This window comes from Streptomyces sp. NBC_01116 (assembly GCF_041435495.1).
Classification (GTDB): Bacteria; Actinomycetota; Actinomycetes; order Streptomycetales; family Streptomycetaceae; genus Streptomyces.
This window is the reverse complement of record NZ_CP108644.1, coordinates 1,605,028-1,662,698: the sequence shown is the minus strand read 5'-3', so window position 1 is coordinate 1,662,698 and position 57,671 is coordinate 1,605,028. Positions and strand designations below refer to the sequence as shown.

The 57,671-nt window shown below is 72.1% G+C and carries 52 protein-coding genes (2 of these 52 only partly in view); 41 read left to right on the top strand and 11 right to left on the bottom strand.

Annotated features, from left to right (window positions below; all coding sequences use genetic code 11):
* From OG245_RS07150 to OG245_RS07095, 12 genes are all read left to right on the top strand, one after another.
* Positions 1–587, top strand: the 3' portion of a protein-coding gene (locus OG245_RS07150) for a tetratricopeptide repeat protein (protein ID WP_371622697.1). Its footprint begins 1,546 nt before the window's first position; 587 of the gene's 2,133 nt are visible here — the last part of the coding sequence; the start codon falls outside the window, past its left edge; the stop codon is at positions 585–587.
* 143 nt (positions 588–730) lie between these two features.
* Positions 731–1,846: an alanine dehydrogenase gene (ald, locus tag OG245_RS07145; protein WP_371627828.1), complete on the top strand. Its 1,116-nt coding sequence runs from the start codon at positions 731–733 to the stop codon at positions 1,844–1,846.
* A 368-nt stretch (positions 1,847–2,214) separates the two neighbouring features.
* Positions 2,215–3,333, top strand: a complete 1,119-nt coding sequence (locus OG245_RS07140; protein ID WP_007448578.1) for a ParA family protein — start codon at positions 2,215–2,217, stop codon at positions 3,331–3,333.
* Complete coding sequence (locus tag OG245_RS07135) at positions 3,330–3,896, top strand: hypothetical protein (RefSeq protein WP_371627827.1); 567 nt, start codon at positions 3,330–3,332, stop codon at positions 3,894–3,896. Before OG245_RS07140 ends, OG245_RS07135 begins: the two co-directional genes overlap by 4 nt.
* A 121-nt stretch (positions 3,897–4,017) precedes the next feature.
* Positions 4,018–5,046, top strand: a complete 1,029-nt coding sequence (locus tag OG245_RS07130) for a ScpA family protein (protein ID WP_371622696.1) — start codon at positions 4,018–4,020, stop codon at positions 5,044–5,046.
* Entirely contained in the window at positions 5,043–5,705 is a 663-nt protein-coding gene (gene scpB / locus OG245_RS07125; protein ID WP_371622695.1) for an SMC-Scp complex subunit ScpB, read from the top strand. Before OG245_RS07130 ends, scpB begins: the two co-directional genes overlap by 4 nt.
* On the top strand, positions 5,705–7,027 hold the full coding sequence (locus tag OG245_RS07120) for a pseudouridine synthase (protein WP_371622694.1): 1,323 nt from the start codon (positions 5,705–5,707) through the stop codon (positions 7,025–7,027). Before scpB ends, OG245_RS07120 begins: the two co-directional genes overlap by 1 nt.
* Positions 7,028–7,337: 310 nt before the next feature.
* Complete coding sequence (gene pnuC, locus OG245_RS07115; RefSeq protein WP_371622693.1) at positions 7,338–8,000, top strand: nicotinamide riboside transporter PnuC; 663 nt, start codon at positions 7,338–7,340, stop codon at positions 7,998–8,000.
* Positions 7,997–9,076 carry an AAA family ATPase gene (locus OG245_RS07110; protein WP_371622692.1) on the top strand — a complete coding sequence of 360 codons (1,080 nt, stop codon included), beginning with the start codon at positions 7,997–7,999 and terminating at the stop codon, positions 9,074–9,076. Before pnuC ends, OG245_RS07110 begins: the two co-directional genes overlap by 4 nt.
* Positions 9,073–9,849, top strand: a complete 777-nt coding sequence (locus OG245_RS07105) for an NUDIX domain-containing protein (protein WP_371622691.1) — start codon at positions 9,073–9,075, stop codon at positions 9,847–9,849. The genes OG245_RS07110 and OG245_RS07105 overlap by 4 nt, the downstream gene beginning before the upstream one ends.
* Positions 9,846–10,871, top strand: coding sequence for an ADP-ribosylglycohydrolase family protein (locus OG245_RS07100; protein ID WP_371622690.1), 1,026 nt, complete (start codon positions 9,846–9,848; stop codon positions 10,869–10,871). Before OG245_RS07105 ends, OG245_RS07100 begins: the two co-directional genes overlap by 4 nt.
* A 122-nt stretch (positions 10,872–10,993) precedes the next feature.
* Entirely contained in the window at positions 10,994–11,437 is a 444-nt protein-coding gene (locus OG245_RS07095; protein WP_365541220.1) for an SRPBCC family protein, read from the top strand.
* Here the strand turns inward: OG245_RS07095 and OG245_RS07090 are convergent.
* Complete coding sequence (locus OG245_RS07090; protein WP_371622689.1) at positions 11,403–12,146, bottom strand: DNA polymerase beta superfamily protein; 744 nt, start codon at positions 12,144–12,146, stop codon at positions 11,403–11,405. The genes OG245_RS07095 and OG245_RS07090 overlap by 35 nt on opposite strands.
* A 55-nt stretch (positions 12,147–12,201) precedes the next feature.
* Positions 12,202–12,651 (bottom strand): Rieske (2Fe-2S) protein, encoded by a 450-nt coding sequence (locus OG245_RS07085; protein WP_371622688.1) that lies wholly within the window; start codon positions 12,649–12,651, stop codon positions 12,202–12,204.
* Positions 12,652–12,922: 271 nt separating this feature from the next.
* On the opposite strand from OG245_RS07085, the gene aroH reads away from it, so the two are divergent.
* The 5 genes from aroH (at position 12,923) to der (ending at position 17,399) form a co-directional block, all read left to right on the top strand.
* Positions 12,923–13,285, top strand: a complete 363-nt coding sequence (gene aroH / locus OG245_RS07080; protein WP_371622687.1) for a chorismate mutase — start codon at positions 12,923–12,925, stop codon at positions 13,283–13,285.
* Complete coding sequence (locus tag OG245_RS07075; RefSeq protein ID WP_371622686.1) at positions 13,282–14,367, top strand: prephenate dehydrogenase; 1,086 nt, start codon at positions 13,282–13,284, stop codon at positions 14,365–14,367. Before aroH ends, OG245_RS07075 begins: the two co-directional genes overlap by 4 nt.
* Positions 14,368–14,512: 145 nt before the next feature.
* Positions 14,513–15,208 (top strand): (d)CMP kinase, encoded by a 696-nt coding sequence (gene cmk / locus OG245_RS07070; protein WP_371622685.1) that lies wholly within the window; start codon positions 14,513–14,515, stop codon positions 15,206–15,208.
* Entirely contained in the window at positions 15,205–15,861 is a 657-nt protein-coding gene (locus OG245_RS07065) for a lysophospholipid acyltransferase family protein (RefSeq protein ID WP_371622684.1), read from the top strand. Before cmk ends, OG245_RS07065 begins: the two co-directional genes overlap by 4 nt.
* A gap of 68 nt (positions 15,862–15,929) precedes the next feature.
* Positions 15,930–17,399 (top strand): ribosome biogenesis GTPase Der, encoded by a 1,470-nt coding sequence (gene der, locus OG245_RS07060; RefSeq protein WP_371622683.1) that lies wholly within the window; start codon positions 15,930–15,932, stop codon positions 17,397–17,399.
* Positions 17,400–17,496: 97 nt separating this feature from the next.
* Here der and OG245_RS07055 read toward each other — a convergent pair whose 3' ends face one another.
* Together OG245_RS07055 and OG245_RS07050 are read right to left on the bottom strand one after the other, a co-directional pair.
* Entirely contained in the window at positions 17,497–17,838 is a 342-nt protein-coding gene (locus OG245_RS07055) for a hypothetical protein (protein WP_371622682.1), read from the bottom strand.
* 137 nt (positions 17,839–17,975) lie between these two features.
* Positions 17,976–18,758: a hypothetical protein gene (locus OG245_RS07050; protein WP_371622681.1), complete on the bottom strand. Its 783-nt coding sequence runs from the start codon at positions 18,756–18,758 to the stop codon at positions 17,976–17,978.
* A 530-nt stretch (positions 18,759–19,288) separates the two neighbouring features.
* Here OG245_RS07050 and OG245_RS07045 point away from each other — a divergent pair.
* The 4 genes from OG245_RS07045 (at position 19,289) to OG245_RS07030 (ending at position 23,105) form a co-directional block, all read left to right on the top strand.
* Positions 19,289–20,572 carry a glycosyltransferase family 4 protein gene (locus tag OG245_RS07045; RefSeq protein WP_371622680.1) on the top strand — a complete coding sequence of 428 codons (1,284 nt, stop codon included), beginning with the start codon at positions 19,289–19,291 and terminating at the stop codon, positions 20,570–20,572.
* Positions 20,569–21,420: a transferase gene (locus tag OG245_RS07040; protein ID WP_371622679.1), complete on the top strand. Its 852-nt coding sequence runs from the start codon at positions 20,569–20,571 to the stop codon at positions 21,418–21,420. The genes OG245_RS07045 and OG245_RS07040 overlap by 4 nt, the downstream gene beginning before the upstream one ends.
* 112 nt (positions 21,421–21,532) lie before the next feature.
* A complete protein-coding gene (locus OG245_RS07035) occupies positions 21,533–22,549 on the top strand; it encodes a helix-turn-helix transcriptional regulator (protein WP_371622678.1) in 1,017 nt (338 codons plus the stop codon).
* A 340-nt stretch (positions 22,550–22,889) separates the two neighbouring features.
* Positions 22,890–23,105 carry an I78 family peptidase inhibitor gene (locus tag OG245_RS07030; RefSeq protein ID WP_371622677.1) on the top strand — a complete coding sequence of 72 codons (216 nt, stop codon included), beginning with the start codon at positions 22,890–22,892 and terminating at the stop codon, positions 23,103–23,105.
* A 105-nt stretch (positions 23,106–23,210) separates the two neighbouring features.
* Here OG245_RS07030 and OG245_RS07025 read toward each other — a convergent pair whose 3' ends face one another.
* Entirely contained in the window at positions 23,211–24,236 is a 1,026-nt protein-coding gene (locus OG245_RS07025) for a phosphatase PAP2 family protein (RefSeq protein WP_371622676.1), read from the bottom strand.
* Between the two features lie 481 nt (positions 24,237–24,717).
* Here OG245_RS07025 and OG245_RS07020 point away from each other — a divergent pair, with 481 nt between their 5' ends.
* Both OG245_RS07020 and OG245_RS07015 read left to right on the top strand, forming a co-directional pair.
* A complete protein-coding gene (locus tag OG245_RS07020) occupies positions 24,718–26,412 on the top strand; it encodes an MFS transporter (protein ID WP_371622675.1) in 1,695 nt (564 codons plus the stop codon).
* 102 nt (positions 26,413–26,514) lie between these two features.
* Positions 26,515–27,735, top strand: a complete 1,221-nt coding sequence (locus OG245_RS07015) for an acyl-CoA dehydrogenase family protein (protein ID WP_371622674.1) — start codon at positions 26,515–26,517, stop codon at positions 27,733–27,735.
* Between the two features lie 67 nt (positions 27,736–27,802).
* Here OG245_RS07015 and OG245_RS07010 read toward each other — a convergent pair whose 3' ends face one another.
* The gene (locus OG245_RS07010; RefSeq protein ID WP_274345670.1) at positions 27,803–28,246 is read right to left on the bottom strand and encodes a cell division protein SepF; all 444 of its coding nucleotides are present in this window, start codon (positions 28,244–28,246) and stop codon (positions 27,803–27,805) included.
* A 308-nt stretch (positions 28,247–28,554) separates the two neighbouring features.
* On the opposite strand from OG245_RS07010, the gene OG245_RS07005 reads away from it, so the two are divergent.
* On the top strand, positions 28,555–29,781 hold the full coding sequence (locus OG245_RS07005; RefSeq protein WP_371622673.1) for a DUF5685 family protein: 1,227 nt from the start codon (positions 28,555–28,557) through the stop codon (positions 29,779–29,781).
* 30 nt (positions 29,782–29,811) lie between these two features.
* On the opposite strand, the gene OG245_RS07000 is transcribed toward OG245_RS07005, so the two are convergent.
* Positions 29,812–30,750 (bottom strand): ABC transporter substrate-binding protein, encoded by a 939-nt coding sequence (locus OG245_RS07000; RefSeq protein WP_371622672.1) that lies wholly within the window; start codon positions 30,748–30,750, stop codon positions 29,812–29,814.
* 540 nt (positions 30,751–31,290) lie between these two features.
* Between OG245_RS07000 and OG245_RS06995 the strand changes: the two genes are divergently transcribed.
* The 10 genes from OG245_RS06995 (at position 31,291) to OG245_RS06950 (ending at position 41,890) form a co-directional block, all read left to right on the top strand.
* Entirely contained in the window at positions 31,291–32,157 is an 867-nt protein-coding gene (locus OG245_RS06995; protein ID WP_371622671.1) for an amino acid ABC transporter permease, read from the top strand.
* A complete protein-coding gene (locus OG245_RS06990; protein WP_371622670.1) occupies positions 32,154–33,995 on the top strand; it encodes an FAD/NAD(P)-binding protein in 1,842 nt (613 codons plus the stop codon). The genes OG245_RS06995 and OG245_RS06990 overlap by 4 nt, the downstream gene beginning before the upstream one ends.
* A 58-nt stretch (positions 33,996–34,053) precedes the next feature.
* On the top strand, positions 34,054–34,971 hold the full coding sequence (locus OG245_RS06985) for an amino acid ABC transporter permease (RefSeq protein ID WP_371622669.1): 918 nt from the start codon (positions 34,054–34,056) through the stop codon (positions 34,969–34,971).
* Positions 34,972–34,988: 17 nt separating this feature from the next.
* Positions 34,989–35,741 carry an amino acid ABC transporter ATP-binding protein gene (locus tag OG245_RS06980; protein ID WP_371627826.1) on the top strand — a complete coding sequence of 251 codons (753 nt, stop codon included), beginning with the start codon at positions 34,989–34,991 and terminating at the stop codon, positions 35,739–35,741.
* Between the two features lie 40 nt (positions 35,742–35,781).
* Positions 35,782–36,756 carry an ABC transporter substrate-binding protein gene (locus tag OG245_RS06975; protein WP_371622668.1) on the top strand — a complete coding sequence of 325 codons (975 nt, stop codon included), beginning with the start codon at positions 35,782–35,784 and terminating at the stop codon, positions 36,754–36,756.
* A 127-nt stretch (positions 36,757–36,883) separates the two neighbouring features.
* Complete coding sequence (locus OG245_RS06970) at positions 36,884–37,960, top strand: LLM class flavin-dependent oxidoreductase (RefSeq protein ID WP_371622667.1); 1,077 nt, start codon at positions 36,884–36,886, stop codon at positions 37,958–37,960.
* Between the two features lie 14 nt (positions 37,961–37,974).
* A complete protein-coding gene (locus tag OG245_RS06965; RefSeq protein WP_371627825.1) occupies positions 37,975–39,255 on the top strand; it encodes an NtaA/DmoA family FMN-dependent monooxygenase in 1,281 nt (426 codons plus the stop codon).
* A gap of 4 nt (positions 39,256–39,259) precedes the next feature.
* Positions 39,260–40,081: a DUF1684 domain-containing protein gene (locus tag OG245_RS06960; protein ID WP_371622666.1), complete on the top strand. Its 822-nt coding sequence runs from the start codon at positions 39,260–39,262 to the stop codon at positions 40,079–40,081.
* A 230-nt stretch (positions 40,082–40,311) separates the two neighbouring features.
* Complete coding sequence (locus OG245_RS06955; protein WP_371622665.1) at positions 40,312–41,211, top strand: S1 family peptidase; 900 nt, start codon at positions 40,312–40,314, stop codon at positions 41,209–41,211.
* Positions 41,212–41,410: 199 nt separating this feature from the next.
* Entirely contained in the window at positions 41,411–41,890 is a 480-nt protein-coding gene (locus OG245_RS06950) for a hypothetical protein (RefSeq protein WP_371622664.1), read from the top strand.
* A 150-nt stretch (positions 41,891–42,040) separates the two neighbouring features.
* Here OG245_RS06950 and OG245_RS06945 read toward each other — a convergent pair whose 3' ends face one another.
* Entirely contained in the window at positions 42,041–42,967 is a 927-nt protein-coding gene (locus OG245_RS06945; protein WP_371622663.1) for a DUF4231 domain-containing protein, read from the bottom strand.
* A 300-nt stretch (positions 42,968–43,267) separates the two neighbouring features.
* Between OG245_RS06945 and OG245_RS06940 the strand changes: the two genes are divergently transcribed.
* From OG245_RS06940 to fxsT, 4 genes are all read left to right on the top strand, one after another.
* A complete protein-coding gene (locus tag OG245_RS06940) occupies positions 43,268–43,966 on the top strand; it encodes a hypothetical protein (protein WP_371622662.1) in 699 nt (232 codons plus the stop codon).
* A gap of 540 nt (positions 43,967–44,506) precedes the next feature.
* Positions 44,507–46,840 carry a radical SAM/SPASM protein FxsB, inactivated metallohydrolase extension form gene (gene fxsB / locus OG245_RS06935; RefSeq protein WP_371622661.1) on the top strand — a complete coding sequence of 778 codons (2,334 nt, stop codon included), beginning with the start codon at positions 44,507–44,509 and terminating at the stop codon, positions 46,838–46,840.
* A 74-nt stretch (positions 46,841–46,914) separates the two neighbouring features.
* The gene (gene fsxC / locus OG245_RS06930; protein ID WP_371622660.1) at positions 46,915–48,255 is read left to right on the top strand and encodes an FxsC protein; all 1,341 of its coding nucleotides are present in this window, start codon (positions 46,915–46,917) and stop codon (positions 48,253–48,255) included.
* On the top strand, positions 48,252–52,184 hold the full coding sequence (gene fxsT, locus OG245_RS06925; RefSeq protein ID WP_371622659.1) for an FxSxx-COOH system tetratricopeptide repeat protein: 3,933 nt from the start codon (positions 48,252–48,254) through the stop codon (positions 52,182–52,184). The genes fsxC and fxsT overlap by 4 nt, the downstream gene beginning before the upstream one ends.
* Before the next feature lie 18 nt (positions 52,185–52,202).
* Here fxsT and OG245_RS06920 read toward each other — a convergent pair whose 3' ends face one another.
* Entirely contained in the window at positions 52,203–53,114 is a 912-nt protein-coding gene (locus OG245_RS06920; RefSeq protein WP_371622658.1) for an alpha/beta fold hydrolase, read from the bottom strand.
* A 349-nt stretch (positions 53,115–53,463) separates the two neighbouring features.
* On the opposite strand from OG245_RS06920, the gene OG245_RS06915 reads away from it, so the two are divergent.
* Positions 53,464–54,642 (top strand): S1 family peptidase, encoded by a 1,179-nt coding sequence (locus OG245_RS06915; protein WP_371622657.1) that lies wholly within the window; start codon positions 53,464–53,466, stop codon positions 54,640–54,642.
* A gap of 151 nt (positions 54,643–54,793) precedes the next feature.
* Here the strand turns inward: OG245_RS06915 and OG245_RS06910 are convergent, their stop codons facing one another.
* Positions 54,794–55,291 carry a phospholipase gene (locus OG245_RS06910; protein ID WP_371622656.1) on the bottom strand — a complete coding sequence of 166 codons (498 nt, stop codon included), beginning with the start codon at positions 55,289–55,291 and terminating at the stop codon, positions 54,794–54,796.
* A 252-nt stretch (positions 55,292–55,543) separates the two neighbouring features.
* Positions 55,544–56,596: a DUF3533 domain-containing protein gene (locus OG245_RS06905; RefSeq protein ID WP_371622655.1), complete on the bottom strand. Its 1,053-nt coding sequence runs from the start codon at positions 56,594–56,596 to the stop codon at positions 55,544–55,546.
* 144 nt (positions 56,597–56,740) lie between these two features.
* On the opposite strand from OG245_RS06905, the gene OG245_RS06900 reads away from it, so the two are divergent.
* Positions 56,741–57,136, top strand: coding sequence for a winged helix-turn-helix transcriptional regulator (locus OG245_RS06900; protein WP_371622654.1), 396 nt, complete (start codon positions 56,741–56,743; stop codon positions 57,134–57,136).
* A 303-nt stretch (positions 57,137–57,439) separates the two neighbouring features.
* Positions 57,440–57,671: the 5' portion of an MFS transporter gene (locus OG245_RS06895; RefSeq protein WP_371627824.1), read on the top strand. Its footprint extends 1,316 nt past the window's final position; only the first 232 of its 1,548 coding nucleotides appear in the window; its start codon is at positions 57,440–57,442; the stop codon falls past the right edge of the window.

The window sequence follows — 57,671 nt, the reverse complement described above, 5'->3', positions numbered from 1 at the left end:
GCACCGGCCGCACCCGGGACGCGCTGACCCGCTACCGGGCCGCGCTGGACGCCGGAAAGGCGGCGAAGGACCTGTACGCCACCGGCCGCGCGATGGAATCCGTAGGGGGCGCGTACGAGGAGCTGGGGGACTACCACCGGGCCGCCGACTGGTACGGCCGGGCGCTCGCCCAGCGGCTGACCCAGGGGGAGCGCGCCGACGAGGCCCGGCTCTACGGGCGGCTCGGGGCGGTCCACACGTACGCCGGGCGCTACGGCGAGGCGCTGCGGAACTGGCGGGCCGCCGCCGCGGGCCACCGCAGGCTCGGCGATCCGGCGGCCCAGGCGCGGGCGCTGAGCGAGGCGGCCCGGGTCCAGGAGTACGCGGGCCGGCCGCACGATTCGCTCCAGACCTGCCGGGAGGCCGTCGATCTGGCCCGGCGCGCGGGTGACGTGCGGCTTCAGGCGGCGCTCCAGCTGCGCCTGGCCGACACGCTGGACCGGCTCGGGGACCCCGCGGCGGCCAGGCTGCACCGGGGTGCGGCCGACAGATTGCTGGGCGAGGAGCCCTCAGCCTACGAAATCCGTAGTGCTTCGACAGAAAGTTAATGCTTTGTAAGGCTAGACAGCGGGAAGTCCTTCATTAGACTGGCTCTGCCGCGTTCCTTCGTGGCGTCTCCATTTATGCTGTATATGTCCGGGTGTGCACTGTTCTGCCCGGATGACCCTCCGAGCCAAGGACCGTGATCGACGTGAAGGTCGGCATCCCCCGCGAAGTCAAGAACAACGAGTTCCGGGTGGCGATCACCCCCGCCGGAGTGCATGAGCTCGTCCGCCACGGCCACCAGGTCGTCATCGAGCACGACGCCGGCGTCGGCTCGTCCATCCCGGACGAGGAGTACGTCGCCGCGGGCGCGCAGATCCTGGCCACCGCCGACGAGGTCTGGGCCGCCGCCGACCTGCTGCTGAAGGTCAAGGAGCCGGTCGCCGAGGAGTACCACCGCCTCCGCAAGGACCAGACCCTCTTCACGTACCTGCACCTCGCCGCCTCCCGCGAGTGCACCGACGCGCTGCTGGCCTCCGGCACCACCGCCATCGCCTACGAGACGGTCGAGACCGCGAACCGCGCCCTCCCGCTGCTCGCCCCGATGTCCGAGGTCGCGGGCCGCCTCGCCCCGCAGGTCGGCGCGTACCACCTGATGCGCTCGGTCGGCGGCCGCGGCGTGCTGCCCGGCGGCGTCCCCGGTACCGCGGCGGGCAGGGCCGTCGTCATCGGCGGCGGCGTCTCCGGCTGGAACGCCACGCAGATCGCCGTGGGCCTCGGCTTCCACGTCACGCTGCTCGACCGCGACATCAACAAGCTCCGCGAGGCCGACAGGATCTTCGGCACCAAGGTGCAGACCGTCGTCTCCAACGCCTTCGAACTGGAGAAGGCCGTCGTCGAGGCCGACCTCGTCATCGGCGCCGTGCTGATCCCCGGAGCCAAGGCCCCGAAGCTGGTCACCAACGAGCTCGTCGCCAAGATGAAGCCCGGAAGTGTACTTGTCGACATTGCAATCGACCAGGGTGGCTGCTTCGAGGACTCGCGTCCGACGACCCACGCCGAGCCGACCTTCCAGGTCCACGACTCGGTCTTCTACTGCGTCGCCAACATGCCCGGCGCGGTGCCCCACACCTCCACCTACGCGCTCACCAACGCGACGATGCCCTACATCGTGGAGCTCGCGAACCGTGGCTGGGCCGACGCCCTGCGCCGCGACGCCGCTCTCGCCAAGGGCCTCAACACCCATGAGGGCCAGGTGGTTTACCGCGAGGTGGCCGAGGCGCACAGTCTCCCGCACGTCGAGCTGACCGCGCTCCTCGGCTGACGGGTCAACCTCCTCCGTCAACATCGCGCGTCCGGCCGGACCTTGCCGAGCAAGGTCCGGCCGGACGCGTATCGGGCCCTGTGGGGCCCTTGCGCAACTCGTGCCGAACGTAACCCTTTACCCGTTTCGTGCCGCGGTGAAATGTGCGGCTTGGTCGCTGTGCACCCTTGACAGCGAGGTGTTCGATTGCCGACACATCGGGCCGGGTCCGGCGGATTGTGTTGCTGCGGACCGGTGACACGCCATAGAGTCGCCAATCGTCGGCATGGTGCCACGCTGACCTATCGATAAGTTTCCTGGTCACGTCCAAGGAGGTAAGACGACTTGTGAATGAGTCGACAATTACTCCCGGGGGTGGTCAACCAGGGATGCCCGCACGGGGTCTGAGCCCGATCGGGCTCGAAGCTGTCGGCTCCGTCGCTGTCCGCACCTTCGCCACCCAACAGCACATGACGACAGCCCCCCAGATGATGGACGGCCTACACGTGAACGCCACGGCCGGCAACGAGAGCAGCCGGGACACCGACCGCTTCGCCGACTTCGCCGAGGTGCCCGAGGGGCACTTCTACGACCCCGACGCCGAGTACGAGCCCGATCCGGAGTACGCGGCCACCCTCGCGCCCGACGCCGCGCGTCAGCGCCGCGAGCGCATCGGCCCGACCGGACGGCCCCTGCCGTACTTCCCGATCCCGGGTCCCCTGACCGACCACGGCCCCGCGAAGATCATCGCGATGTGCAACCAGAAGGGCGGCGTCGGCAAGACCACGTCGACCATCAACCTGGGCGCCGCGCTCGCGGAGTACGGACGCCGGGTCCTGCTCGTCGACTTCGACCCGCAGGGCGCCCTCTCCGTCGGCCTCGGGGTCAACCCGATGGAGCTGGACCTCACCGTCTACAACCTGCTCATGGAGCGGGGCATGACGGCCGACGACGTCCTGCTCAAGACCGCGGTCCCCAACATGGACCTGCTGCCCAGCAACATCGACCTCTCCGCGGCCGAGGTGCAGCTCGTCAGCGAGGTGGCCCGCGAGTCCACGCTCCAGCGCGCCCTGAAGCCGCTGATGGCCGACTACGACTACATCGTGATCGACTGTCAGCCCTCGCTCGGCCTGCTCACCGTGAACGCCCTGACGGCCGCTCACAAGGTCATAGTGCCGCTCGAGTGCGAGTTCTTCGCCCTGCGCGGGGTGGCGCTGCTCACCGAGACCATCGAGAAGGTCCAGGAGCGGCTCAACCCGGAGCTGGAGCTCGACGGCATCCTCGCCACCATGTACGACTCCCGTACGGTGCACAGCCGCGAGGTCCTGGCGCGCGTTGTCGAGGCCTTCGACGAGCACGTCTACCACACGGTCATCGGGCGCACGGTCCGCTTCCCGGAGACCACGGTCGCCGGTGAGCCCATCACCACCTACGCCTCCAACTCGGTCGGCGCAGCCGCCTATCGCCAGCTCGCCAGGGAGGTGCTCGCCCGGTGTCACGCCGAGTGAGTCTGCCGGGGGCCGACGAACTGTTCCGTACCACCGGAGGCGGGATGGGCCTCCAGCCGTCCTCCCCGGCGGAGCGGCGGCGCAAGGCGAACGGCGAGCCGCGGGTGCCCGCGCCCGCCGGGGAGAGCGACCCCTCCGGCCAGGCCGCGCCCGCCGACCGTGAGGACCACACCGCGGCCGGCGCCGACGGCGGCGACGCGCGGGGCCGCGTCGGCGAGGGTGAGCGTTCCCCGTCCGCCACGGCCGCCCCCGGCGAGCGCCCCGCGTCCTCGGCCGCCCCGGCCGAGCAGCCCCCGGCGGTCCAGCAGCAGCGCAGGCGCGGCGGCGGACGCGGCGCCAACCGCCGCCCCAGCGGCCGGGAACGCCACGACGAGAAGATCACGGTCTACGTCTCCGCCGAGGAGCTGATGGACCTCGAACACGCCCGGCTCGTCCTGCGCGGCGAACACGGCCTCGCCGTCGACCGCGGACGCATCGTCCGCGAGGCGGTGGCGGTGGTCCTGGCCGACCTGGAGTCCCGGGGCGACGCGAGCATCCTCGTGCGGCGGCTGCGCGGCCGCTGAGCCGCTCGGCGCGGGTAGCCTGCCCCAGGGCCTGTCGTCACACTCCCGCCCACCGGGCGGCGTCCGGCCCTGGACCCGCCGGCGGGATCCGCCCGCGCCGCCGCCCCACCCCTGGACCACCATGCCCACGCCCGACGACCCCGCCACCCCGCGCCGCCGTGCCCTGGGACGGGGGCCGGGCGCGATGACGGCGCCGCCTCCGGCCGGGGCGGCTCCCGTACACGAGGCTGTTCGCGTACCTGTACCCGACCCCGTTCCCGTACCCGCGCAAGAGGCCGTGCCGGAGCAGGCACCGGAGCCGGAAGCCGTGCCGGAGGCGGAGCAGGAGCCGGACGACAAGCGCTTCACCGTCCGGCTGGTGAACTTCGAGGGCCCCTTCGACCTCCTCCTCCAGCTGATCTCCAAGCACAAACTGGACGTGACGGAGGTCGCCCTGTCGAAGGTCACCGACGAGTTCATGGCGTACATCCGCGCCATGGGCCCCGACTGGGACCTCGACCAGACCACCGAGTTCCTCGTCGTCGCCGCCACGCTGCTCGACCTCAAGGCCGCCCGGCTGCTGCCCGCCGCCGAGGTCGAGGACGAGGCGGACCTCGCGCTCCTGGAGGCGCGGGACCTGCTCTTCGCGCGGCTGCTCCAGTACCGCGCGTACAAGCGGATCGCCGAGATCTTCCAGGGCCGTCTGGAGTCGGAGGGCCGCCGCCACCCCCGTACGGTGGGCCTGGAGGACCAGCACGCCGCGCTGCTGCCCGAGGTGGTCATCAGCATCGGGCCCGAGGGCTTCGCGAAGCTCGCGGTGAAGGCGATGCGGCCGAGGCCCAGGCCCCAGGTGTACGTCGACCACATCCACGCCCCGCTGGTCAGCGTCCGGGAGCAGGCGGGCCTCGTGGTGGAGCGACTGCGCGAGGCGGGGGAGGCGGTGAGCTTCGCGGTGCTGACCGGGGACGCGGCGGACACCCTGACCGTGGTGGCCCGGTTCCTGGCCCTGCTGGAGCTGTACCGCGAGAAGGCCGTCACCCTCGACCAGGACGAGGCGCTGGGCGAGCTGATGGTGACCTGGTGCGGCGGGGCGGGCGCGGAGCCGGTGGTGACGGACGAGTTCGACCAGGAGCTGAACGGGGTCCCCGAGGAGGAGGGCGTACGGCCATGAGCGCGCAGCCGGAGCAGGAGAACCAGGAAGGCGCGGGCGCGGTCGCCGCGCTCGATCTGAAGCCCGCCCTGGAGGCGGTCCTCATGGTCGTCGACGAGCCCGCCACGGTCGAGCACCTGGCCAAGGTGCTCCAGCGGCCGCGCAGGGCCGTGGCGGACGCGTTGCGGGAGCTGGCCGACGAGTACACCGTGCAGCGCCGTGGCTTCGACCTGCGGCTCGTCGCGGGCGGCTGGCGGTTCTACACCCGCCCCGAGTACGCGGCGGCCGTGGAGGGCTTCGTCCTGGACGGCCAGCACGCCCGGCTCACCCAGGCCGCGCTGGAGACCCTGGCGGTGGTCGCGTACCGGCAGCCGGTGAGCCGCTCGCGGGTCTCGGCGGTGCGCGGAGTGAACTGCGACGGCGTCATGCGGACCCTCCTCCAGAGGGGCCTGGTGGCGGAGGCGGGCGCGGAACCCGAAACAGGTGCGATCCTGTACAGGACGACGAACTACTTTCTGGAGCGAATGGGCCTGCGCGGCCTGGACGAGCTCCCGGAGCTCGCGCCCTTCCTCCCGGAGGCGGACGCGATCGAGGCTGAGACGCTAGAGGGTGTGCCGTCGTTCGATCCGGACGCACCGGACACCCCGGATACTCACGCAGACGACAAGACGGAATTTTGATGCGAAGCAGTGGCAGGAACAGCGGAAGCGGCGGCGGCGGAGGCCGGAGCGGCGGTCAGGGCGGTCGTCCCGGCGGCCAGGGCGGCCGACCCGGAGGTCAGGGCGGCGGACGCGGTCAGGGCGGACGTGACGGCGGCGGATCCTTCCGCCAGGGCCAGGGCCAGGGCCAGGGCGGCGGTCAGGGTGGACGCTCCGGAGGTCAGGGCGGCGGACGCGGCGGCAGCGGCGGCCGTCCGTCCGGCCAGGGCGGTCGTCCCGGCGGCCAGGGCGGCCGTCCGGGCTACCAGGGCGGACGCGACGAGCAGGACCAGCGTCCCCGCCGTCCCCGCCCGGAGGAGCGCCGCTACGACGTAGGCAACGACGCCCCCGGCGCCCGGGCCGAGCAGGACGGCCCCCGCAAGGGCCGCGGCTCGGCCGCCCGGGGCGGCGCCAAGGGCGGCCCGAAGCCCGCACAGGGCGGCAGCGGCCGCACCGGCGGTTTCCGTCGTGCCGCCCCCTCGCGCCCCCGCGAGCTGGACGCCAAGATCGAGCAGCGCAACCGCGACCGGTATGCGAACAAGCCCGAGATCAACCTCCCCAAGACCCACCCGGGCGCCGAGCAGGAGGGCGAGCGGCTGCAGAAGGTCCTCGCCCGCGCCGGCATGGGCTCGCGCCGGGCGTGCGAGGAGCTGATCGAGCAGTCCCGCGTCGAGGTCAACGGCGAGATCGTCGTCGAGCAGGGCATGCGCGTCGACGTGCACCAGGACGAGATCAAGGTCGACGGTCTCACCGTCGCCGCCCAGTCGTATCTCTTCTTCGCGCTGAACAAGCCCGCCGGGGTCGTCTCCTCGATGGAGGACCCGGACGGCCGGCAGTGCCTCGGCGACTACGTGACCAACCGCGAGACGCGGCTGTTCCACGTGGGCCGGCTGGACACCGAGACGGAGGGCATCATCATGCTCACCAACCACGGTGAGCTGGCCCACCGCCTCACGCACCCCAAGTACGGCGTCAAGAAGACCTACCTGGCCGCCATCCAGGGCCCCCTGCCGCGCGACCTCGGCAAGCGGCTCAAGGACGGCATCCAGCTGGAGGACGGCTACGCCCGCGCCGACCACTTCCGCGTCGTCGAGAACACCGGCAAGAACTACCTGGTCGAGGTGACCCTCCACGAAGGCCGCAAGCACATCGTGCGCCGGATGCTGGCCGAGGCCGGCTTCCCGGTCGAGCGCCTCGTGCGGACGTCCTTCGGGCCGATCCCGCTGGGCGACCAGAAGTCCGGCTGGCTGCGCCGCCTCACCAACACCGAGGTCGGCATGCTGATGCGCGAGGTCGGCCTCTAGGGCGTGTTTCGAAAGTAGCGCCGTCCGCCCGGAGGGCGGGCTCGGCGGCGTCTGGTGCGTGCGATCGCAAGGCGGAGGGTCGCCCCGATACTGGATGTATCGGGGTGATCCCGACAACGCGGCGAGCGTGCGTGCCAGGCGTCGCCGAGCAGGCGGGACTTTCGAAACACGCCCTAGGCCCTCTCCGCACCAGACGTACGAAGGCCCGCGGCCGGTTCTGTTCGGAAAGTTCGAACAGAACCGGCCGCGGGCCTTCTGCCGTTCCCGTCCACCCTTTATAGTCAGAGTGACTATTAAGAAGGAGGCGGGCGTGAGCCTCGCGGACGTACTCGATCCCCTGCGACAGCCCCTGGTGACGGTCCTGGACACCCCGGTCAGCTGGACCGAGGTGCTGGGCTTCGGAAGCGGGGCGCTGTGCGTCTGGCTCGTGGCCCGCCAGCACCTCGCCAACTGGCCGATCGGCATCGCCAACAACCTCTTCTTCATCCTGCTGTTCACCCAGGCCGGTCTGTACGCCGACGCCGGCCTCCAGATCGTCTTCATCGCCCTCGCCGCGTACGGCTGGTGGACCTGGACCCACGGGGGTGGACCAGGCTCCTCGGTCCTGCCGGTGCGCAGAACGACCCGCACCGAATGGACGTGGCTGCTCGCGGCGGGGGTGGTGGGGACCCTCGGGATCACCCTGCTGCTGTCCCGGGCCACCGACTCCACCGTCCCGTTCTGGGACGCGGCCACGACGTCCCTGTCGCTGATGGCGACGTACGGGCAGTGCCGGAAGCGGCTGGAGTCCTGGTGGCTGTGGATCGCCGCCGACGTGATCTACATCCCGCTGTACGCCCACAAGGGGCTGTATCCGACCTCGCTGCTGTACGCCGGGTTCCTCGCGCTCTGCCTCGTCGGCCTGCGCGCCTGGCACCGCGACCTGACCGCCCGCACCCGCACCACACGCCCCGCGGAGGTGGCCGCCGCGTGAAGCGCTACGGACACGGCCTGGTCCTCGGCAAGTTCTACCCGCCCCACGCCGGCCACCACCACCTCGTCGAGACCGCCCGGGACCGCTGCGAACGGCTGACCGTGCTGGTCTGCGCCGCCTCCGTGGAGTCCGTCCCGCTCGCCGACCGGGTCGCCTGGATGCGCGAGGTCCACCCGGACGTCACGGTGGTGGGCGCGGTCGACGACACGCACATGGACGTGGCCGACCCGGCCGTCTGGGACGCGCACATGGCGGTCTTCACCGCGGCCGTGCCCGAGCGGGTCGACGCCGTCTTCACCTCGGAGGCGTACGGGGAGGAGCTGGGCCGCCGCTTCGGCGCGGCCTCCGTCCTCGTCGACCGGGGCCGCACCCTCTTCCCGGTCTCCGGCACCGCCGTGCGCCGGTCCCCGGCCGACTGCTGGGACTTCCTCCGGCCGCCCGTGCGGGCCGCCCTCGCCCGCCGGGTCGTCGTCCTCGGCGCGGAGTCCACCGGCACCACCACCCTCGCGCGGGCGCTCGCCGCCCACTACCGGGCACGCGGCGGGGTGTGGGCGCGCACCGGGTACGTCGCCGAGTACGGCCGCGAGTACAGCGAGGACAAGCTCGCCGCCCTGCGCCGGCGGTGGCCCGGGGCCGCCTGGGAGGACGTCACCTTCACCACCGACGACTTCCCGCTCATCGCACGGGCCCAGAACGACCGGGAGGAGGCCGCCGCCCGCGTCGGGTCCCCGGTGCTCTTCTGCGACACGGACTCCTTCGCCACCACCGTCTGGCACGAGCGGTACATCGGCGGACGCAACCCGCTCGCCGAGGAGATCGCGGACCGGACCGCCCACCACCTGTGGCTGCTCACCGACCACGAGGGCGTCCCCTTCGAGGACGACGGACTGCGCGACGGCGAGGAGCTGCGACCCTGGATGACCGACCGCTTCCGCGCCGAACTCACCCGCACGGGAAGACGGTTCATCGAGATCACCGGCCCGCCCGAGGCGCGGCTCGCCGCCGCGGTCGCCGCCGTCGACGAACTCCTCGCCACCGGCTGGGACTTCGCCGCACCCCTCCCGGAGAAGCGATGAGCACCCCCGCCCCCGAGGGCTACGACCCGCACGCCTTCGCCCCGTTCGCCGTCACCGTCGACCTCGCGGTCTTCACCGTCCGCGAGGCCCGGCTGCACGTGCTGCTCGTCGAACGCGGCCAGGAGCCCTTCCGGGGCCGGTGGGCGCTGCCCGGCGGCTTCCTGCTGCCCCGCGAGTCCGCCGAGGACGCCGCCCGCCGCGAACTCGCCGAGGAGACCGGTCTCGGCCACGGCACCGTCGGCGCCCTCCACCTCGAACAGCTGCGCACCTACACCGCCCCCGACCGCGACCCGAGGATGCGGGTCGTCTCCGTGGCGTACGCGGCACTCCTGCCGGACCTGCCCGAACCTCGCGGCGGCGGCGACGCGGCGAGCGCCCGGTGGTGGGACACGGGCTCCACCGGACCGCTGGCCTTCGACCACGACCGGATCCTCGCCGACGCCCACGACCGGATCGGCGCCAAGCTCGAATACAGCTGCCTGGCCACCGCGTTCTGCCCCGCCGAGTTCACCCTCGGCGAGCTCCGGCAGGTCTACGAGACCGTCTGGGGCGTCGAGCTCGACCGCCCGAACTTCCGGCGCAAGGTCCTCAACGCACCCGGCTTCGTCCGGGCCGTCGAGGGCCCGCCGCGCCGCACCGGCGGCCGGGGCAAACCGGCCGCCCTCTACCGGGCGGGCGACGCCACCGCCCTGCACCCGCCGCTCCTGCGCCCGCCACGACCGGACGCCCCCGCAGACCCGTCGTACTCCGCACCGGAAGGACGAGACAGATGACCATCACCACCCCGCCCCTCACCAAGCAGGCCGCCACCGGTGTGCTGACCGGGCTCGCGCTCGGCGACGCGCTGGGCTTCCCCACCGAGTTCAACGACGTGCCCGCCATCCTCGCCAAGTTCGGCCCCTGGCGGCAGCTTCCCCTCCTGACGCCGGCCGTCGTCTCCGACGACACCCAGATGACGATCGCTCTGGGCCGGGGCATCCGTACCGCCATGGACAGCGGACTGCTCACCCCCGAACGGATGGTGGACCCGGTCACCAGGGAGTTCGTCGCCTGGTACCACGCGCCGGACAACAACCGCGCCCCGGGCAACACCTGCCTCACCGCCTGCCGTCTGCTCGAACACACCCGGATCTGGCAGGAGGCCAGCCAGACGCACTCCAAGGGCTGCGGCGCCAACATGCGGGTCGCCCCCGTCGGCCTGGTCCCCGGTCTCAGCGAGGAACAGCGCGCCGGGGCCGCCCAGCTCCAGGCCGCCCTCACCCACGGCCACCCCACCGCGCTCACCGCCTCCGACCTGCTGGCCCGCGCGGTGTTCCTGCTCGCCCAGGGCGCCGAGCCCCTCGGCCTGATCGGGCAGCTGCGCAGCTATGCCTACGAGAACCGGGGCCGCTACCACACCCGCTGGCTCGGCGACCTCTGGCGCCACGCGGGCGACACCACCCCGCAGGCGTACATCCAGCGCGGCTGGGACGAGTGCCTGACCGCGCTGGGAAGCGTCCAGGACGCACTGCGCGACCCGTCACCGGAGACCGACCCCTGCGAGCGGACCGGGGACGGCTGGATCGCCGAGGAGGCCCTCGCCACCGCGCTGCACTGCTTCCTGCTGTTCCCCGAGGAGCCCGTCACCGCCCTGCGCCGGGCCGCCTGCACCCGGGGCGACTCCGACTCGATCGCCTGCCTGACCGGAGCGCTCGCCGGGGCGCACCTGGGTGCGGCGGCCTGGCCCAAGGACTGGTCGGAGCGCATCGAGTACCGCAGCGATCTGCTCTCCCTCGCCGCGCTCTGGGACGCCTGAGCCGTACCGGCCGGCGGGTGCGAGCCATCGTCACGCCGACGGGACCCGCCCTGAGTGAGCGCAGGACGACCGGGTACGAGAGGGCGGACCTGTTCCCGTAAAACGAAGGCCTGGTGGTATCCGTGTCCTCCTCACTCGTCGAGACCGTCGACATCAAGGCGCCCGTCGCCGTCACCTGGTCCCTGTGGAGCGATGTCACCCAGTGGCCGAGGTTCCTGAGCCACGTCCAGCGCGTCGATCCGATCGACGAGCGGCGCTTCGCCTGGCAGCTCTCGCTGCCCGGCGCGGAGAAGCGGTTCGTCGCGGAGCTGACCGAGGTGGTCCCCGAGGACCGCATCGCCTGGAAGACCACCGAGGGGGTCCACCACGCCGGGGTGGTCACCTTCCACCGCCTCGACGACACGTCGAGCCGCGTGGCCCTGCAGATCGAGTACGACCCCCAGGGGTTCATCGAGCACCTGGGCGCGCTGACCAACCTCGACTCCGCCCTGGCCAACTACGACCTGGGCGAGTTCCAGAAGCTGGCCGAGCTCACGGCCGCGTCGGGCGGTCCCCGTACGGTGTGAGCGCGCAGTGGCCCGGAGAGCGCCCGGCCGAGGCCTGCCGGGCCCGGACGAGGAGGTCCTCCACGGCCGCCCGGTCGGGTTCCGGCGGCAGCGGGGAGCGGGCCGCCGCCTCGTCGTTCTCCTCGGCGAGGCGGTTCATCCGGCGCTCCACCTCCGGCCAGGACACCTCGCCCCGCCGCACCGCCAGCAGCTCCTCGCGGGCCTCGCCGACATCGATGCGCAGCTCGCCCGTACGCAGCAGATCACGGCTGCTCGCCAGCAGCCGCAGCAGGTGCATCGCGTGCTTCCAGCGCGGCGCGCCATGGACCCGTACGTCGGCCTCCAGCTTCCTCCGCTGGCCCAGCGCGTAGCGGACGAACGTGCCGTGCGCGAGCCGCGACAGGAACGCCCCGCGCAGCGCCAGCAGCTCCCGGCCCGTGTCGTCCAAGGACTCCACCAGCGGGGAGTGCAGGCACTCCAGCACGTTCGGGTTGGCCCGCAGCGCCAGCTCGCAGAAGCGCTCCAGCTCCCAGGAGAACTGCTCCGGCGCGGGGCCCTCCACATGCGCCGGCGGCTTCTCGAAGCGCCAGAACAGCGGGGTGGGCGCGAGGAACACACCGCGCCGGTCGGTGTCGCTGTCCTGTGTGGCCAGCCCGAACGCGCGCGAGCCCATCACGCAGGCGTAGACCGTGTGGTCGCGTACGAGTGCCTCGTCGGCGGCGTTGATCATGCCCGCGAGCGTACGTGCGCGGTGGCCGCCGCGCCTCGGAGATTCCGGCCCGCTCTCAGCCCAGCCGGATCACGCCCCCCGAGACGGTGATCCGCTCGGCGGGCAGCGGCCGGGTCGCCGGACCGGCCTCGACCGCCGCGTCCGTGATGCTGTACTTGCTGCCGTGGCAGGGGCAGTCGATCGTGCCGTCGCTCACCGTCGAGACGAGGCAGCTCGCATGGGTGCAGACGGCGGAGAACGCCTTGAACTCGCCCTCCTCCGGCTGGGTCACCACCACCTTTCGCTCCGGGAAGACCGTGCCGCCGCCGACCGGGATGTCCGCGGTCCTGGCCAGCTCCGCTCCGCCCGAAGCACCCGGCGACGCCCCGTCCGAGGCGCCGTCCGACGCCGTCGGCGTGGAGCTCGCGTCGCCGCCGCCGTCCCCGCCGGACGATCCGCAGCCGGTGGCCAGGGCGGCGGCGCCCGCCGCGCCCGCGGCCAGCACCGTCCTTCGCCGTGCGTTCATGGGCTCTCCTTCGGTAGCGGTCCTGGCGCTGTGCGTGCCGGTCATCGTGGCGGCGGCGGGCCCCCGGGTGAAGCAACCGGGCGGACCGTGCGCCCGCCCGGGTGGCGACAGGGGCCCGCACGGCCCTGCGCCCCGCCCGTCTCACGGACGGAACGCCGTGATCACGTCCGCCGCCGCCGATCTAGGCTGAGGTGAGCCTCCGGCCGCGCCCCAGGGCGCCGGGCCCGGAGACGGAGGAAGAGCGAACAGCGAAGACCAAGAGGAGCACGACGTGGCGGTACGAGCGGTCCGGGGCGCCGTCCAGCTGGACCAGGACGAGGCCGGGCACATGGGCCGGCGGGTCGGTGAGCTGCTGACGGCCGTACTGGAGCGCAACGAGCTCGTCGCCGACGACCTGATCAGCATCTGGTTCACCGCCACCCCCGACCTGCACAGCGATTTCCCGGCCGCCGCCGCGCGCGGCCTCGGGATCGTCGACGTCCCCCTGATCTGCGCCCAGGAGCTGGACATCGACGGGGCCATGCCCCGGGTCGTCCGTATCCTCGTGCATGTCGAGACCTACCTCCCGCGCGCCGAGATCAGCCACGTCTACCTCGGCGCCACCGCCGCCCTGCGCAAGGACATCGCCCAGTGAGAACCGCCCTCGTCATCGGAACCGGGCTCGTCGGCACCTCCGCCGCCCTCGCACTGGCCGGCCGCGGCGTCCACGTGCACCTCGTCGACCACGACCCCGCCTCCGCCCGCACCGCGGCCGCGCTCGGCGCCGGCAGCGACGAGGCGCCGGAAGGCCGCGTCGACCTTGCGATCGTCGCCGTGCCGCCCGCGCACACCGCCGCCGTCCTCGCCACCGCCATGCGCGACGGGGCGGCCCGCGGCTACCTGGACGTCGCCAGCGTCAAGGGCGGCCCGCGCCGCGAGCTGGAGGCGCTCGGTCTCGACCTCACCCCGTACATCGGTACGCATCCGATGGCCGGCAAGGAACGCTCCGGCCCGCTCGCCGCGACCGCCGACCTCTTCGAGGGCCGTCCCTGGGTCCTCACCCCGACCCGGGACACCGACACCGAGGTGCTCAACCTGGCGCTGGAGCTGGTCGCCCTGTGCCGGGCCGTCCCCGTCGTCATGGACGCCGACGCCCACGACCGGGCCGTGGCCCTCGTCTCGCACACCCCGCAGCTGATCTCCTCGATGGTCGCCGCCCGGCTGGAGGAGGCCGACGAGACCGCCGTACGGCTGTGCGGCCAGGGCATCCGGGACGTCACCCGGATCGCCGCGTCCGACCCCCGGATGTGGGTGGAGATCCTCTCCGCCAATCCCGGCCCGGTCGCCGACGTCCTCGCCGGGGTCGCCGCCGACCTGGCGGAGACCGTGACCGCGCTGCGCGGCCTGCACTCCGCCGACGAGGAGAAGCGGCGTGCGGGCACCGACGCCATCGAGGACGTCCTGCGCCGCGGCAACGCCGGCCGCGTCCGGGTCCCCGGCAAGCACGGCTCCGCCCCCGCCGCGTACGAGACCGTGGCCGTCCTCATCGGCGACAAGCCGGGCGAGCTGGCCGCGATCTTCGCCGACGCGGGCCGGGCCGGGGTCAACATCGAGGACGTCCGCATCGAGCACGCCACCGGCCAGCAGGCGGGCCTCGTCCAGATCATGGTCGAGCCCAGCGCCGCCCCGGTACTCGGCGCGGCCCTCCAGGAACGCGGCTGGTCGATCCGCGGCTGAGCCCGGTCCCGTACGACGGGGCGGCGCCACCCCCGCCCGGGTGGCCCGCCTGCCCCGTACGGGGTACAAGGGCCCGCCCGGTACTCGGTAACCTGGTACTAGGCCGTCTCCAGGCCCGTCCGTCCCCGCACCGTGTACCAGGAAGGTGTCCACCACCGTGGAAACCGCTCGCTCCTCCGTGATCGTCGCCATCGACGGGCCCTCGGGCACCGGCAAGTCGAGCACGTCCAAGGCCGTCGCCGCCAAGCTCGGCCTGAGCTACCTGGATACGGGCGCGCAGTACCGGGCCATCACGTGGTGGATGCTGAACAACGGCATCGACGTCGGCGACCCGGCCGAGATCGCGACCGCCGCCGCCAAGCCGGTCATCGTCTCCGGCACCGACCCCGCCGCCCCGACGATCACCGTCGACGGCGAGGACGCCTCCGGCCCGATCCGCACCCAGGAGGTCACCTCCAAGGTCAGCGCCGTCAGCGCCGTCCCCGAGGTGCGCACGCTCATCACCGAGCTCCAGCGCTCCATCGCCGCGGCGGCGACCGGCGGCATCGTCGTCGAGGGCCGGGACATCGGCACCACCGTGCTGCCCGACGCCGACCTCAAGATCTTCCTCACCGCCTCCCCGGAGGCCCGCGCCGCCCGCCGCAGCGGCGAGGTGAAGGGCTCCGACCTGGCCGCCACCCGTGAGGCCCTCGTCAAGCGGGACGCCGCCGACTCCGGCCGCAAGACCTCGCCGCTCGCCAAGGCGGACGACGCGGTCGAGGTGGACACCACCGAGCTGACCCTCCAGCAGGTCATCGAGTGCGTCGTCACCCTCGTCGAGGGGAAGCGGGTCGCCGCGTGAGCGATGCCACAGACGCGCCCACGCTGCGCGGAGCGGCCGTCGGGCGGTCCATCGGCATCGGCCTGATGTACGGGCTGTGGAGGCCCAGGGTCCTCGGCGCGTGGCGCGTGCCCGCCGCCGGACCCGTCATACTCGCGGTGAACCACTCCCACAACATCGACGGACCGATGCTGATGGGCACCGCGCCCCGACCGGTGCACTTCCTGATCAAGAAGGAGGCGTTCGTCGGCCCCCTCGACCCGTTCCTGCACGGAATCGGGCAGATCGAGGTGGACCGCCGGGTCGTCGACCGCACCGCCATCACCCACGCGCTCGGCGTGCTGGAGGACGGCGGCGTCCTCGGGATCTTCCCCGAGGGCACCCGGGGCGAGGGTGACTTCGCCTCGCTGCGGGCCGGACTCGCGTATTTCGCGGTACGGGGCGGGGCTCCGATCGTCCCCGTGGCCGTCCTGGGAAGCACCGAGCGGCGCGGACGGTTGATACGGGGGCTGCCCCCGCTGCGCAGCCGGGTCGACGTCGTCTTCGGCGACGCGTTCGACGCGAGCGCGGGCGACGGGCGGCGGACACGCAGGGCGCTGGACGAGGCGACCCTGCGGATCCAGGCGAAGCTGACCGACCACCTGGAAAGTGCCAAGCGCCTCACCGGGCGATAGGCGAGACTTGAGTAGTGGACCGCGCTGATCGCGGTCCATCGATGATGATGCAAAGAGGAACGGACTTCATGAACGACCAGATTCACTCCGACGGCTCGGGCCACGAGCACGGAGCACTTGGCGATGCCGAGTTCGCGGAGTTCATGGAGCTCGCCGCGCAGGAAGGCTTCGATGCCGAGGAGGTCGAGGGCGCCCTCGACGAGGCCGGTCACGGCCCGCTTCCCGTGCTCGCCGTCGTCGGCCGCCCCAATGTCGGCAAGTCGACCCTGGTGAACCGGATCATCGGCCGCCGCGAGGCCGTCGTGCAGGACAAGCCCGGCGTCACCCGCGACCGCGTCAGCTACGAGGCCGAATGGGCCGGACGGCGCTTCAAGGTCGTCGACACCGGCGGCTGGGAGCAGGACGTGCTGGGCCTCGACGCCTCCGTCGCCGCCCAGGCCGAGTACGCCATCGAGACGGCCGACGCGGTCGTCTTCGTCGTCGACTCGACCGTCGGCGCCACCGACACCGACGAGGCCGTCGTCAAGCTGCTGCGCCGGGCCGGCAAGCCCGTCGTCCTCTGCGCCAACAAGGTCGACGGACAGAGCGGCGAGGCGGACGCCAGCGCCCTGTGGTCGCTGGGCCTCGGCGAGCCCTACCCGGTCTCCTCGCTGCACGGCCGCGGCACCGGCGACATGCTGGACGCGGTCCTGGAGGCCCTGCCCGACGCCCCGGCCCAGAAGTTCGGCACCGCCCTCGGCGGCCCCCGCCGCATCGCCCTGATCGGCCGCCCGAACGTCGGCAAGTCCTCCCTGCTGAACAAGGTCGCGGGCGAGGACCGGGTCGTCGTCAACGAGCAGGCCGGCACCACCCGCGACCCGGTCGACGAGCTGATCAAGCTCGGCGGCATCACCTGGAAGTTCATCGACACGGCCGGCATCCGCCGCCGCGTCCACCTCCAGGAGGGCGCGGACTACTACGCCTCGCTGCGTACGGCCGCCGCCGTGGAGAAGGCCGAGGTCGCCGTCGTCCTGATCGACTCCAGCGAGTCCATCAGCGTCCAGGACCAGCGGATCATCACCATGGCCGTGGAGGCCGGACGCGCCCTCGTCGTCGCCTTCAACAAGTGGGACACCCTCGACGAGGAGCGCCGCTACTACCTGGAGCGCGAGATCGAGACGGAGCTCGCGCAGATCGCCTGGGCCCCGCGCGTCAACGTCTCGGCCCTCACCGGCCGGCACATGGAGAAGCTGGTCCCGGCGATCGAGACCGCGATCGAGGGCTGGGAGACCCGTGTCCCCACCGGCCGGCTGAACGCCTTCCTCGGTGAGATCGTGGCCTCCCACCCGCACCCGATCCGCGGCGGCAAGCAGCCGCGCATCCTCTTCGGCACCCAGGCGGGCACCAAGCCCCCGCGCTTCGTGCTCTTCGCCTCCGGCTTCCTGGAGCACGGTTACCGCCGCTTCGTGGAGCGCCGCCTGCGCGAGGAGTTCGGCTTCGAGGGCACCCCGATCCACATCTCCGTCCGGGTCCGCGAGAAGCGCGGCCGCAACAAGTAGCACCCGCGCGCCGATCGGCATCGCCGCACGACGAAGCCCCGGGCCGCTCTCGCGAGAGCGGCCCGGGGCTTCGTCGTGCGGCCTGCGCCGCAGGGCCTCAGGAGTCCCGTGACCCCGGCGGGAGCGCCGCGGGCCGGGCCCGCCCCGCATGCCGCCCCACCCGCTGCCAGGAGCCGAGGGTCCCGGTGTGCTGGCTCTGCCCGCCGCTCCCGCTCTGGCCGTTGTGCCCGACGCCGCCGCTGTGCCCGGAGGGGGCGGGGTGACCGCTCAGCGCGGTCCTGGAGGCGAAGAGACCGGCGCCGAAGGCCGGGAAGCCGAGATTCTCCTCACCGCTCCGGTCGCCCGGCAAAGCCCGGAACGAGCGCCGGTACTCGGAGTACAGCGCGTCGTAGATCGGGGTGGGGGACGGGCCCCCCGACGGATCCTGCGCAGGACGCATGGCAGGGATCTGACTCTGATGCTGGCGGGAGGAGTCGTATGAGTGCACGTAGGTGCCAACGACCTCACCGCCCGTCGGATGCGGCTCCACCGGAGAAAACGCTGTTCGGCGGGGGCGTCCGAACCGGCCGGACACGATCAGGTCCCGGCCAGCGGCATCGACGCGGCGACCAGAAGCCCGTTGACCGCGGCCTTCTCCAGGGCGTCCCGGAGCAGGTCCTCGCGCGGCTGCTGGCCGATGGTGCCGGCCGGGGCGGCGAAGACGAGGACCGTCTGCGACTTGTTGGCCGCGGCCCGCCAGCCGTCGGTCACCTGGAGCGGCTGGTGGGCCTGCCACCAGGCGACCGGGTTGCCGCCTCCGGCGCTCGGCTGCAGCACGGCGTGCAGCTGGCCCACCGCCAGCAGCACGGACCAGCCCGCGAGGACCTCCGGCAGCCGGTTCATGTCGGGGGCGGGGCGGAAGCCCTGCTCCAGCAGCAGCTGGAGGAACTCGTCGCCCCCGCTGCCGTCGGTGCCGGGCCGGGCGACCGGGCCGGTCGGTTCGACGACCAGGGCCGGGCGGAGATCGTCCTCGATGAGGACGAGTCCGCTGGTGATGCCGAGGACGGCCTGTTCGGGCATGCGCCCCTCCGTATCCTTCTGCTCGCTACCGGTGATGCTGCGCACCGCGCCCTGGAGCTGGTCCTCGGCGACCTTGACGACCTGTGAGGGGATGCACGTCGCGTGGGCGAAGGCGAGGACGGCGGTCTCGTCGCCGATGAACAGCACCGTGCTGGTGCGTTCCTGGTCGGAGTCGCCGGGGGTGCGGCAGGAGGTGCAGTCGTAACTGCCCGGGGCGTTGTCGCCGACGAGCAGCCGGTCGGCTTCGTCGTCGCCGATCTCGGCGCGTACGTCCTGGCTGACGTCGAGCATGCGCGGCACGGGGGCTCCTCGAACTCGGTGCGTGGGCCGGGTGGTTCCCGGGCTCCATGAAGAGACAACGCGCCATCCGTGGCCGGGGTCACGCACCGGGGCGCACGGAAGTGCGGCACAGGTCGACACATCGGTACGTCGAGCAGTCGACGTACGGCCTTCCGGGCGGTCGGGGCGCGGCCCCGCTCCGTCGGCGCACGGCCCTCGCGTTCCGCCGGGAAGTTTTTTTACCGGGGCGCAGGCAACCTCCCGGCATTCTTCTACGTCAAGCTCGGAGTAAAGCCTTGGCGAAACGGGTGGTGGGTAACCGTCCCGCTGCCGAACCGGTGGTCCGCGCGCGATCCCGAAACGTCCGGGGCCTGCGGCTATCCGGATTGAACGCCTCCGGAACCCGCAGGTCAACGGCGGTTCGGCGGCGGAACGCGGATACCGTGCGGGATGTCGCGGATGCTCCGGAATTTCCCGGTTCATTTCGTGCAGAAATTCGCCGCACGTGCAGACTCGACAAGGCCGGACCGACAGGGGGAAACAGCGACACCATGCATATTTCTTTTCTTCTGCACAATGCCTACGGAATCGGAGGAACCATCCGGACGACGTTCACGCTCGCCCGTACGCTCGCCGAGCAGCACGACGTCGAGATCGTGTCCGTCTTCCGGCACCGTGACGCCCCCGTTCTCGGCGCACCCGACGGCGTGACGCTGCGCCACCTCGTCGACCTGCGCAAGAAGAGCGCGACGTACGACGGCGACGACGCCGAACACGCCCGGCCGGCCGCGGTGTTCCCGCGCGGGGACAGCCGGCACCAGCAGTACAGCAGGCTCACCGACGCCCGCATCACCGCCCATCTCCAGGCGGTCGAGGCGGACGTCGTCGTCGGCACCCGCCCCGGACTCAACGTGCACCTCAGCCGGGCGACCCGCCGCGGACCGGTGCGCGTCGGGCAGGAGCACCTGACGCTCGACAGCCACGGCTACCGGCTGCGCCGCGAGATCGCCCACCGGTACGCGCTGCTCGACGCGCTCACCACCGTCACCCGTGCCGACGCGGACGACTACCGGAGCCGGCTGAAGCTGCCCGGCGTACGGATCGAGTCCATCCCCAACGCCGTTCCCCGGCCTGCCTGTCCGCCCGCGAGCGGCGACCTGAAGTGGGTCGTCGCGGCGGGCCGGCTGCACCGGGTCAAGCGCTACGACCTCTTGGTGCGGGCCTTCGCCCAGGTGTCCGCCGCCCGCCCGGACTGGCGGCTGCGCATCTACGGCGGCGGCGACGCCACCGGCGACGAACAGGCGTCCCTGCGCACCCTCGTCGACGAACTCGGCCTGCACAACCACGTGTTCCTGATGGGCTCGGCCAACCCGATGGAGGCCGAGTGGCCCAAGGGGTCGATCGCCGCCGTCACTTCGGACCGCGAGTCCTTCGGCATGACGATCGTCGAGGCGATGCGCGGCGGTCTGCCGGTCGTCGCCACCGACTGCCCGCACGGGCCGGCCGAGATCGTCGAGGACGGCGTCGACGGGCGGCTGGTGCCGGTCGGCGACCCGGACGCGATCGCCGCCGCGCTCCTCCAGCTGATCGAGGACGACGGACTGCGCCACCGGATGGGCGGGGCCGCGCTGAGCGCCTCGGCCCGCTTCGACCCGGCGCGGATCGCCGAGCGCCACGAGAGCCTGTTCACCGAGCTCGTCGCCCGCGGAGCCCAGGGGCACGGGCACGGCGCCCTGCGCACCGCGCTGCACCGCACCCGGGGCAGTGTCCTCGACGGGGCCTACGCCCTGCGCTACAAGGCCGCCGACGTACTCCGCAAGGGAAGGGCCGCATGACCCCCGCCATAGCCGCCGTACGGGCCGACTGCGCCGCCGACCCGGCCGGGACGCTCACCTTCGACTTCGACCTGACCGTCCCGGCCTCCCTACCCGCCCCCGCGCCCGCGTCCGTGCTGCTCCTGCGGCGCCGGGGCGCGGCCGGCCGCAAGCCCGGCGGCACGGTGCGGATCCCGCTCGGCGAGTCCCGTCCCGGGCGGCTGCGGGCGGTGCTCCCGGCCTCCACCGGGCTGTCCGAGGGGCGCTGGGACGCCTATGTCGAGGAGCCGGGAGCCGGGACCGTCCGGACCGTGGAGCCGGGGCTGCGGGACCTGCGGGCCCTCGTCGACCGCAGCCCGGACACCGGAGCCGCGAGCGTCAGCGCCCGGGTGCCCTACCCGACCGCCGACGGCCGGCTCGCCGTGCGCTGCTGGGTCCGGGCCCCGCACGCCGAGGCGGGAGCCGTCGTCGTCGGCCCGGACGGCATGACGGTCCAGGGCGCGCTGTACGGCGTCGCCGTGGGGGAGGGGGCCACCGTGGAGGCCCGGCTGCCCGGGAACCCGGCCGGGGCGGCGCACAGCTTCCCGCTCGCCCCCGACGGGCCGTCCGGCGGTTTCGCCTTCACCCTGCCCTACGGCCCGCCGGCCGAGGGGCCGGTGCGCGAGGCGCAGCTCTGGCAGCTGTGGCTGGTCCCGGCTGCGGGCGCGGCCGGGGTCAGGATCTCGCGCATCCTCGACGACGTCTGGTCCCGCCACAAGTCCTTCGTCTACCCGGCCCGAGCGGCGGCGCCCGGGGTGCTCGCCACTCCCTGCTACACCGCCGACAACGACCTCTGCCTCCGGCTGGAGCCCGGACCGGCGGACCGCTGAGGGAACCGAGGGCCGCGCGGACCGAGGACGGCGCGGACCGAGGGCTGAGCAGGTCGTGGGCTGAGCGGATTGCGGACCGTTTCCGTCCGCAATCCCTGGCAGACTCGCCCGTATGTTGGAGACCTCGGCACGACTGCTGCGCCTGCTCTCACTGCTCCAGGCCCACCGGGACTGGTCCGGCGCCGACCTGGCCGACCGGCTCGGCGTCACTCCGCGCACGGTGCGCCGGGACGTCGACAAACTGCGCGACCTGGGCTATCCGGTGAACGCGAGCCGGGGCACCGGCGGCGGCTACCAGCTCGGCGCCGGCGCCGAGCTGCCGCCCCTGCTGCTGGACGACGAGGAGGCCGTCGCGGTCGCCGTGGGCCTGCGCACGGCCGCCGGCCACGGCATCGAGGGCATCGGCGAGACCTCCGTACGGGCGCTGGCCAAGCTGGAACAGGTGCTGCCGAACCGGCTGCGCCGCCGGGTGAGCGCGCTCGGCGCGTTCACCGTGCCGATGCTGCACGGGGCGGACGACTCCGCCGTCGATCCCGCCGTGCTCACCGAGCTGGCGGCCGCCTGCCGGGACGCGGAGCGGCTCCGGTTCGCCTACCGGACCCACGGCGGGGAGGTCTCGCGCCGGACCGTGGAGCCGCACCGGCTCGTCTGCACCGAGCGCCGCTGGTATCTGGTGGCCTGGGACCCGGACCGGGCGGACTGGCGCACCTTCCGGGTGGACCGGATCACCCCGACCCCGCCGCACGGCCCCCGCTTCACCCCGCGCCCCCCGCCGGCGGACGATCTGGCGGCCTACGTCTCCCAGGGCGTCGCGGTCTCGGCGTACGCGGCCCGGGCCGTGATCCTGCTGAAGGCGCCGCTGGCCCGGGCCGCCCGCCGGGTGTCACCGTCCGCCGGGGTGCTGGAGGCCGTGGACGCGGAGAGCTGCCGGCTGACCGCGGGGGCGCCGGACCTCACCGTGCTGGTGATCCACGTGCTGATGATGGGGATCGATTTCGAGGTGATCGAGCCGCCCGAACTGACCGAGGTGATGCGGGAGGCGCGGGACCGGCTCACGCGCGCGCTCGACGGACCGTGGGACTCCCGGGTCGGGCGACCGCCCGCCGCACCACGCCCGGCGGGCGGGTGAGGGAAGCGTGCGGAAAGGAAAGGCGGGTTTACGGGGGCGGGAAATTCCGGTGTCCCTGTCATTCTGGCGACACTCCCCGGCGACGGGAAAAGAAGCAGGTCATCGCATGATTCCAGAAGGCTTCCGACACCTGCTCATGCCGGTGAACGGCGTTTCCCGTTAATGTCCGCCGGTGCTTCCGATCGGGTCCGTTCGAGTGAATAGGGTCGCGTATGCACGTGTGGGGATCCTGTGACACAAGCGTGACCGTCGTGGCATGAGGAGATGCAGGTGTATCCCCACCCCGTCGCCCTCCCGGCCCGGCCTTCCGTCACGGTCCGGGGCCGCCTACGGTGAAGGTATGGCATCTCTACCGACCCCTCCAGCACAGCCGGACGACGCCACCGAGGCGTACGTCGGCCTCGCCGCCGACGCCGCCGAGCGGCAGGCCAGGAGCCGAGGCTGGGACACGGTCCGGGCCGTTCCCCCGGGCGCGTTCCTCACCATGGAGTTCCGTCACGGCCGGATCAACTTCCAGGTCGAGGACGACACGGTGACGCGCTGCTGGGCGGGCTGACGCGCCGGTCGCACGGGTCCCCGACGACCGAAGGCCCCGACCGTGGTCGGGGCCTTCGTTGTGCGGGGGACGGCGTGCGCACCCAGGGGTTCCGGGGAGGCGGGATCAGCTGCCGGTCATCGGGCGCGCCGGGCTGCCGGTGCCGCGCGCGCCCCGCTCCGTGTGCGGCGGCGGCGGACGGCGGACGCCCGCCGGGGTGACCGGGACACCGCCCGGACGCACGGGGTGCCCGCCGTGGGCCCGCGCTCTGGCGCCCGAGGCCGGATGTCCGGCGGGGAGCACCGGCGGCTCGGCCGCGGCGGTCACGGTCCCGGCGCCGAGGCCGTCGGTGGCCATCGACTGCGGCAGCAGCACCGGCTGCGGCCCGGCCCCGGGTACGGGCGCCGGACCGGCGCCGTCGCGTCGCTCGCGCCACCGCTCGCGCATCGCGAAGATCCAGGCCTCGGTCCGGGCGATCAGCGGCTCGAACCAGGGCAGCGCCAGCAGGATGAGCAGCCCGGCCGCCCAGCCCAGCACGACGTCGCTGAGCCAGTGCGTACCGATGTACACGGTGGTGAGGCCGACGCCCAGCGAGACCGTCGCGGACACCGCCGACAGATAGCGCCTGGCGCGCGGCGTGGTGGCCAGATAGGCGAGGATTCCCCAGGTCACGACGGCGTTCGCGGTGTGCCCGGAGGGAAATATATCGCCGCCGGCGAACATCTCGGCCGAGCCGATCTGTGTCGCGTAGTGCGGACCGAGCCGGCCGAGCCCCAGCTTGACCGCGCCCACCGTCACGTTGAGCAGCAGCAGGGACGTGCCGAGGACCAGCAGCGGTCGGAGCGTGTGCTGACGCCAGGAGCGCCAGCCCAGCCAGCAGGCGACCATCACCGCTGTGGGGCCGCGCTGGCCGAGCACCACGTAGTAGTCCAGGAAGGCGTGCAGTTCGGGCCACTGCTGGTAGGGCCGGAACAGCATGACCTTCCAGTCCAGGGCCACCAGCCAGGACGTGATCAGCACCGCCCAGACGATGGCGAGATAGAACGCCAACGTCCCGCCGAAGAGGGCGATGCGGTGACGGCTCATCCGCGGTGCCACTATCTTCGGCGGTTCCGGCTCCCGGTCCAGCCGGGCAAAGATGTCGGTACGCACCCAATCGACGTTACAGCGAGTGAGTGTGCGAGCAGGCCAATCCGGGCTTTTTGTGATGACGATGTGATGTGGACTTTGTCTCGGAACGGCGTCTTTTCCGGGCGCGGAGAAGATTCTCCGTGATCTTGCGCCCAATTGCCCGGAGGTTCCGTTCGTAAGCGTGTTTGATCTCTCGGAAAGATAGGCGTACCGGAATCCGCGGCAATTGATCCCGCCATTCGGGGGAGGCCCGCACCGTCGCGCCGCGCCGCGCGACGCCCGCCCGGACCCCGTCACGACGGCCGTCCGGGCTCCTCGGACGGGATCCCCCGGCCGGTGCCGGAATGGCGTAGGCCACACTGTGCGGCGGACCGGGGTATGACGTGCGCCACGTGTGACCTCGCAGGACTCGCGTACGCTGACGGCTCACTCGCCCATCGATGCCGGGCCCCACGTCACCGTCGGTCCGCCGAGCGCGAGGGACTCATCGGGAGGTAGGCAGATGTCCGGGACGACCACGGCCGGGGTCCGGCTGCGCAAGGCCGCCGACGACGCCAACCGCTGGGTCGTCCTCGTGGTCCTCTGCCTGAGTCTCCTGGTCGTCGCGCTCGACGCGACCGTCCTCCACGTCGCCGTTCCCGCCGTCACCGAGGACCTGCGCCCGAGCGGCACGGCCCTGTTGTGGATCGTCGACGCCTACCCCCTCGTCTGCGCCTCGCTGCTCATCCTCTTCGGCACGCTGGGTGACCGGATCGGCAGACGCCGCGTGCTGCTCCTCGGTTACGCGCTGTTCGGCGTGGCCTCCGCGCTCGCCGCGACGGCCGACACCCCGGCGGTCCTGATAGCGGCCCGCGCCCTCCTCGGGGTCGGCGGCGCGATGATCATGCCCGCCACGCTGTCGATCCTGCGCCAGGTCTTCCCCGACCGCCGGGAGCGGGCGCTCGCCATCGGCGTGTGGACCGCGGTCGCCGCGGTCGGCGCCGCCACCGGACCGGTCGTCGGCGGCTTCCTGGTCGAGCACTTCTGGTGGGGCTCGGTCTTTCTGATCAACATCCCGCTGATGGCCGTGATCCTGCCGCTGGGCCGCTGGCTGCTGCCCGAGTCGCGCGGCGGCGACGACGGCCCGTGGGACGTGCTGGGCGCGCTGACCGCGGCGGCGGGCGTGCTCGGCGTCGTCCTCGGCGTGAAGCGTCTGGGCGGCGGCGCGGGGCTCCTGGATCCGGTCTCGCTGGGCCCGCTGGCCCTCGGGCTCGCGCTCCTCGTCCTCTTCGTACGCCGCCAGAAGCGCCGCAGGCATCCGCTGATCGACGTCTCGATGTTCGCCCGCCCGGCCTTCTCCACCGCCGTCGGCTGCATCGTGCTCGCCATGCTGGCCCTCGTCGGCCTCCAGCTGATCGCCGTCCAGTACCTCCAGCTGGTGCTGGGGCTCAGCCCGCTGGAGACCGGGCTTCGGCTGCTGCCGCTGACCTTCGCCGCGATGGCCGCGGGCGCCACCGGCTCGCACACCCTGCGCCGCGTCGGCCCCCGGCGCATGGTCGGCTGGGGCTTCGTCCTCACCGCGTCCTCGGTGCTGCTGCTCACCTCGATGGGGCAGCACGACCGGCCCGCCCTGCTGACCTGCGCGTTCGTCCTGCTCGGCTTCGGACTGCAGACCACGCTCTTCGGGGCGTACGAGTCGATGCTCAGCGACGCCCCCGCGGAGCGGGCGGGCGGCGCGGCGGCCATAGGCGAGACCTCCTACCAACTGGGCGCGGGCCTCGGCATCGCCCTGCTCGGCAGTGTCATGAACGCCTCCTACGCCCCCGGCCTCGCCGGCCTGCACGAGAAGGGCGTCCCCGCCCGTGCCGGGGCGGAGGCCTCCCATTCGCTCGGTGAGGCCTATCAGGTGGCCGCGCAGCTGGGCGGCCCGATGGGCGACCTGCTGCGCTCCACGGCCCGGCACGCCTTCATCGGCGGACTCCACACCACCCTGCTCGTCAGCGCGGGACTGCTGCTGCTCGGGGCGCTGGCCGCCCTGCGGCTGCCGAAGGCCATGGAGTGTCCGCCGCAGGAGGCGTGCCACCGGCGCGAGACGGACGACCACCGGGTCCCCGGCGCCGCCCGGCCGGCCGGGCCGGACCGCCCGGCCCCGCGCCCGATGGTGCCCGCGCGCCGCGAGCCGGCCGAGGCGACCGGCTCTGGACGAGCGGCACACTGAGCCGTAACGTCAGCACGACGCCCTGACTACCACTGCTAGTTTTCGGAGGGCGGGCGTCTCCCGGTCCCTCCGAGCACCGTGCGAGCCGCCGGAGGCACCCTCATGTCCAGCACCGAGTCCGCGAAGCCGTTGAAGCTCCCGCCGTTCGACGCGTCGGATCCCCTCGGCATCGACGACCTGCTCGGCCCGGACGACCTCGCGATCCGCGACACCGTCCGCACCTGGGCCACCGACCGCGTCCTGCCGCACATCGCCGAGTGGTACGAGAAGGGCGAGCTGCCCGGAATCAGGGAGCTGGCCCGGGAGCTCGGCGCGCTCGGCGCGCTCGGCATGTCACTGGACGGGTACGGCTGCGCCGGGGCGAGCGCCGTCCAGTACGGGCTCGCCTGCCTGGAGCTGGAGGCCGCCGACTCCGGGATCCGCTCACTCGTCTCCGTACAGGGATCGCTCGCGATGTACGCGATCCACCGCTTCGGCTCCGAGGAGCAGAAGCAGCGGTGGCTGCCCGGCATGGCGTCCGGCGAGATCATCGGCTGCTTCGGCCTGACCGAGCCCGACCACGGCTCCGACCCGGCCGGGATGCGGACGTACGCCAAGCGCGACGGCGAGGACTGGATCCTCACCGGCCGCAAGATGTGGATCACCAACGGCTCGGTCGCCGGGGTCGCCGTCGTCTGGGCGCAGACCGACGAGGGCGAGGACGGGCGGGGCATCCGGGGATTCGTCGTGCCGGCCGACGCTCCCGGCTTCTCCGCCCCGGAGATCCGGCACAAGTGGTCACTGCGCGCCTCGGTCACCAGCGAGCTGGTCATGGACGGGGTGCGGCTGCCCGCCGACGCGGTGCTGCCGGACGCGAGCGGGCTGCGCGGCCCGCTGAGCTGTCTGAGCCACGCGCGCTACGGCATCGTCTGGGGCGCCATGGGCGCGGCGCGGGCCAGCTTCGAGTCGGCCCTCGACTACGCGAGGAGCCGGGAGCAGTTCGGCCGGCCGATCGGCGGTTTCCAGCTCACCCAGGCCAAGCTGGCGGACATGGCCCTGGAGCTGCACAAGGGCATCCTGCTCGCCCACCACCTGGGCCGCCGCATGGACGCGGGCAGGCTCCGGCCGGAGCAGGTCAGTTTCGGCAAGCTCAACAACGTGCGGGAGGCGATCGAGATCTGCCGCACCTCGCGCACGATCCTCGGGGCCAACGGGATCTCGCTGGAGTACCCGGTGATGCGGCACGCCACGAATCTGGAGTCGGTGCTCACCTACGAGGGGACCGTGGAGATGCACCAGCTGGTACTGGGCAAGGCGCTCACCGGTCTCGACGCCTTCCGGTGAACGGGACGCGCCGGTACGCGCGCGCCGGCCGGATGCGTTGACCGGATCCTTCCGGCGAGCGCCCTGCTCAGCTCTGGTTGAAGAAGCCGCCGGCCTTGCGGCCGGCGGCTTCGCCCGCGACCACCTGGGTGTCGGCGGGGGACAGCAGGAAGACCCGGGTGGCCACCCGGTCGATCGAGCCGCGCAGACCGAAGATCAGCCCGGCGGCGAAGTCCACCACGCGCTTGGCGTCGGCGGGGTCCATGGCCGTGAGGTTGACGATCACCGGGACGCCGTCCCGGAACAGCTCACCGATGGCCCGTGCGTCCCGGAAGCTGTCCGGGGTCACCGTCGCGATCCGGCGGTCCTGCTCCTCGGCCGTCTCCGCGGCCACCTGCACCCGCGGGTCGGTGACCCAGGCCTGGTTGCCCGTACCGGTCTCCGCACCCTCGGCGTACTCGTCGTCGTAGTACCGCTCGTCGTTGTCCTCTACGAGGCCCAGCCAGGCACTCGCCTTGCGCACCGATCCCATGGACGCCTCCTCTCACCGCGGTTCCTTGGTGTTCCGCATCTCTTTCGTATCCCTATGGTCGACCATGATGCGGATACCGCGCCAAGTGGATAGTCGGCCCACAGGCGATTCGTGACGTTACTGGTGCAGAAGATGTGGCGATTCGTCAGGGTTCGCCCTGCGCAAGAGGGCTTGTAGAAGGAAAATATGATGCTCCGGCCGTACGGGTGATCCGGGGGACGTACGGGTGAACGGTGCACTCGATACGATGCACGACGCTCCGGTGCGCGAGCGTCGCGCACCGGCTCAACGGCTCACGGGGGATCGTCGTGTTCGGAATCGTCAGGCCCTGTACCCATCGGCTCTCCGAAGGCCTCAGGGTCGAGTGGATGGCCCATCTCTGCGGTCTGTGCCTGGCCCTGAGGGCGGATCACGGACAGTTCGCCCGTATCGTCACGAACTATGACGGACTGATCGTCTCTGTCCTGACGGAGGCTCAGGCGGGGCGCACGCCCGGAGGCCGGCGCACCGCGGGACCGTGCCCGCTGCGCGCCATGCGTACCGCCCCGGTCGCCATGGGGGAAGGGGCGCGGCTCGCCGCGGCCGTCTCGCTCGTCCTCGCCTCGGCCAAGGTCCGGGACCACGTCGCCGACCGGGACGGGCTGTTGGCCCGCCGCCCGGTCGCCGCCGCCGCGCGCCGGGTGGCCGCCGGGTGGGACCGGGCGGGGGCGCGGACCGGGGCGGCCCTCGGCTTCGACACCGCCCTCCTGGTCGACGCGGTCGACCGGCAGACCGGGATCGAGACGCTCGCCGGGCCCGGCACCCCGCTGCTGACGGTCACCGAACCGACCGAGACCGCCACCGCCGCCGCCTTCGCGCACACCGCGCACCTCGCCGGGAAGCCGCAGAACGCCGCGCCGCTCGCGGAGGCCGGCCGGCTCTTCGGGCGGCTCGCCCATCTCCTGGACGCCGTGGAGGACCGGGAGGCCGACGCCGCGTCGGGCGCCTGGAACCCGCTCACCGCCACCGGCACCCCGCTCTCCGAGGCGCGCCGGCTCTGCGACGACGCGCTGCACGGTGTGCGGCTCGCGCTGCGGGAGGCGGAGTTCACCGACGGCACGCTCGTCCACGTCCTGCTCGCCCATGAGCTGCGGCGCTCGGTCGACCGGGCCTTCGGCACGTCGTCCTGCTCGCACCAGGAGGGCCAGGGGCACCAGGGGCTGGTGCTGCCCGACCGCTCCTTCGGCCCGCCGCCCGGAAACCCGTACGGACCGACCCCTGGCCACCCCTACGGTCCGCCGCCCGGCGGCCCGGCCGCCCCGCCTCCGCCGCGCCCGCCCCGCGAGCGGCGCGGGCTGATCGCCGGATGCCTGGTCTGGGCCGGGCTCGCCTGCACCTGCCAGATGTGCTGCGGCAGCTTCGAGGACCCCTGGAGCCGGGAGCAGCGGCAGTCGCCGTGCCAGAGCTGCGGCGACTGCTGCGAGGCATGCAACTGCTGCGGCCAGTGCGGCGAGGGCTGCTGCTGTTGCGGGGACTCCTGCGGCTGCGACTGCTGAGCGGCCGGGCGCCGCCGGGCCGGTGTCAGGTCACTTCAGCTCGGGCGGCGAGATCTCGGACGTCTCGATCGCGGACTCGGAGGTGCCCCACTTCTTCAGGATCCGGTCGTAGGTCCCGTCCTCCTTGAGCCGGTTGACGGCGGCCTGGAAGGCGGGGGCCAGCGGGGTGCCCTTCTTGAAGGCGAAGCCCACGTCGAGCCGTTTGAACTCGTTGAGGAAGCGCAGGCCCTCCTGCTGGCTCACCGCGTAGCGCAGCCCGTTGATGGTGGACATCACCACATCGGTGCGGTTCTGCTGGAGCGAGATCCAGACGGCCGCCTGGTCGGCGTAGGTCTTGACGTTGTACGGCTTCTTGCCCGCCTCCGCGCACCGGGGCAGATTCTCCTGGAGCGTCACCTCGAAGGTGGTGCCCGCCCCGGTGGCCACGTCCAGCCCGCACAGCTGGGTGAGGTCGGTGACCTTCTTCAGCTCGCTGTCCTCGCGGACCGCGAAGCCCTGCCCGTCGTTGATGTAGGTGACGAAGTCGATGGTCTTGCGGCGTTCGTCGGTGACGCCGAAGTTCCCCGTGCCCAGGTCGTACTTGCCGCTGCCGAGCGCCGGCAGGATCGCCTCGAACGACGCCACCTCGCGCTTCAGCTCCAGCCCCAGCACCCGGGCCGCCGCGTCCGCGAAGTCGATGTCCGCGCCGGCCGGGGTGGAGCCGTCCTTCTCGTAGAACGCCCCGGGCGGAGTGCCGACGGACGAGGCGATCCGCAGGGTGCCCGCCTCGCGGACCCCGGCGGGCAGCAGCTTCGCCGCGGCCTCGTCCTTGCGGACCTTCGAGACGACATCCGCCGTCGGGGTCTTTCCCTTGGTGACGCCCTTGTCGGAGCCGCCGCCCGCCGGGTCGGCCGGCTCCGCGCAGGCGGTGAGCGTCAGCGCGGCCACGGTGATCAGGGTGAACAGGGCGGTATGTCGGGATCGGGACATGGCGGTGCTTCTCCGGGTTCGTCAGGGAGGCCGACCACCCCCGGGCCGCGGCGGCACGGAGGGGGCGGGCGAGGAGTGGCAAGGAAAATGGCGACGGGGAAACGCGACAGAGGAGTGACGTCGGAAGAGTGACGACAGAGCGGTGACAGAAGCGTTCAGCGGAGCGAGGGGAGGGCGACGCGGTGTGGTGAAGGTGAAGTCACACGGGGAACGGGGCTCGAACGCCGGAAGAACAGGCGTGAGCGGGTGGAACCGGACAGCAGAGGGTCAGCTCAACAGGAAGAGGACCACACGCGACCGAAGTCGATGTGGGAGCGGGTGACCAGCCACTGCTGCGGATGCATGGGCCAAGTTGAACAGGCATCCGAGTGCGCGTCAACCGAGGTGAGATGTACGGCTCACAGTGTGGACAGGCTTGACAACTCCCGCCGCACGCCGCTTATCTCGGAGGCGGACCGGCGCTGAGGGGCCCGGCCCATGTGTGGTTTCCGGTGTGAAGGCACGCCCCGTGTTCGATCTGAGCATCCACGGAGCTCCCGCATGCCCCCGCAGACCGTCTCGCTGCCCCCTCCCTCCTCACGGCCGCTCGTCAAGGACGACGTCGACGCGGTCCCGCGCATCGTTCCCGTACGCCGAACAGGCCGCTGGACAGCGGCTGTCGCCGTCCTCGTGCTGCTCGCGCTGGCGCTGAACTCGGTCGTCCGCAACGACGCGTTCCAGTGGGACGTCGTGCTCTCCTACTTCGCCACCGTCCCCGTCCTGCGCGGACTCTGGCTCACCCTCTGGCTCACCGCGGTGGTCGTGGTGCTCGGCTTCGTGCTGGGAGCGGTCCTCGCGGTCCTGCGCCTCTCCGGCAACCCCGTTCTCCAGGCGGTCGGTTGGGGATACGTCTGGCTCTTCCGGTCCACCCCGATCCTGGTCCAGCTGCTGTTCTGGTTCAACATCGGCGCCCTGTACCCGCAGATCCTCGGCGTCTCCACGGTCAGCCTCCTCGGCCCGGTCACCATCGCCGTCATCGGACTGACCCTCCACGAGGCCGCGTACGCCGCCGAGGTGGTGCGCGGCGGGATCCTCTCCGTCGAGCGCGGCCAGGTGGAGGCAGCGCAGTCCCTCGGGCTCGGCCCCTGGCGGCGGTTCCGGCGCATCGTGCTGCCGCAGGCGATGCGGTCCATCGTGCCGCCGGCCGGGAACATGCTGATCGGCACGCTCAAGGGCACCTCCATCGTCAGCATCATCGCCGTGCAGGACCTGCTGTACTCCGTCCAGCTCGTCTACCACCGCACCTACCAGGTCATCCCGCTGCTGCTCGTCGCCACGCTCTGGTACGCGATCGTCACCACGCTGCTGAGCATCGGCCAGCGCTATGTGGAGCGGTACTACGCCCGTGGCACAGCGGGTGCGCGATGACCTCCGCACCCAGCGTCGTGGTGATCGGCGGCGGCCCCCGCGGCACCGGCGTCATCGAGCGCATCGCCGCCAACGCCGGTGAGCTGTACGGGAACCAGCGCCTGGACATCCATCTGGTCGACCCCTACCCGGCGGGCGGCGGACGGATCTGGCGGCCCGACCAGTCGCCGCTGCTGTGGATGAACTCCATGGCCGAGGACGTCACCATGTTCACCGACGAGACGGTGGAGCTGGCCGGGCCCGTCGTGGCGGGCCCGGCCCTGGACGCCTGGGCCGAGGAGGTCCGCGCGGGCCGGGTCGTCCCGGACGCGGATCCGGCCGTCCTGGCCGAGATACACGGCCTCGCCGGAGCGGACTTCCCCACCCGGCGCCTCCAGAGCGCCTATCTGCGCTGGACCTACGACCGCGCCCTGGCCGCTCTGCCGCCCGGCATCACCGTGCACGAGCACCGCACCACCGCCCTGGCCGTCACCGGCCCCCGCGGCGGCCGTCAGCGCGTCCGGCTCCAGGACCGCGCCGAACCCCTCACCGCCGATCTCGTCGTCCTGACCGTGGGCCACCTCGACGCCGAGGAGGAGCCCGAGCAGGAGCGGCTCGGCGCCTTCGCCCGGCGGCACGACCTGGTCCATCTGCCGCCCGACTTCACCGCCGACAGCGATCTCGACGCCCTGCGCCCCGGGGAGGCGGTCATCGTCCGGGGCTTCGGGCTCGCCTTCATCGATCTGATGGTCCTGCTCACCGAAGGGCGCGGCGGGCGCCACGAGAACGGGGTCTACCTGCCGTCGGGCCGTGAGCCCGTGCTGTACGTCGGATCGCGGCGCGGCGTCCCGTACCACGCGAAGATCGGCTACGGCTGGACCGGCGAACGCCCGCCGCTGCCGCTCCACGCGGGGCAGGCGTGGACCGAGGAGCTGCTGAGCAGGCCGGGACCGCTCGACTTCCGCCGCGATGTCTGGCCCGTGGTCGCGAAGGAGCTGGGCCACGCCCACTACCACCGGCTGTTCACCGCCCACCCCGAGCGCACCGCCCTGGCCCACGAGGTCTTCGCCGAGAAGTACGCCGCCGCCGACCCGGGCAGCCCCGAACTGGCCGGGATCGTCGCCGGGGCCGTGCCCGACCCTGCCGACCGGCTCGACCTGGACGCCCTGGACCGGCCCCTGGAAGGCATCCGCCACGCCTCGCCCGAGGCGCTCCAGGAAGCGCTGCGCGCCTACATCACCGCCGACCTGACCCGTCGTCACGACCCGGGGCGCAGCGAGGATCTCGCGGTCTTCCTCGGGCTGCTCTCCGCCTACGCCCAGCTCGTCCGGCTCGGCGACATCGGCGACTGGTGGCACGGGTTCTTCAGCTACCTGGCCTCCGGGCCGCCGGGACCGCGCCTCCACCAGCTCCTGGCCCTCTCCCGGGCCGGCGTCGTCCGCTTCCTCGGCGCCGGCCTGACCGTGGAGACCGACGAGGAGCACGGTGTCTTCCGGGCCACCGGCACCACCGTCCCCGGGGCGCACACCGAGGCCCGCGCCCTGGTCGAGGCCCGCCTCCCCGACCCTTCGCTCCAGCACACCGCGAGCCCCCTGCTGCGCTCCCTGCGCGACGACGGGGCCGCCGTCACCGACACCGGGCTGCTCTCCGTGGACCCGGCCGACAGCCGGGTGCTGGACGGCGCCGGCCGCCCGCACCCGCGCCGCTTCGCGCTGGGCCCTTTCACCACCGCCCGCAGCAGCGGCGCGTTCACCCGGCCCCGTACCGGCGGCCCCGCCTTCCGGCAGAACGACGCCGCCGCGCGCGCCGCGCTCACGTTCCTTCGCGACCTCTCCTGTCGCGGCCGCCTCGCCTCCTGACCGGCCGCCCGCACCCCTTCCCGTACCACCGCCGCCTCCGCGCCCAAGGACTCCACTCATGTCGCTGACCAGCGATCCACCCATCGATCCATCCGCCGGGACCCCCGACGGTCCACCCGCTCCGAAAGTCGCCGACCCCGGCACCGACCACGGAGAGCTGACGGTCGTCCCGGCCCGCCACCCCTGGCGCTGGGTCGCCGTCGCCGTGACCGCCGTCCTGATCGCCCAGTTCGTCAACGGGCTGGTCACCAACCCCGGCTGGGAGTGGGACGTCTTCGCGCAGTTCTTCGCCGCTCCGGTCATCCTCAAGGCGGTCTGGCTCACCCTCCAACTGACCTTCTACGGCACGGTCCTCGGCTTCGCGCTCGGCATCGTGCTGGCGTTCATGCGGCTGTCGGCCAGTCCGTTCCTGAGGACGGTCGCGTACGGCTACATCTGGGCGTTCCGCTCGATCCCGCTCATCGTGCAACTGCTGTTCTGGTTCAACCTCGCCTACCTCTACAAGGAGTTGCAGTTCGGCATCCCGTTCGGGCCGGGCCTCTTCACCTTCGACACGATGAACCTGGTCGGCGCGGTCAGCGCGGCCGTCCTGGGCCTCGCGCTGCACCAGGCGGCGTACGCGGCGGAGATCGTGCGCGGCGGCGTACTGGCCGTCGGCGGAGGCCAGTTGGAGGCCGCCTCCGCCCTCGGCATCCCCAAGCTCCGGCAGCTGCGGCGGATCGTGCTCCCGCAGGCGATGCGCTCCATCCTGCCCAACGCGGCCAACGAGATCATCTCGCTGTTCAAGGGCACCTCGATCGTCTCCGTCATGGCGATCGGCGAGCTCTTCTACCAGGTCCAGGTCGTCTACGGCCGCAGCGGCCGGGTCGTCCCGCTGCTGATGGTCGCCACCGCCTGGTACATCCTCCTGACCACCGCCCTCTCGATCGTCCAGTACTACGTCGAACGTCACTACGCCAAGGGGGCCGTGCGATGAGCGCACCCAGCGATGCCATGGTCGAGATCCGCTCCGTGCACAAGAGCTTCGGCTCCCTGGAGGTGCTGCGCGGCATCGACCTCTCGGTGCGGCCCGGCGAGGTCACCGTCGTCCTCGGCCCCTCCGGCTCCGGCAAGTCCACCCTGCTGCGCACCATCAACCACCTGGAGAAGGTCGACCAGGGCTGGATCAGCGTGGACGGCACCCTGGTCGGCTACCGCAGGGACGGCGACAAGCTCTACGAGCTGCGCGAGCGCGAGGTGCTGCGCCAGCGCACCAAGATCGGCTTCGTCTTCCAGAACTTCAACCTCTTCCCGCACCTCACCGTGCTGGAGAACATCATCGAGGCGCCCGTCTCCGCGCTGCGCCGCCCCCGCAAGGAGGCCGTCGCGGCGGCGGAGAAGCTGCTGGAGCGGGTCGGACTCGCCGAGAAGGCGGCGGCCTACCCCGGACAGCTCTCCGGCGGCCAGCAGCAGCGCGTCGCCATCGCCCGCGCCCTGGCGCTGGAGCCCAAGCTCCTGCTCTTCGACGAGCCGACGTCCGCACTGGACCCGGAACTCGTCGGCGAGGTCCTCGACGTCATCAAGGACCTGGCGCACGGCGGCACCACGATGATCGTCGTCACCCATGAGATCGGCTTCGCCCGCGAGGTCGCCGACACCGTCGTCTTCATGGACGAGGGCCGCATCGTCGAGCAGGGCCCGCCCGCCGACCTGCTGGACCGCCCCACCCAGGAGCGCACCCGGGCGTTCCTCTCCAAGGTTCTCTGACACAACCCCCATGCATCGCTCATCCGCAAGGAGTACGCAGGTGTCCATCCGCCGCAGCATCACCGCCGCCCTCGCCACACTCACCGCCATCGGACTGCTCACCGCCTGCGGCGACCCCGACGTCTCCGCCGACGTGGCGGCGTCCAAGGACAAGAAGGACACCGGGATCAACACCAGCCCCGACCAGGACCGCCTCAGGGGCAAGAAGGCCGACGCCGTCGCCGCACTCGTCCCCGAGGCGATCCGCGAGCGCGGCACGCTGAGGTTCGGGGCCAGCGCGGACGCCGTGCCGCCGCTCGGCTTCTACGCCACCGACGACAAGACCCGGATCGGTTCCGAGATCGACATCGCCACCCTCGTCGCCGACACCCTCGGTCTGAAGCCGGAGTTCGAGCAGGTCTCCTGGGAGAACCTCTTCGTCGGCCTGGACAGCTCCAAGTTCGACGGGGTCCTCTCCAACGTCACCGTGACCGAGGAGCGCAAGGAGAAGTACGACTTCGCCACCTACCGGCTCGACAACATCGCCTTCGAGGCGAAGAAGGGCTCCGGCTGGAAGGTGAAGGGCCCCGCCGACGTCGCCGGCAAGACGATCTCGGTCTCCTCCGGCACCAACCAGGAGAAGATCCTCGTCGAGTGGAGCGAGGAGAACGTCAAGGCCGGGCGCGAGCCCGTGGAGATCAAGTACTTCCAGAAGGAGAACGACTACTACCTCCCCCTCCAGTCGGGCCGCATCGACGCCCACCTCGGCCCGAGCCCGTCCGCCGCCTACCACGTGGCGACGTCCGGCCAGAGCGAGATCGCCGGACAGATCTCCGGAGCCGGCGGCGGCCTCCAGGGCAAGATCGCCGCCACCACCAAGAAGGGCAGTGGCCTGGTCGAGGCGTACGCCGCCGCGATCGACCACATCGTCGAGGACGGCTCGTACGCCAAGGTCCTGGAGCGCTGGGGGCTCAGCGGCGAGGCCGTGGAGAAGTCGGAGATCAACCCGCCCGGCCTGCCGAAGACGAAGAGCTGACGCCGGGGCCCACCGGGCCCGCCACCCCGGCCGCGCGCCCCGTCCGGCGTGCGGCCGGGGAGCGGCAGGGGCAACGGTGAACGGCCTCGCGCAGCCCCGACCGACCGTCGACCCGAGAGGTCCCCGCATGTCCGCACGTACATCCCTCCACCTGGCCGCCGAGATCGGCGGCCCGCCGCACTACGACGCCGGGCACTACCTCCGGCTCGCCCGGCTCGCCGAGGACGGCGCGCTCGACTACGTCACCCTCGGCGACTCGTTCGCCCGCCCCGGACTCGACGCGCTCGCCGTCCTGGCCCGCGTCGCGCCCGCCACCGACCGCATCGGCCTCGTCCCGACCGTCACCACCACCCACACCGAGCCCTTCCACGTCTCCTCCGCCGTCGCCACCCTGGACTGGGTGAGCCGGGGCCGCGCCGGCTGGAGCGCGGACGTCTCCACCACCGAGGCGGAGGCACGGCTCTTCGGCAGACGCACCGCGGCACCGCCCGCCGCCCTGTGGCAGGAGGCCGGGGAAGTGGCCGACGTCTCCGGGCGGCTGTGGGACAGCTGGGAGGACGACGCCGAGATCAGGGACACCGCCACCGGCCGCTTCATCGACCGGGACAAACTGCACTACGTCGACTTCGAGGGCGCCACCTTCTCCGTACGGGGCCCCGCCATCGTGCCGCGCCCGCCGCAGGGCCGTCCCGTCACCGTCATCGACGCCACCACCGGCCCGGCCCGCGAGGCGGCCGCCCGGCACGCCGACGTCGTCCACATCCGGGCCACCACACCCGAGCAGGCGGCCGCCGTCCGCGACGAGGTGCGGGCCAAGGCAGCCGCCCACGGGCGCGACCCCGGGGCACTGCGGGTCCTGGTCGCCCTCACCGTCGACCTCGGCGACATGGAGACCGCGCCGGAACCCGGTCTGGAGAGCGGGCCGCGGCTCGCCGGGCGCGGCACCTACTTCCGGGGCGGCCCGGTCGACCTCGCCGACCTCATCGCCCAGTGGCACCGGGCGGGCGCGGCCGACGGCTTCCACCTCACGCCCATCACTCCCGAACGCGACCTCGAAAGGATCGTCAACGGCACCGTGGCCCTCCTCCAGCACCGCAGCCTCTTCCGCACCTTCCATCCCGGCGGCACCCTGCGCGAACACCTGGGGCTCGTGCGTCCCGCGAGCCGCTACGCCGCCGCCAGGGCCGTCGCGAAGGAGGTCTGACCGTGCCCCGTCCGATGCACCTCGCCGCCCATTTCCCCGGCGTCAACAACACCACCGTGTGGGCCGATCCCCGCTCCCGCAGCCAGATCGACTTCTCCTCCTTCGAGCAGCTGGCGAGGACGGCCGAGCGTGGGAAGTTCGACTTCTTCTTCCTCGCCGAAGGGCTGCGGCTGCGCGAGCACAACGGCCGCGTCCACGACCTCGACGTGGTCGGCCGGCCCGAGTCGCTGACCGTGCTGAACGCGCTGGCCGCCGTCACCGACCGGCTCGGCCTCGCCGCCACCGTCAACGCCACCTTCAACGAGCCCTACGAACTCGCCCGCCGGCTCGCCACCCTCGACCACCTCAGCGCGGGCCGGGCCGCCTGGAACGTGGTGACCTCGTCCGACGCCTTCACCGGGGAGAACTTCCGCCGGGGCGGCTATCTGGACCGGGCCGACCGGTACACCCGGGCCGCCGAGTTCGTCGCCACCGCCCGCGAGCTGTGGGACTCCTGGACGCCCGACGGCACGTCACGGCCCTTCGCCCACGAGGGGCCGCAGTTCGCGATCTCCGGGGAGTTCACCGTCCCGCGCCCGCCGCAGGGCCACCCGGTGGTCATCCAGGCCGGGGACTCCGACGAGGGCCGGGAGTTCGCCGCCTCGGCCGCCGACGTCATCTTCACCCGGCACGGCACCCTGGAGGCGGGCCGCGACTTCTACGCCGACGTCAAGGCGCGGCTCGCGGCGTACGGCAGGGAGCCCGGCGACCTGAAGATCATGCCGGGCGTCACCGTGGTGACCGGCGACACCGACGCCGAGGCCCAGGAGCGCGCCGCCGGGATCCGCCGGCAGCAGGTCTCGCCGCAGAACGCGATCCTCACCGCCGAGCAGATCTGGGGCACCGACCTCTCCGCGTACGACCCCGACGGGCCGCTCCCCGCCATCGACCCCGTCCCCGACTCCGAGATCACCCAGGGCCGGGTCCGGCACGGCGACCCCTTCGCGATCGTCGCCCGCTGGCGCGCGATCTCCGAGGCCAAGGGGCTGTCCCTGAGGCAGACGGTCATCGAGACGACCACCCGGCAGTCGTTCATCGGCTCGCCCCGGACCGTCGCGGCGGAGCTGACCGCGTTCGTCGACGAACGGGCCGCCGACGGTTTCATCCTCGTACCCCATCTCACCCCGAGCGGCCTGGACGACTTCGTCGACCGGGTCGTCCCGCTCCTCCAGGAGAGCGGAGCATTCCGCACCGAATACACCGGCTCCACCCTGCGGTCGCACCTCGGCCTGCCGGAGCCGGTATGGAAAGGTTGACCGCATGAGCACGGACGCACAGCAGCAGGAGCAGGGCGGCGGGCCGGACGCCGCACAGGACTGGCAGCGGTGGCACGAAGGGCGCGTCGTCGCCGTCGCCGCCCCGTACGGCCCTCTCTCCCTGACCGGAACCCACTGGCTCTCCGACTACCCGGAAGGGCGAATTCCGGCCGTGCCGGGGCACTGGCGCGAGAGGGGCGACGAGGTGGTCCTCACGGCCGCCGCCGAGGACGGCCTCGTGGTCGACGGCAAGCCGCTGACCGGCGAGGTCGTGCTCGGCGCGGACCGCGGACCGATCGACGACTCCCGGGTGGCGCAGGGGGATCGGCGGCTCGTGGTGCTCCGCCGCGAAGGGCTGTGGGCGGTACGGGACTTCGACCCGGGATCACCGGCCCGGCACGCCTTCTCGACCATCGAGGCCACCCCGTACGACCCCCGCTGGGCACTGCCGGGGACCTTCCGTCCCTACGGTGGGGACCGGACCGTTCAGGTGGCCAACGCGGACGGGGTCGAGCGCGGTCTCGGGCTCGGCGGGGAGATCGCCTTCACGGTCGACGGCGACGAGCACACGCTTCAGGTCGCGGTCGAACCCGACGGGTCGCTGTGGGCCGTCTTCTCCGACGCGACCAGCGGGAACGGCAGCTACCGCTTCCGTTTCCTGCGGCCCGGCGCGCCCGCCGCCGACGGCAGCGTCAGCGTCGACCTCAACCGCGCGCTGCTGCCGCCGTGCGCCTTCGCCGATCACTTCATCTGCCCCTTCCCGCCCCCGGGCAACACGCTTCCCGTGGCGGTCCCTGCGGGGGAGCGGAACCGGATCGACGCCTGACCCGCGCAAGGCGCCTCCGGCCCCGGCAGCCCCACGGCTCCCGGGGCCGGAGGCGTGTGTGACCCACGTGGCCGAAAGGCATTCTTGCGCCCCCTGTCCGGCCGCCTCGATACTCCGGGCAGCGATTGTCAGGGGCACGGCAACTCCGGAATCCGGACAGGCCCCCGACTGCGCCTCACGGGCCCGCCACCCCACAGGAGGGCCCCCGATTCCCCTCGGAGGAACCCGACGTGAGGATCAAGCGCACCAGCAACCGCTCGAACACGGCGAGACGCGTCCGTACCACGGCCGTACTCGCGGGGCTCGCCGCCGTCGCGGCGATGGCCATTCCCACCGCGAACGCCGAAGCCCCCCGGACGTTCAGTGCCAACCAGCTGACCGCGGCGAGCGACGCCGTGCTCGGCGCCGACATCGCGGGCACCGCCTGGAACATCGACCCGCAGTCCAAGCGCCTCGTCGTCACCGTCGACAGCACGGTGTCGAAGGCGGAGATCAACCAGATCAAGAAGTCGGCGGGAGCCAACGCCGACGCGCTGCGCATCGAGCGCACCCCCGGCAAGTTCACCAAGCTGATCTCCGGCGGCGACGCGATCTACTCCAGCACCGGACGCTGTTCCCTCGGCTTCAACGTCCGCAGCGGCAGCACCTACTACTTCCTGACCGCGGGCCACTGCACGGACGGCGCGACCACCTGGTGGTCGAACTCGGCCCGCACCACCGTGCTCGGCACGACCTCCGGGTCGAGCTTCCCGAACAACGACTACGGCATCGTGCGCTACACCAACACCACCATCCCCAAGGACGGCACCGTCGGCGGCCAGGACATCACCAGCGCCGCCAACGCCACCAACGGCATGGCCGTCACCCGCCGCGGCTCCACCACCGGCACCCACAGCGGTTCGGTCACCGGACTCAACGCCACCGTCAACTACGGGGGCGGCGACGTCGTCTACGGCATGATCCGCACCAACGTGTGCGCCGAGCCCGGCGACTCCGGCGGCCCGCTCTACTCCGGCACCCGGGCGATCGGTCTCACCTCCGGCGGCAGCGGCAACTGCTCCTCCGGCGGAACGACCTTCTTCCAGCCGGTCACCGAGGCGCTGAGCGCGTACGGCGTCAGCGTCTACTGACCGGTCCCACACCGGCCGGTGACGGAACCGTCCGTACATACGTGCCCCCGTCCGGAATTCCGGACGGGGGCTCCCGTTCGCCGGGGAGCTCTTGAGAGGATGTCGCCACGACGGGTCGCCGCTACGGGGCGACGGGGGCGGAGCGACGGGGCGGGCGCGCCCTCCGCCGTGCTCCGCTGGCAAAGGGGGTAGCAGATCCGTGCATCGCATCGGAGTGACCGGTCACCGCTCCATCCCCGCCGAGGCCGAGGCCCATGTGCTCGCGGGGCTGCGGGCCGCCCTGTGCGGACTCGACGGCACGACGCACGCACTCTCCAGCCTGGCGGTCGGCGCCGACCAGCTCTTCGCCGACCTCGCCCTCGCCTGCGGAGCCGAACTGACCGCCGTGATCCCCAGCGGCGACTACGAGGACTGTTTCGAGAACGCCGTCGACCTCGCCCGCTACCGGACGCTCAAGGGGCGCGCGGTGCGGGAGGTCCGGCTCGACTTCCCGCACTCCACCGACGAGGCGTACTACGCGGCGGGCGCCTACATCGCCGACCACTGCGACCGGCTGCTCGCGGTCTGGGACGGCCTCCCGGCGCGGGGCCTCGGCGGCACGGGCGACATCGTGACGTACGCCCGCGCCCTGGGCCGCCCCGTCACCGTGATCTGGCGCGACGGAGTGCTGCGCGGCTGACCGGAGGCGTTCGCCGAACGGTCCGTACGGGAGGCGCTCACGGAACGGTCCGTACGGGAGGACGGCGCTCACCGAACGGTCCGTACGGGAGGCGCTCACCGAACAGGCTGTACGGAGGGGCTTCCGGCCCCGTGCGGCGGCCTCTCCGGCTCACACGCGGTGTCTGACCAGCCAGTCGGTGTGCTCGGGCGACACGATCCGCTCGGTCTCGAACACCGCCGCCGGCCAGTGCCGCTCGGTGAGGGTGGTCTCCATGGCGGCCTGCATCGACTCCAGGTCCTTCTCCACCAGCGAGTGCGCCGAGATCAGCGGATGGTGCCGGCGCATCTCGTTCCAGGTGAGACAGGCCGCCGCCGCAGCGGAGAACGCCCCGGTCAGCCCGAACGAGCGCCCCACTCCGAAGGTCTGGAACACGCTCAGGGCCAGCGCCGGGAGCGTCAGCGCGACGATGGCGCCCGACCACAGGACCGCCCCGCGCCGGGAGGCCTGCTGACGTCTGCGGTACCAGCGCCGCTGTTCGATGAGCCGGTCCCGTACGTACGTCTCCTTGCGGACCGTGTAGGCCTTGTTCCGTAACGCGCGCATGGACTCCGTGATGAGGCCGCCGGAATCCGGCAGTTCCTCGCGCGGGTCGGCCCAGCCCACTTTCCGCAACTCCTGGAGGCCGTCCTCCAGACGATTGGCGAACAGCGCCTCCGGGTGCTCGGACGAGCTGTCGAACGGTGCGCCGTGCACCGCGTAGCGCCAGCAGTTGGACTTGATGAACTCGGCCGCGGAGCGGTTCAGTTGCCAGTGCGACTTTGCTTTGCGGTGGGAGGCGAGGAAGGTCGCGAAGAGCACGCCCAGGTAGGCCAGGACCGCGGCGCCGTACAGGGCGCGGGCCGCCGGGCCGTCCTCGGTGTGCCACGGCAGCGCCGCGGGCACCGTGCCCGCCACGAGCAGCGCGAGCTGCGCCCGGGTGGTGTTCACGGCCTCGCGCTGGCGGGCCACGGCGACCGCGTCCGTGTGGTGGAACAGCGCCGGCAGGTCATCGTTCCTGAAGACCATGGATCTCAGCGGCTCAGGCAACGCCGTCATGGACGCCTCCGTCTGCAGTTGTCGTATGACCCGGCCGGTCGTGGCGCCTGCCCCGCCCGGGGCCACGAGAGTAAGGGGGAGCGCCGGGGGCGACAAGACCGTCCCGGCTCCCCGGGGGGCCGCCACGACGGGGTTCGGCCACTTCCGTGCGGACGTTCTTCCTCGGTCGGCGCGGCTGTGGCAAGGTTGGTCAACTGCACGGTGCAGCAGGTGAGTTGTGGCCCTCTTCGACGGGTGCGATCACCTCCGGGCGAGGGAGGGGCCATCGAGGGGAACGGGGGCGGAGGGGCGGACGACGCTGTGCCGCTCCAGGACGGCCAGCGCCGGATCCGCCGCAGCCCGCTGCTCTTCACCGCTCCGCTGGCGCTGCTCGCCGTCCTGGTCCTGATCCTGTTGTGGGAGGCCGTGCGGGCCAATGTCGCGCCCGGCTCCCGGGACGACTGGCCCTGGCGCCTGCGACTGCTGGACACGGAGGCGCTCGGGAGCCTGCTGGCCGTGGCGGCCGGCGCCGTCCTGGCCCGGGCGCAGTACGCCCGTACGGTCCATCCCTACCTCGGCTCGCGCGGCTCCTGGCGCAAGGGGCTCCTCGCCGAGGGGGAGCCCGCGTGGCGCGTGGGGATACTGAACGGCGGCCAGCACGTCGCCGTCGTCGAGAGCTGGGAGTGCCGCGTGGTGCTGCGCGGCGGGTCCGGTGGGGCGGGCGCGCCCTGGGTAGCGGTCCCGGACGTCGTGTCCACCCTGGCGGCGGCCGGCCTCTCGGTGGGGCGGGACTACCAGCTCATCGACTTCGGGGCGGGCTTTCCGCTGGTCGGCACGGGGAACTACGACACGGTGCCGGTCGGGGTGTTCTCGCAGCGGTGCGTCGAGCTGGTCGACGCGCTCCACATCCGGGTGCGGGTCACGGACGTCGTGGGCGACAGCCACGAACGCGTCCTGGACTGTGTGCGCGGCGCCCGCGCCGGACACAGCGTCCCCGGCGAGGGACCGGTGAACGAGTGAACGGCCGCACCGCTGGAGCCTCCCGGCGGGGGGCGCGCGACTCGCGTGCGCGGCACGTCCGTGGGCGGTTCCGCCGCCGGCGGGACGCCTCCCACCGGCACCGGCCGGCGGCGGGGAAGGCGCCTCCTCGGCCCGCCGGTCGTGCGGCGGTTTCCCCGCCCACCCGGGCGGCCGAACGGATGGCGTGTTTCAATTTTTACAACACAGATGATGAAGGCCCTCCGCCGGCAGGTGAAGGGGTCCCCGCGGTAGTAAAGTTCGCGTGCCGGGCCGTGTGATGACACGCAATCCGGCGGCGTTTCAATGTCCGGAAACAGACCCCTTCAGGATCCCCCTAGGACGGCCGTGAAGACCTACGGAAACACCCCCGCCTTCGCTCCCGCGAAGACCCGCGCAACCCTCGCGGCGACCGACGTCCGCAGCGCCGAAGCCGCCAGGAAGCTCAGCCGCGTCTCCGGTGCGGCAACGGCCCGGCCGACCCGGATTTCCACTTTCAGTTCGGCTCTCTGAGCAGGCGTCAGCAGTGACTAGAATGGCGGAATGACAGGACCCCTGGTCCCCTTCCGCGAATTCGTTCTGAAAGTGCACAGCAGATGTGATCTTGCCTGTGACCACTGCTATGTCTATGAACACGCAGATCAGAGCTGGTCGACCCGCCCGAGGACCATCTCCGACGAGGCGATTTCCTGGACTGCCCGGCGCCTGGCCGAGCATGCGAGGACTCATGCGCTTCCCTCCGTCGCGGTGATCCTGCACGGCGGGGAACCGCTCCTGGCGGGGCCCGCGCGACTACGACGGGTCTGCGAGGAGCTCGGCTCGGCTCTGAACGGCATCGCTGAGCTGGACCTCAGGATCCATACCAACGGCGTCCAGCTCAGCCCCCGTTACCTCGACCTGTTCGACGAGTTCCACGTCCGGGTCGGGATCTCGCTCGACGGGGACCGCGCGGCCAACGACCGCCACCGCCTGTTCGCCAACGGACGCAGCAGCCACCCGATGGTGATGCGAGCGGTCGGACTGCTCCGCGAGGAGCGCTACCGCCATCTGGACCTCGGCCTGCTCTGCACGGTCGACATCCACAACGATCCGACGGCCGTGCACGACGCTCTCGCCGCGCTCGAACCCCCGCTCGTCGACTTCCTGCTGCCGCACGCCACCTGGGACGAACCGCCGCCACGCCCGGACGGCTCGCCCACCGCGTACGCCGAATGGCTCCTGACGGTCTTCGACCGCTGGAGCGACCAGGGCCGTCCCATGCCGGTCCGGATGTTCGCCTCGGTGCTCTCCAGCCTCAACGGCGGCCCCAGCCTCACCGAGTCCCTCGGTCTGGCCCCCACCGACCTCGTCGTCATCGAGACCGACGGGACGCTGGAACAGGTCGACTCGCTCAAGAGCGCCTACGAGGGCGCCGCCACCACCGGGTTCGACGTCTTCCACAACACCTTCGACGAGGTCGCGGCCCACCCCGGCGTCCGGGCGCGGCAGCTCGGGCTGGCCGGAGTCGGCGAGACGTGCCGTCGCTGCCCCGTCGTGCGCTCGTGCGGCGGCGGGCTCTACACCCACCGGTACCGCTCCGGCGGCGGCCCGGGCGGCGGGTTCGACAACCCGTCCGTCTACTGCGCCGACCTCGCCGCCCTGATCCGGGGCATCGAGGAGCGTACGGCCGCGACCACCGAGTCACCCGCCGTCCGGGCGCCGGACGAACTGCTCGCCGCCCACCTGGACCTGACGCGCACCCTGCTCGCGGTCCTCCACGACACCCTCGACGGGCGGGGCGGAGACCTCTGGGACGAGGCCTGGCGGCTCGCGGCGGCGGTGGAGGCGGACCCCCCGGGCGCCGAGGCGCTCGACGAGGTGCTCGCCCACCCCTACACCCGCACCTGGCTGCTCGGCGCCCTGGAGGACGTCGAAGCGGGCCGCGGCATGACGGGGCCGGCCGCCGAACGGCTCGGCGCCACCGTGGCCGCCGCCGCCGTCCGTGCCGGACTCGACCTGCCCGTGCCGGTGGCGTACCGGAACGGAAGCCTGCACCTGCCCACCCTCGGCACCGTGGTCCTCGGCTCCCCGGAGGAGCGGGGAACGGCGGTGGTGCGTGCCGGGGGCGACGGATTCCTCGTCCGCCGCCAGGAGGACCCGCCGGGCGCGGAGCAGCGCGTCGCGCGCGAGGACCCCGAGGGCCCGCACTGGCGTCCCGTGCGCGTCCTGCGGCAGGCACCGGCCCCCGGCCTCCTGCTGGACGACCTCGACCCCTTCCGTGACTGCTTCGGCGCTCCCCCGGCCGACCGCCTCGAAGCGGAGGAGGCGGCCGCCTGGGCGCACCGGATCGGCGACGCCTGGTCGCTGCTGGCCGACGCCGTGCCCGACCAGGCCGCCGAGGCGGCCCGGACGCTCACCACGGTGACCCCGCTGGCCGGCGGCGCGGCCGAACCCGGGCGCCACGGGCCCGGCGCGCTCGGCGTCGGGGCGACGGCCGGGGCGAACGAGCTGGCCCTCGGCCTGCTGAGCGGATTCCGGCGGGCGAAACTGCGGGCGCTCGGTGAAGTGACGGATCTTTACGCCTTGGACGGTACCTGGGAACATCGAACGCCTTGGGGGAACGAACACGTGACGTTCTCCCGCCTGCTGGCCGAGACATTCGAACGGGCGGGGCTCGGACTATACGACCCCCGCTTCCTCACGGGTGTTCCGGAAGCCCTCGACAAGATCGAAAACGCGGCGGAGGTGACGGTCGACGGTAAACAGCTGATCTCCGCTGTCCGCAAGGAGATCAGCGGAACACGGAGCGCGGCCGAGAAAAATCGCGGCAGGAGCTTCCCGCCGTCCGGTCAGGCGCCGAACGTCCTTTCCTCTGACCAGAAAGTGACGTTCGAATGACCGAACGGCAGGGGGGTGGAAAGCGGTCCGCTCCGGAATGATGAGTTCGCTTCCACTCCCTTCCTCCTTACGGGATGCGAGTGCTCACACAGGACGGGGGTCGTGTGCACGCATCGACGCAACAGCGAGCGGTGGGCCATCGGCCGTATTTCTTTCTGAGTTACGCCCATACGCCGGGGTACGGCGGCGGCACGGACCCCGATATGTGGGTCGAACGGCTTTTCCAGGACCTCTGCGGCCATGTGATGGCCATGACCGACTTACCCGCGGGCGCGCCCGCGGGCTTCATGGACCGGGAGATACGTTCCGGGGAGGGCTGGTCGGAACGGCTCGGCGACGTCCTCGCCACCTGCCGGGTCTTCGTCCCGCTGTTCTCCCCGCGCTACTTCGCCAGCGAGATGTGCGGCAAGGAGTGGTACGCCTTCGAACAGCGCGCCATCCACCACCGCGCCCGCTCCAACCAGCCCGCCGAGGCCATCGTCCCGGCCCTCTGGGTACCGGTGCCGCCGAGCCAACTGCCCGGCTCCGCGGAGCGGTTGCAGTTCAACCACCGTGATTTCGGGGAACGGTACGTCAGCGACGGCCTCTACGGCCTGATCAAGCTCAGACTCTTCGCCGAGGAATACGAACGGGCCGTCTACGAACTGGCCAAACGCATCGTGAGCGTCGCCGACTCGGTCCGCATCGACACCGGCCGGCCCGTCGACTACCGCCTCGCGCCCAGCGCCTTCGGCTCTTCCAGCAGCGGAGTCGGCGCCCCCCGGCCGATGCAGATCACCATCGCCGCGCCCACCCGCCACGATCTGCCCGAGGGCCGCAACAGCGACCACTACGGCGACCACCCCCAGGACTGGAACCCCTACTACCCGGCCGCCGCGCGCCCGCTGGCCTATGTGGCGGAGGAGCTGGTCCGCTCGCTCAACTACCAGGCCCACATCACCTCGTTCGACGAGGACCGGCACGACGGCAAGACCCCGCCCAGCACCCCCGAGATCCTGCTCGTCGACCGCTGGGCCCTCCGGGACGAGGACCACCGCCGCAGGCTCGCCGCCTTCGACGCCGAGAACCGGCCCTGGGTGACCATGGTCGTGCCGTGGAGCCGCGACGACCACCAGAGCAGAGCGGCGGAGAGCGAGCTCACCGAGACGCTCGAGGCGACCATGCCGGTCAAGATGGGCCAGGGCCGGGCCCTGTGCCGTGCCGCGGCGAAGGGAGTGCCCACCATGGAGGCGTTCGGCCAGCTCCTGCCCCAGGTGGTCGAGGTGGCCGCCCAGCAGTACCTCAAGCACGCCAAGGCCTACCCTCCCGGATCCGGCGGCGGCTCCGGCGAGCGGACCCGTCTGACCGGCCCCATGGGCAGTACGAGCTACATCCCCGACCCGCACGACCCTGCCACGGAAGCGGAGGACCTATGAGTGCCGGTCGTGACGGGCGCATCGTCACCTTCTACTCGTACAAGGGCGGTACCGGGCGCACCATGGCGCTCGCCAACACCGCCTGGATCCTCGCGGCCAACGGCAAGCGCGTCCTGGCCGTCGACTGGGACCTGGAGGCCCCCGGGCTGCACCGGTTCTTCCACCCCTTCCTCGACCCGGCCACCCTCGGCGCCACCACCGGTGTGATCGACCTGATCACCGAGTACGCCTGGGCCGCGACCAGCCCCGCCCAGCGCGCCGAGGACTGGCACCGCGACTACGCCCGCATCCAGCCGCACGCGGTGTCGCTGACCCCGGAGTCGCTCGGCTGGGAGTTCCCGCAGGGCGGCACACTCGACTTCGTCTCCGCCGGACGCCAGAACCGCGAATACTCCGCGACCGTCTCCACCTTCGACTGGGACAACTTCTACGACCGGTTCGGCGGCGGCCACTTCTTCGACGCGCTGCGCGACGACATGAAGGCCAACTACGACTACGTCCTCATCGACAGCCGCACCGGCCTCAGCGACATCGCCGACATCTGCACCGTCCACCTCCCGGACGTGCTCGTCGACTGCTTCACCCTCAGCGACCAGTCCATCGACGGCGCGGCCTCCGTCGCCCGCCAGATCGCCGAGCGCAACACCGGCCGCCCCATCGCCCTCTACCCCGTCCCGATGCGCATCGACGAGGGCGAGAAGGAGAAGGCGGACGCCGGGCGGGCGCTGGCCCGGCTGAAGTTCGACCGGCTGCCGCGCGATCTGTCCAGCGACGAACTCACCGCCTACTGGGGCGCGGTGGAGATCCCCTACCGGCCCTACTACGCCTACGAGGAGACGCTCGCCACCTTCGGCGACGAGGCCGGGCTCGCCAACTCGCTGCTCTCCGCCTTCGAACGGCTCACCGCGGTCATCACCGACCGGGAGATCACCTCGATGCCCCCGATCGGCGAGGAGGTCCGCCTGCGGATCCGCGACGCCTTCACCCGGCGCAGGCCCGCCCTCCCCGCCGATCTCTTCCTCAGCTACGTGGCGGAGAACCGGATGTGGGCCGACTGGCTCGAATCGATTCTCACCCGGGCCGGCTTCCGGGTGGTTCCGCGCGACGTCTCCGCCGAACGTCCCCCGGAGGAGGCGGAGGCCACCGCCGCGAGCGCCGCCCGCACCGTGGTGCTGCTCTCCAGCGCCTATCTGAAGTCCCAGCGCGCGGTCGAGCTGTGGGAACGGACCGCCGCGGATGCCGTCGGCAGCGGCCGCGGCCGACTGGTCCCCCTGCGCGTCGGGGACGTACGCCTGAGCGCCCCGTACATCGACCGCAACCCCGTCGACCTCTTCCGGCTGGACGAGGTGCACGCCACCACCGCCGTGATGCGGGCCCTGGACCGCCCGGTGCAGGCGGCGGACGGGTTCTCGCCCGGTCCCCGCTTCCCCGGCACCGTGCCGAGGATCTGGAACGCGCCGCCCCGCAACCCCGGTTTCACCGGCCGCTCGCTCGTCCTGGAGCGGATGCGCGACCAGCTCGGCGGCGGCCTGGCCGTGGTCCTGCCGCAGCCGCAGACCCTGTACGGACTCGGCGGCGTCGGCAAGACCCAGGTGGCGCTGGAGTACGTGCACCGCTTCATGGCCGACTACGACCTGGTCTGGTGGATATCGTCCGAGCAGCCCGACGACGTGGTCGCCTCGCTCGCCGAACTCGCCGTCCGGCTCGGCGCCCAGGGCGGCGACGACATGGCCGCCGCCTCCCAGGAGGCCGTCGACCTGCTGCGGCGCGGCGTGCCCTCGGACCGCTGGCTGCTGGTCTTCGACAACGCCGACGACCCCGAGCAGCTGCGCCGCTACTTCCCGCAGGGCGGCTCGGGCCACATCCTGGTGACCTCCCGCAACCAGAGCTGGTCCCAGCACGGCGACGCGCTGCCCGTGGACGTCTTCCTGCGCGAGGAGTCGATCGAGCACCTCCAGCGCCGGGCGCCGGGGCTCGGCGACGAGGACGCCGACCAGGTGGCGACCGCCGTGGGCGACCTGCCGCTCGCCGTGGAGCAGGCGGCGGCCTGGATCGCGGAGACCGCCACCCCCGTCGACGCCTACCTCGAACAGCTCGCCCAGCAGGCGCCCCAGGTCCTCGGCCTCAACCAGCCGGCCGGCTATCCGGAACCGGTCGCCGCGACCTGGAACATCTCCATCGCCCGGCTCAAGGAGCGCTCGCCCGCCGCCGTGCGGCTGCTCCAGCTCTGCGCCTTCTTCGCCCCGGAACCGATCTCCGCGAACCTCCTCTACAGCAAGGAGATGATCGACGCGCTGAAGCCGTACGACTCCTCGCTCCAGGAGAAGCTGGTGCTCGGCCGGGTCATCCGGGAGATCGGCCGGTTCGCCCTCGCCAAGGTCGACCAGGTCTCCAACTCCATCCAGGTCCACCGCCTCGTCCAGGCCGTCATCAAGGCGCAGCTCAGCGAGGAGGAGCAGAACGAGACCCGGCACGTCGTGCACCGCATCCTCGCCGGAGCCCGGCCCGACGACGACGAGCCGATCGACAACCCGGAGACCTGGCCGCGCTTCGCGACGATCTGGCCGCACCTCGGCCCCTCCGACGCCCGCAACTGCACGGAGCCGGAGACCCGCAGGCTCCTGATCGACCGGGTCCGCTACCTCTGGAAGCGCGGTGACGTCAGGACCGCGGGAGCGCTGGGCGACGAACTGCGGGACATCTGGCGGGAGAAGCTGGGCGTCAGCGATCTGCAGTACCTCTACCTCTGCTTCCACCTCTCCAACATCCTGCGTACCCGCGGTCGTTACGTCGAGGCGAAGGAACTGGACGAGATCACCCTGGAACGCCAGCGGGCGGTGCTGGGGCCAGAGCACCCGCACACGTACATGACCACCAGCAGCCTGGCCATCGACCTCGGGCTGCTGGGGGACTACGCGCGGGCGATCGAGATGGCGACCGAGGCCCACGAGGGCTTCGGGCAGATCTTCCACGACTCCCACCCCCGGACCCTGGCCGCCGCCAACAACCTGGCCCTGAACCTCCGCAGCGTCGGGCAGTACGCCCGCGCCCGTGAGATCGACCAGGACGTCTACGACCTGCGCTCCCAGGTGCTCGGACCGGAACACCCCTACAGCCTGTCCTCCGCCATGAACCTCGCCCGCGACCTGCGGGAGGTCGGACGGTACGAGGACTCGGTGGGGCTGCTCAGCACGACGTACAACAGCTTCAAGGCGACGATGGGCCGCAGCTTCCCCGCCACGCTGAGCGCGGCGAAGAGCCTCGCGGTGTCCTTGCGCAGGGCGGGCCGGCTGGAGGACGCCCGCCGGCTCACGGTGGCGACCCGCGCCCGCTACCGGGCGAAGTACACCACCGCCAACCCCGATTCGCTGGCCTGCGACCTCAACCTCGCCGCGGACCTGTTCGCGGCGGGCGAGAGCGCCGAGGCGAGGGACACGGCGCAGGAGGTCGTCGACCAGTACATGAAGGTGCCGGGGGAGAAGCACCCGTACACCCTGGCGGCCCAGAACAACCTGGGCGTCTATCTGACGGGCGCCGGGGAGCCGGAAGCGGCGGAGCGGGTGCTGAAGCTGGTCGTCGCCTCCATGCGGGACACCTTCGGCCGGGAGCACCCCAACACCCTGTTCTGCGTGATGAACCTGGCCAGCGCGACAGCGGACCGGGGAGAGCTGGACATCGTGCTGGAGACCGAACTGCGGCTGTCCGGGCAGTTGCGCGAGGCGCTCGGGGCGCACCATCCGGAGACCCTGTCCATGACCTCGAACATGGCGGTCACGCTCGATGCCATGGGCCGGGAGGACGAGGCGGCGCAGTTGCGGGCGGAGATCGTCGTCGAGCTGTCGCGCCAGCTGGGCGACGACCATCCGCTGGTCCGGATAGCCCGGACCGAGCAGCGGTTCCGGCGGGAACTGGAACCGATGTCGGTGTGACCGTCCGGCCGGGAGGGCTCACCCTCCCGGCATGGCGGCCCGCATGGCCCCGTCCGGGTGCTCCCGCTCGTCCAGCAGCCAGTCGAGGACGCGGGGGAGCATGGGGAACGCGTCGAAGTGGGCCGCCTTCGGTTCGAGTACGGCGGTGGCGCCCGGTATCTGCCCGGCCAGCCAGCGGGAGTGGCCGACCGGGGAGAAGACGTCCTTCACCCCGTGCCAGAGGAGCACCTTGCCGGTGATCCGGCCGGGATCGAACCCCCAGGGGCTGCAGAACGCGATGGCGTCGTCGATCCAGCCGTACGCGGAGGTGCGCAGCCCCTCGCTGTAGTTGCGCAGCAGCATGGAGCGGATCCCCGCGTCGTTGACCACCACCCGGTCGGAGTCGGTCAGCTCCCGGCGCAGATCGTCCAGAAGCCGCACCGGGTCCCGCCGGATCTGCGCGGAGCGCGTGATGAAGGACTCCGCCAGGCCGTCGGGGTCGTCGGCCGCCGTGGAGTACGCGAGCACATTGGACGCGGCCATCCCGTCGAACCAGTCGAGACCGGCCGCGTCCGGGGGCGCGAGACTGACCAGAGCCGCGGTCCGGGTGATCCGTTCCGGCATCAGCGCCGCGCAGGCCAGGGCGTGCGGGGCCCCGCCGGAGCGGCCCACCACGGCGAACCGGTCCAGGCCCAGGGCGTCGGCGATGGCCCGGACGTCCTCGACGACGTCCTTGATCCGGCGGCCCTCGTGCCGGTCGCTGCCGCCGTATCCGGGGCGGTCGTAGGTGATCAGCTGCGTATGGCGCTGGTACAGCACCATGCCGCGGGGAGCCGGTCCGAGCCTGCTGCCCGGAGTCCCGTGGAGGAGGAAGACCGGTCTTCCCCGTGGGTCGCCCATCCGCTCCACCATCAGATGCCGCCCGTCCGCCGCGAGCACCCGATTGCGCACCCGTTCCTCCTCCGCTCGGTCACCCGGCCGGCCCGGACACGGTGTGCCCGGCGTGTGCTGCCCTTTCGATGATGACCCATCAGAGGCGCTACCGGGACTGTTCTACGACAGGAAGGAATGGTGAAGGTACGGGGAGGCCGCCGGAGGGCGAATTCCGCCGACATCCGGACGGGTGGGCACACCATCCGGGCCTGCTACGGCGAATACCGGACAGGACTAGTCCTCACCCAGGGGCCTTCCGTGGTTGCACCGGGTGTTCGCGATCGGAACCGACGTGGTACGACCCGGGGCAGGTGAACGCCTCGCGTGCGAAGCGTCGCTGTCGTGTGCACGTCTGGAAGTCGGCCTTGTGTGCGTTTCACGGCCTCGGAATAGTGGGCGCCCCATCCTCCGTGTACGGGCACCCCACTTGCTCCGTGCGCGGCCCCACAGGAGGTCGAAGTTGAAGCATCGACGCATATCCAGGAAGCGCACGACGCTGGCCGGCTCGGCCGTCGTCGCCCTCGTCGCAGCGGGATTCACGTTCCAGACTGCGAACGCCAGTGACGATGTGCCGGCGTTCGCGGCCAAGACCCTCAGCGCGGACGCGGCCGGAAAGCTGGCCACCGCCCTGGACCGCGACCTGGGCGCGGACGCGGCAGGCTCGTACTACGACACCACGGCGAAGGCCCTCGTCGTGAACGTCGTCGACGAGGCGGGCGCCGAGCAGGTCCGCCAGGCGGGCGGCAAGGCCAGAATCGTGGAGAACTCCCTCGCCGAGCTGAAGTCGGCCCGGCAGGCCCTCACCGAGAAGGCGACGATCCCGGGCACCTCCTGGGCGGTCGACCCGGTGAGCAACAAGGTCCTCGTCACCGCCGACAGCACGGTCGACGGGGCGGCCTGGAAGAAGCTCTCGACCGTGGTCGAGGGCCTCGGCGGCACGGCCGAACTCAACAGGACGGCGGGCGAGTTCACGCCGCTCATCGCGGGCGGCGACGCGATCTGGGGCTCCGGCTCCCGCTGCTCGCTCGGCTTCAACGTGGTCAAGGGCGGCGAGCCGTACTTCCTGACCGCCGGCCACTGCACCGAGTCGGTCACCAGCTGGTCGGACACCCAGGGCGGCTCGGAGATCGGGGCGAACGAGGGCTCCAGCTTCCCGGAGAACGACTACGGCCTGGTCAAGTACACCTCGGACACCGCGCACCCGAGCGAGGTGAACCTCTACGACGGCTCGACCCAGGCGATCACCCGGGCGGGCGACGCGACGGTCGGCCAGGCGGTCACCCGCAGCGGCTCCACCACCCAGGTGCACGACGGCGAGGTCACCGCGCTGGACGCCACGGTCAACTACGGCAACGGCGACATCGTCAACGGCCTCATCCAGACGACCGTCTGCGCCGAGCCCGGCGACAGCGGCGGCGCCCTCTTCGCGGGCGACACCGCGCTCGGTCTGACCTCGGGCGGCAGCGGCGACTGCTCCTCGGGCGGTACGACCTTCTTCCAGCCGGTACCGGAGGCGCTGGCCGCCTACGGCGCCGAGATCGGCTGACGCTCCACCGTTCCACCGCACCACAGCGACACGGAGAGGCCCCCGGTACGCCGGGGGCCTCTCCCTCGTGTGCGGTGCGGTGCGGTGCGGTGCGGTGCGGAGTGGGTGGAGCGGGCACCGCGGGCTGTCGGGCTGTCGGGCGGTCGGGCGGTCAGGCGGCCTTCGGCAGACGGGCGGAGCCGGCCTTGGCCGGCGAGACGCCGAAGACGCTCACGGCCTGGTAGTAGGTCCAGGCCGTGCCGTTGCACGAGGTCTTCGTCGCGCCCGAGTAGCCGGCGCACACGCGCTTGAGGTCCTCGTAGAAGGCGGAGTCGACGCGGGCCTTGTTGGCGGAGAACGTACCGGCGGCCTTGTAGTTCCGGTAGCCGAAGTCATGGCGGGCGCAGGAGGTCTGGAAGGGGAAGCCGAACGGGTTGTCGGGGGAGCTGCTGCAGTAGTCCGTCGACCAGTTGAAGCCGTAGGCGGACCAGGCGCCCTGGTTGTTGCGGGCGGCCTTCCAGGCGTTGTGACTGGAGGCGCTGGTCTGGGTCCAGGCGCTGAGCACCTGGGGCTTGTCGGCGGGAGCGGCCGAGGCGGAAGCGGCGGTGATCAGGCTGAGCGGGAGCGACAGGGCGACCGCGGCGAGCGGAACCGTGAATCGACGACGCATGAGCGACCTCCGTGGGGGTGGAAGGAGTGGTCCTGGCCGTGCTTCTCGTCGGGTGGTACGAGGCGGCTCCAGCATGTAGCCATGTACCTGTCATGACTAGGTGTCGCGCTGACCGGACATCAAGAATTGGGGCGTACGTCAGATGGGGCCGCCATCGGGGCGGCCCCATGAACATGTCACCGAGCGGGAGTGGGAGCGGGATGGAGGGAGGGAGCGGGCAGGGAGATGGGGGATGTGAGGCGTGAGCGGGTGTCAGGCGGCGGTCGATCCGCCCGCCGCGCGCGCCGTCTCCGTACCGCTGTCGTCTGCCCGCCCCGGCCGGTGCCGCATCGACAGCAGCAGGGTCAGAGCCGTGCCGGCGACCGCCCAGGCCGAGAGCACCAGCAGTGGCCCGGTGACCGCGTTGCCCCGGAAGTAGGCGATCGAGCGGGCCGTCCACGTGCCCGCGCCCGGAGGGAGGGCCGGGCCGATCGCCCGCCAGAAGTCCGGGAGCATCGGCAGCGGGAAGGCGCCGCCCGCGCTCGGGTTGCCCGCGATGACGACGATGAGGACGGCCAGGCCGATGCCGACGATGCCGGTGAGGGCCTGTAGCGCGAGCGTGGTCATGCCGACCGCGAAGACCACCAGCGCGCCCAGGCCGGAGAGTCCCCAGAAGCTGCCCGGCAGGGCGCCGAGGATCGGGCCGATGATGATCGCGCCGCCGATGCCGCCCGCGATCGCGTACAGCGCCATGACCGCTGTCCGGATCGCCGCGCGCTGTCGGTTGGCGGGCTTGGAGCCCGCGCTGATCGCCAGGATCGAGGCGCAGAGATAGCCGCCCACGCACCAGCCGACCACCAGGTAGAAGGACGAGAGTCCGTCGAAGTCGTCGGGCGAGGCCGGGGCCACGTCCACGGTCCGTACGGTCCGCTGCTGGGATGCCTCGACCTGGGTGAGGATCCGCTCCAGCGCCCCGGACAGCACGGTCCCGCCGCCGGAGGCGACCAGCAGGGTGTCGGTGCGGCCTTCCGGCGAGACGATCAGGGCGCCGTCGATGTCGCGGTTCATGATCTGCTCGCGGGCCTCGGCGGCGCTGCTCACCGTACGGGGGTCGAGCGGCCCGCCGGGCAGCCCGTCCAACCGGTCGACGAGCTGCTGGGACAGCTGCCGCGGGGCCACCACTCCGAAGGCGACATCCGTCGGCTTCGGCTTGTGCAGTGCTCCGACGTAGGACGCGATGAACAACAGTTGCAGGCCGAGCACACCGATCACGAGCAGAGCGGCCCGCGGGGTGACGGCATTCTTCACCTCGTCGACGAATGTCATACCCCCACGGTCCGGGCGGGGCGGCGTGCGCGCAGGCGGGGCGGGGCCGAACGGCGTAGCGCCCGGGGCGGGTGGCGTGGCGGCGGGGGCGGGTGGCTCCCGGCTTTCCTTTCGTAAGGGCATGCCCTGCGGTAAGTTTCCGGCGTGGACGTGAGTTCTGAGGTCAAGGAGGGGAAGGCCGTCGCGATGAGTGACGCCTTCACGGCGGACTGCCCGGCCCGCACGGTGCTGAACCATGTCAGCAGCCGCTGGGGCGTGCTGATCCTGGCCTCGTTGCAGGAGGGGCCGATGCGCTTCTACGTGCTGCGGGACAGGATCGGCGGCATCAGCGAGAAGATGCTGTCCCAGAATCTGCGGGTGTTCGTGCGGGACGGGCTGATCGCCCGTGAGGTCGAACCCACGGTGCCGCCCCGGGTGACCTACTCGCTCACTCCTCTGGGGCGGGAGCTGGCGCTGACGCTGGGCGGCCTGGTCGAGTGGATCACGCAGCGGATCGGAGACATCGTCGCCGCGCGCGAGCGCCACGACGAGGTGATGTGACCCTGCTGTTCGCCGGCGCCCCGCTCTCCGGAACGGGGCGCCTTTCTGTGTCGCGTTCCCGTGTCGCGTTCCCGTGTCGCGTTCGCGTGGTGAATTTCTCCCCGGTCCGGCGGTCCGGCCTGCGCGCTATCGACCTGGTCCAGGGCTGACCGATGGGTAAGCCCTTACCTATCGAAAGCTCACTACCTAAGGTGAGCCCGACGGGCCGGGTGGCCCGGAAGGGAGATCGTGGTGGACACGGAAACCGCGCCGCGTGCAGGGGTGCGCGAGTGGATCGGGCTGGCAGCGCTGGCCCTGCCGGCGATGCTCGTGATCATGGACATGAGCGTGCTCCATCTGGCGCTGCCCACCCTGAGCCGGGATCTGGAGCCCTCGGGGGCGCAACTGCTCTGGATCACCGACGTCTACGGATTCGTCATCGCGGGCGCGATGATCACCATGGGCACGCTAGGCGACCGCGTCGGCCGGCGCCGGATGCTGCTGATCGGGGCCGTCGCGTTCGGCTGCGCCTCGGTGCTCGCCGCCTACGCGCCCA

Coding starts and splice junctions, on each gene's coding strand:
- OG245_RS07140 (WP_007448578.1), top strand. CDS start 2,215: ATGCCCGCACGGGGTCTGAGCCCGATCGGGCTCGAAGCTGTCGGCTCC.
- OG245_RS07130 (WP_371622696.1), top strand. CDS start 4,018: ATGCCCACGCCCGACGACCCCGCCACCCCGCGCCGCCGTGCCCTGGGA.
- scpB (WP_371622695.1), top strand. CDS start 5,043: ATGAGCGCGCAGCCGGAGCAGGAGAACCAGGAAGGCGCGGGCGCGGTC.
- OG245_RS07120 (WP_371622694.1), top strand. CDS start 5,705: ATGCGAAGCAGTGGCAGGAACAGCGGAAGCGGCGGCGGCGGAGGCCGG.
- OG245_RS07105 (WP_371622691.1), top strand. CDS start 9,073: ATGAGCACCCCCGCCCCCGAGGGCTACGACCCGCACGCCTTCGCCCCG.
- OG245_RS07100 (WP_371622690.1), top strand. CDS start 9,846: ATGACCATCACCACCCCGCCCCTCACCAAGCAGGCCGCCACCGGTGTG.
- OG245_RS07090 (WP_371622689.1), bottom strand. CDS start 12,146: ATGATCAACGCCGCCGACGAGGCACTCGTACGCGACCACACGGTCTAC.
- OG245_RS07085 (WP_371622688.1), bottom strand. CDS start 12,651: ATGAACGCACGGCGAAGGACGGTGCTGGCCGCGGGCGCGGCGGGCGCC.
- der (WP_371622683.1), top strand. CDS start 15,930: ATGAACGACCAGATTCACTCCGACGGCTCGGGCCACGAGCACGGAGCA.
- OG245_RS07055 (WP_371622682.1), bottom strand. CDS start 17,838: ATGCGTCCTGCGCAGGATCCGTCGGGGGGCCCGTCCCCCACCCCGATC.
- OG245_RS07045 (WP_371622680.1), top strand. CDS start 19,289: ATGCATATTTCTTTTCTTCTGCACAATGCCTACGGAATCGGAGGAACC.
- OG245_RS07040 (WP_371622679.1), top strand. CDS start 20,569: ATGACCCCCGCCATAGCCGCCGTACGGGCCGACTGCGCCGCCGACCCG.
- OG245_RS07035 (WP_371622678.1), top strand. CDS start 21,533: ATGTTGGAGACCTCGGCACGACTGCTGCGCCTGCTCTCACTGCTCCAG.
- OG245_RS07030 (WP_371622677.1), top strand. CDS start 22,890: ATGGCATCTCTACCGACCCCTCCAGCACAGCCGGACGACGCCACCGAG.
- OG245_RS07020 (WP_371622675.1), top strand. CDS start 24,718: ATGTCCGGGACGACCACGGCCGGGGTCCGGCTGCGCAAGGCCGCCGAC.
- OG245_RS07015 (WP_371622674.1), top strand. CDS start 26,515: ATGTCCAGCACCGAGTCCGCGAAGCCGTTGAAGCTCCCGCCGTTCGAC.
- OG245_RS07010 (WP_274345670.1), bottom strand. CDS start 28,246: ATGGGATCGGTGCGCAAGGCGAGTGCCTGGCTGGGCCTCGTAGAGGAC.
- OG245_RS07000 (WP_371622672.1), bottom strand. CDS start 30,750: ATGTCCCGATCCCGACATACCGCCCTGTTCACCCTGATCACCGTGGCC.
- OG245_RS06995 (WP_371622671.1), top strand. CDS start 31,291: ATGCCCCCGCAGACCGTCTCGCTGCCCCCTCCCTCCTCACGGCCGCTC.
- OG245_RS06990 (WP_371622670.1), top strand. CDS start 32,154: ATGACCTCCGCACCCAGCGTCGTGGTGATCGGCGGCGGCCCCCGCGGC.
- OG245_RS06985 (WP_371622669.1), top strand. CDS start 34,054: ATGTCGCTGACCAGCGATCCACCCATCGATCCATCCGCCGGGACCCCC.
- OG245_RS06980 (WP_371627826.1), top strand. CDS start 34,989: ATGGTCGAGATCCGCTCCGTGCACAAGAGCTTCGGCTCCCTGGAGGTG.
- OG245_RS06970 (WP_371622667.1), top strand. CDS start 36,884: ATGTCCGCACGTACATCCCTCCACCTGGCCGCCGAGATCGGCGGCCCG.
- OG245_RS06965 (WP_371627825.1), top strand. CDS start 37,975: ATGCACCTCGCCGCCCATTTCCCCGGCGTCAACAACACCACCGTGTGG.
- OG245_RS06960 (WP_371622666.1), top strand. CDS start 39,260: ATGAGCACGGACGCACAGCAGCAGGAGCAGGGCGGCGGGCCGGACGCC.
- OG245_RS06945 (WP_371622663.1), bottom strand. CDS start 42,967: ATGACGGCGTTGCCTGAGCCGCTGAGATCCATGGTCTTCAGGAACGAT.
- fxsB (WP_371622661.1), top strand. CDS start 44,507: ATGACAGGACCCCTGGTCCCCTTCCGCGAATTCGTTCTGAAAGTGCAC.
- fsxC (WP_371622660.1), top strand. CDS start 46,915: ATGCGAGTGCTCACACAGGACGGGGGTCGTGTGCACGCATCGACGCAA.
- fxsT (WP_371622659.1), top strand. CDS start 48,252: ATGAGTGCCGGTCGTGACGGGCGCATCGTCACCTTCTACTCGTACAAG.
- OG245_RS06910 (WP_371622656.1), bottom strand. CDS start 55,291: ATGCGTCGTCGATTCACGGTTCCGCTCGCCGCGGTCGCCCTGTCGCTC.
- OG245_RS06905 (WP_371622655.1), bottom strand. CDS start 56,596: ATGACATTCGTCGACGAGGTGAAGAATGCCGTCACCCCGCGGGCCGCT.